General features: G+C 51.8%; 57 protein-coding genes, 1 pseudogene and 2 riboswitches (1 of these 60 cut by a window edge). Of the genes and pseudogenes, 16 read left to right on the forward strand and 42 right to left on the reverse strand.

The window, feature by feature from the left end; genetic code table 11:
- The coding region (locus AC3WT9_RS23735; protein WP_492407979.1) for a hypothetical protein at positions 1–438 on the reverse strand (438 nt) is incomplete at its 3' end.
- Positions 439–652: 214 nt separating this feature from the next.
- Between AC3WT9_RS23735 and AC3WT9_RS23740 the strand changes: the two genes are divergently transcribed.
- On the forward strand, positions 653–1,552 hold the full coding sequence (locus AC3WT9_RS23740; protein WP_341377181.1) for a CHAD domain-containing protein: 900 nt from the start codon (positions 653–655) through the stop codon (positions 1,550–1,552).
- A 69-nt stretch (positions 1,553–1,621) separates the two neighbouring features.
- Here the strand turns inward: AC3WT9_RS23740 and AC3WT9_RS23745 are convergent, their stop codons facing one another.
- From AC3WT9_RS23745 to AC3WT9_RS23775, 7 genes are all read right to left on the reverse strand, one after another.
- Entirely contained in the window at positions 1,622–1,957 is a 336-nt protein-coding gene (locus AC3WT9_RS23745) for a thioredoxin family protein (protein WP_341089555.1), read from the reverse strand.
- Positions 1,958–2,013: 56 nt separating this feature from the next.
- Positions 2,014–2,400 carry a MerR family transcriptional regulator gene (locus AC3WT9_RS23750; protein WP_341089553.1) on the reverse strand — a complete coding sequence of 129 codons (387 nt, stop codon included), beginning with the start codon at positions 2,398–2,400 and terminating at the stop codon, positions 2,014–2,016.
- A 96-nt stretch (positions 2,401–2,496) separates the two neighbouring features.
- Positions 2,497–3,690, reverse strand: coding sequence for a Ger(x)C family spore germination protein (locus AC3WT9_RS23755; RefSeq protein WP_341377180.1), 1,194 nt, complete (start codon positions 3,688–3,690; stop codon positions 2,497–2,499).
- The gene (locus tag AC3WT9_RS23760) at positions 3,687–4,775 is read right to left on the reverse strand and encodes a spore germination protein (protein WP_341089550.1); all 1,089 of its coding nucleotides are present in this window, start codon (positions 4,773–4,775) and stop codon (positions 3,687–3,689) included. The genes AC3WT9_RS23755 and AC3WT9_RS23760 overlap by 4 nt, the downstream gene beginning before the upstream one ends.
- A gap of 30 nt (positions 4,776–4,805) precedes the next feature.
- A complete protein-coding gene (locus AC3WT9_RS23765; RefSeq protein ID WP_341089548.1) occupies positions 4,806–6,569 on the reverse strand; it encodes a spore germination protein in 1,764 nt (587 codons plus the stop codon).
- 136 nt (positions 6,570–6,705) lie between these two features.
- On the reverse strand, positions 6,706–7,341 hold the full coding sequence (locus AC3WT9_RS23770; RefSeq protein WP_341089546.1) for a ThuA domain-containing protein: 636 nt from the start codon (positions 7,339–7,341) through the stop codon (positions 6,706–6,708).
- 39 nt (positions 7,342–7,380) lie between these two features.
- The gene (locus AC3WT9_RS23775; protein ID WP_341377179.1) at positions 7,381–8,103 is read right to left on the reverse strand and encodes an SDR family NAD(P)-dependent oxidoreductase; all 723 of its coding nucleotides are present in this window, start codon (positions 8,101–8,103) and stop codon (positions 7,381–7,383) included.
- Positions 8,104–8,299: 196 nt separating this feature from the next.
- On the opposite strand from AC3WT9_RS23775, the gene ytxJ reads away from it, so the two are divergent.
- Both ytxJ and AC3WT9_RS23785 read left to right on the forward strand, forming a co-directional pair.
- Positions 8,300–8,626, forward strand: coding sequence for a bacillithiol system redox-active protein YtxJ (gene ytxJ, locus AC3WT9_RS23780; protein WP_341089544.1), 327 nt, complete (start codon positions 8,300–8,302; stop codon positions 8,624–8,626).
- A complete protein-coding gene (locus AC3WT9_RS23785; protein WP_038585436.1) occupies positions 8,623–8,865 on the forward strand; it encodes a glutaredoxin family protein in 243 nt (80 codons plus the stop codon). The genes ytxJ and AC3WT9_RS23785 overlap by 4 nt, the downstream gene beginning before the upstream one ends.
- A 97-nt stretch (positions 8,866–8,962) precedes the next feature.
- On the opposite strand, the gene AC3WT9_RS23790 is transcribed toward AC3WT9_RS23785, so the two are convergent.
- The gene (locus tag AC3WT9_RS23790) at positions 8,963–9,379 is read right to left on the reverse strand and encodes a hypothetical protein (RefSeq protein WP_038585433.1); all 417 of its coding nucleotides are present in this window, start codon (positions 9,377–9,379) and stop codon (positions 8,963–8,965) included.
- 105 nt (positions 9,380–9,484) lie between these two features.
- A riboswitch (cyclic di-AMP (ydaO/yuaA leader) is annotated at positions 9,485–9,673 on the reverse strand.
- Between the two features lie 421 nt (positions 9,674–10,094).
- Positions 10,095–10,278, forward strand: a riboswitch (cyclic di-AMP (ydaO/yuaA leader).
- A gap of 124 nt (positions 10,279–10,402) precedes the next feature.
- On the opposite strand from AC3WT9_RS23790, the gene AC3WT9_RS23795 reads away from it, so the two are divergent.
- Both AC3WT9_RS23795 and AC3WT9_RS23800 read left to right on the forward strand, forming a co-directional pair.
- Positions 10,403–10,912 carry a hypothetical protein gene (locus tag AC3WT9_RS23795; RefSeq protein ID WP_341377178.1) on the forward strand — a complete coding sequence of 170 codons (510 nt, stop codon included), beginning with the start codon at positions 10,403–10,405 and terminating at the stop codon, positions 10,910–10,912.
- A 28-nt stretch (positions 10,913–10,940) separates the two neighbouring features.
- Positions 10,941–11,393, forward strand: a complete 453-nt coding sequence (locus AC3WT9_RS23800; protein ID WP_341089542.1) for a hypothetical protein — start codon at positions 10,941–10,943, stop codon at positions 11,391–11,393.
- A gap of 121 nt (positions 11,394–11,514) precedes the next feature.
- Here AC3WT9_RS23800 and AC3WT9_RS23805 read toward each other — a convergent pair whose 3' ends face one another.
- The 7 genes from AC3WT9_RS23805 to AC3WT9_RS23835 form a co-directional block, all read right to left on the reverse strand.
- A complete protein-coding gene (locus AC3WT9_RS23805; RefSeq protein ID WP_038585425.1) occupies positions 11,515–11,703 on the reverse strand; it encodes a hypothetical protein in 189 nt (62 codons plus the stop codon).
- Between the two features lie 134 nt (positions 11,704–11,837).
- Positions 11,838–12,032, reverse strand: coding sequence for a hypothetical protein (locus tag AC3WT9_RS23810; protein WP_341377176.1), 195 nt, complete (start codon positions 12,030–12,032; stop codon positions 11,838–11,840).
- A 39-nt stretch (positions 12,033–12,071) separates the two neighbouring features.
- A complete protein-coding gene (locus tag AC3WT9_RS23815; RefSeq protein ID WP_341097528.1) occupies positions 12,072–13,361 on the reverse strand; it encodes an ABC transporter permease in 1,290 nt (429 codons plus the stop codon).
- On the reverse strand, positions 13,354–14,256 hold the full coding sequence (locus tag AC3WT9_RS23820) for an ABC transporter ATP-binding protein (RefSeq protein WP_341089538.1): 903 nt from the start codon (positions 14,254–14,256) through the stop codon (positions 13,354–13,356). Before AC3WT9_RS23820 ends, AC3WT9_RS23815 begins: the two co-directional genes overlap by 8 nt.
- A 3-nt stretch (positions 14,257–14,259) precedes the next feature.
- Positions 14,260–15,189, reverse strand: coding sequence for an ATP-binding cassette domain-containing protein (locus AC3WT9_RS23825; protein WP_341089536.1), 930 nt, complete (start codon positions 15,187–15,189; stop codon positions 14,260–14,262).
- Between the two features lie 16 nt (positions 15,190–15,205).
- Positions 15,206–15,601 (reverse strand): GntR family transcriptional regulator, encoded by a 396-nt coding sequence (locus AC3WT9_RS23830; protein ID WP_038585414.1) that lies wholly within the window; start codon positions 15,599–15,601, stop codon positions 15,206–15,208.
- Positions 15,602–15,618: 17 nt separating this feature from the next.
- Positions 15,619–16,347: a hypothetical protein gene (locus AC3WT9_RS23835; RefSeq protein ID WP_341089534.1), complete on the reverse strand. Its 729-nt coding sequence runs from the start codon at positions 16,345–16,347 to the stop codon at positions 15,619–15,621.
- Between the two features lie 226 nt (positions 16,348–16,573).
- Here AC3WT9_RS23835 and AC3WT9_RS23840 point away from each other — a divergent pair, with 226 nt between their 5' ends.
- A complete protein-coding gene (locus AC3WT9_RS23840) occupies positions 16,574–17,356 on the forward strand; it encodes an MBL fold metallo-hydrolase (RefSeq protein ID WP_341089533.1) in 783 nt (260 codons plus the stop codon).
- Positions 17,357–17,503: 147 nt separating this feature from the next.
- On the opposite strand, the gene AC3WT9_RS23845 is transcribed toward AC3WT9_RS23840, so the two are convergent.
- The 7 genes from AC3WT9_RS23845 to AC3WT9_RS23875 all read right to left on the reverse strand — a co-directional run bounded on the left by AC3WT9_RS23845 (position 17,504) and on the right by AC3WT9_RS23875 (position 23,617).
- Positions 17,504–17,968, reverse strand: coding sequence for a DUF420 domain-containing protein (locus AC3WT9_RS23845; protein WP_341089531.1), 465 nt, complete (start codon positions 17,966–17,968; stop codon positions 17,504–17,506).
- Positions 17,969–18,121: 153 nt separating this feature from the next.
- Positions 18,122–19,048: a cytochrome c oxidase assembly factor CtaG gene (gene ctaG / locus AC3WT9_RS23850; RefSeq protein WP_341089530.1), complete on the reverse strand. Its 927-nt coding sequence runs from the start codon at positions 19,046–19,048 to the stop codon at positions 18,122–18,124.
- Between the two features lie 14 nt (positions 19,049–19,062).
- On the reverse strand, positions 19,063–19,386 hold the full coding sequence (locus tag AC3WT9_RS23855) for a cytochrome C oxidase subunit IV family protein (protein WP_341089528.1): 324 nt from the start codon (positions 19,384–19,386) through the stop codon (positions 19,063–19,065).
- Between the two features lie 2 nt (positions 19,387–19,388).
- A complete protein-coding gene (locus AC3WT9_RS23860) occupies positions 19,389–20,015 on the reverse strand; it encodes a cytochrome (ubi)quinol oxidase subunit III (protein ID WP_341089527.1) in 627 nt (208 codons plus the stop codon).
- 6 nt (positions 20,016–20,021) lie between these two features.
- Positions 20,022–21,860: a cytochrome c oxidase subunit I gene (ctaD, locus tag AC3WT9_RS23865; protein WP_052092420.1), complete on the reverse strand. Its 1,839-nt coding sequence runs from the start codon at positions 21,858–21,860 to the stop codon at positions 20,022–20,024.
- 128 nt (positions 21,861–21,988) lie between these two features.
- A complete protein-coding gene (coxB, locus tag AC3WT9_RS23870) occupies positions 21,989–23,032 on the reverse strand; it encodes a cytochrome c oxidase subunit II (RefSeq protein ID WP_038585390.1) in 1,044 nt (347 codons plus the stop codon).
- A gap of 396 nt (positions 23,033–23,428) precedes the next feature.
- A complete protein-coding gene (locus AC3WT9_RS23875; RefSeq protein ID WP_038585388.1) occupies positions 23,429–23,617 on the reverse strand; it encodes a hypothetical protein in 189 nt (62 codons plus the stop codon).
- Between the two features lie 457 nt (positions 23,618–24,074).
- Between AC3WT9_RS23875 and AC3WT9_RS23880 the strand changes: the two genes are divergently transcribed.
- The 3 genes from AC3WT9_RS23880 to AC3WT9_RS23890 all read left to right on the forward strand — a co-directional run bounded on the left by AC3WT9_RS23880 (position 24,075) and on the right by AC3WT9_RS23890 (position 26,627).
- On the forward strand, positions 24,075–25,094 hold the full coding sequence (locus AC3WT9_RS23880) for a serine hydrolase domain-containing protein (protein ID WP_341089525.1): 1,020 nt from the start codon (positions 24,075–24,077) through the stop codon (positions 25,092–25,094).
- A 143-nt stretch (positions 25,095–25,237) separates the two neighbouring features.
- Positions 25,238–25,576, forward strand: coding sequence for a DUF4870 domain-containing protein (locus tag AC3WT9_RS23885; protein ID WP_038585383.1), 339 nt, complete (start codon positions 25,238–25,240; stop codon positions 25,574–25,576).
- A gap of 103 nt (positions 25,577–25,679) precedes the next feature.
- Entirely contained in the window at positions 25,680–26,627 is a 948-nt protein-coding gene (locus tag AC3WT9_RS23890; RefSeq protein WP_341089523.1) for a diacylglycerol/lipid kinase family protein, read from the forward strand.
- A gap of 482 nt (positions 26,628–27,109) precedes the next feature.
- On the opposite strand, the gene AC3WT9_RS23895 is transcribed toward AC3WT9_RS23890, so the two are convergent.
- The 4 genes from AC3WT9_RS23895 to AC3WT9_RS23910 all read right to left on the reverse strand — a co-directional run bounded on the left by AC3WT9_RS23895 (position 27,110) and on the right by AC3WT9_RS23910 (position 29,820).
- Positions 27,110–27,703, reverse strand: coding sequence for a xanthine phosphoribosyltransferase (locus tag AC3WT9_RS23895; RefSeq protein WP_038585377.1), 594 nt, complete (start codon positions 27,701–27,703; stop codon positions 27,110–27,112).
- Positions 27,704–27,748: 45 nt separating this feature from the next.
- Positions 27,749–28,054, reverse strand: coding sequence for a hypothetical protein (locus tag AC3WT9_RS23900; protein ID WP_341089521.1), 306 nt, complete (start codon positions 28,052–28,054; stop codon positions 27,749–27,751).
- Between the two features lie 63 nt (positions 28,055–28,117).
- Positions 28,118–29,011, reverse strand: coding sequence for a TrmB family transcriptional regulator (locus AC3WT9_RS23905; protein WP_492407980.1), 894 nt, complete (start codon positions 29,009–29,011; stop codon positions 28,118–28,120).
- A 35-nt stretch (positions 29,012–29,046) separates the two neighbouring features.
- Positions 29,047–29,820 (reverse strand): zinc ribbon domain-containing protein, encoded by a 774-nt coding sequence (locus AC3WT9_RS23910; protein ID WP_341089519.1) that lies wholly within the window; start codon positions 29,818–29,820, stop codon positions 29,047–29,049.
- Positions 29,821–30,021: 201 nt separating this feature from the next.
- Here AC3WT9_RS23910 and AC3WT9_RS23915 point away from each other — a divergent pair, with 201 nt between their 5' ends.
- Together AC3WT9_RS23915 and AC3WT9_RS23920 are read left to right on the forward strand one after the other, a co-directional pair.
- Positions 30,022–30,396: a hypothetical protein gene (locus AC3WT9_RS23915; RefSeq protein WP_341377170.1), complete on the forward strand. Its 375-nt coding sequence runs from the start codon at positions 30,022–30,024 to the stop codon at positions 30,394–30,396.
- Positions 30,397–30,689: 293 nt separating this feature from the next.
- Positions 30,690–31,394, forward strand: coding sequence for a GTP pyrophosphokinase (locus AC3WT9_RS23920; protein ID WP_038598433.1), 705 nt, complete (start codon positions 30,690–30,692; stop codon positions 31,392–31,394).
- 93 nt (positions 31,395–31,487) lie between these two features.
- Here the strand turns inward: AC3WT9_RS23920 and AC3WT9_RS23925 are convergent, their stop codons facing one another.
- From AC3WT9_RS23925 to AC3WT9_RS23940, 4 genes are all read right to left on the reverse strand, one after another.
- On the reverse strand, positions 31,488–32,609 hold the full coding sequence (locus tag AC3WT9_RS23925) for a WD40/YVTN/BNR-like repeat-containing protein (protein WP_341377169.1): 1,122 nt from the start codon (positions 32,607–32,609) through the stop codon (positions 31,488–31,490).
- 120 nt (positions 32,610–32,729) lie between these two features.
- Entirely contained in the window at positions 32,730–33,512 is a 783-nt protein-coding gene (locus AC3WT9_RS23930) for a hypothetical protein (RefSeq protein ID WP_341089515.1), read from the reverse strand.
- 33 nt (positions 33,513–33,545) lie between these two features.
- Positions 33,546–36,632 carry a DEAD/DEAH box helicase gene (locus tag AC3WT9_RS23935; RefSeq protein ID WP_341089514.1) on the reverse strand — a complete coding sequence of 1,029 codons (3,087 nt, stop codon included), beginning with the start codon at positions 36,630–36,632 and terminating at the stop codon, positions 33,546–33,548.
- 328 nt (positions 36,633–36,960) lie between these two features.
- Entirely contained in the window at positions 36,961–39,435 is a 2,475-nt protein-coding gene (locus AC3WT9_RS23940) for a glycoside hydrolase family 31 protein (RefSeq protein WP_341377167.1), read from the reverse strand.
- A gap of 177 nt (positions 39,436–39,612) precedes the next feature.
- Here AC3WT9_RS23940 and AC3WT9_RS23945 point away from each other — a divergent pair.
- A pseudogene (locus AC3WT9_RS23945) lies at positions 39,613–40,269 on the forward strand (TspO/MBR family protein); the annotation flags it as partial.
- A gap of 149 nt (positions 40,270–40,418) precedes the next feature.
- Here AC3WT9_RS23945 and AC3WT9_RS23950 read toward each other — a convergent pair.
- From AC3WT9_RS23950 to AC3WT9_RS23970, 5 genes are all read right to left on the reverse strand, one after another.
- Positions 40,419–40,799 carry a RidA family protein gene (locus AC3WT9_RS23950; protein ID WP_341089512.1) on the reverse strand — a complete coding sequence of 127 codons (381 nt, stop codon included), beginning with the start codon at positions 40,797–40,799 and terminating at the stop codon, positions 40,419–40,421.
- Between the two features lie 102 nt (positions 40,800–40,901).
- Positions 40,902–41,564 carry an oxidoreductase gene (locus AC3WT9_RS23955; protein ID WP_492407981.1) on the reverse strand — a complete coding sequence of 221 codons (663 nt, stop codon included), beginning with the start codon at positions 41,562–41,564 and terminating at the stop codon, positions 40,902–40,904.
- 46 nt (positions 41,565–41,610) lie between these two features.
- On the reverse strand, positions 41,611–42,885 hold the full coding sequence (locus tag AC3WT9_RS23960; protein ID WP_342480999.1) for an MFS transporter: 1,275 nt from the start codon (positions 42,883–42,885) through the stop codon (positions 41,611–41,613).
- Between the two features lie 119 nt (positions 42,886–43,004).
- Complete coding sequence (locus AC3WT9_RS23965; protein ID WP_341377165.1) at positions 43,005–44,402, reverse strand: ATP-binding protein; 1,398 nt, start codon at positions 44,400–44,402, stop codon at positions 43,005–43,007.
- Positions 44,403–44,719: 317 nt separating this feature from the next.
- Positions 44,720–44,923, reverse strand: a complete 204-nt coding sequence (locus AC3WT9_RS23970) for a CsbD family protein (RefSeq protein ID WP_038585347.1) — start codon at positions 44,921–44,923, stop codon at positions 44,720–44,722.
- Positions 44,924–45,369: 446 nt separating this feature from the next.
- Here AC3WT9_RS23970 and AC3WT9_RS23975 point away from each other — a divergent pair, with 446 nt between their 5' ends.
- The 4 genes from AC3WT9_RS23975 (at position 45,370) to AC3WT9_RS23990 (ending at position 49,897) form a co-directional block, all read left to right on the forward strand.
- Positions 45,370–46,278 carry an FMN-binding protein gene (locus AC3WT9_RS23975; RefSeq protein ID WP_341089507.1) on the forward strand — a complete coding sequence of 303 codons (909 nt, stop codon included), beginning with the start codon at positions 45,370–45,372 and terminating at the stop codon, positions 46,276–46,278.
- 49 nt (positions 46,279–46,327) lie between these two features.
- Complete coding sequence (locus tag AC3WT9_RS23980; RefSeq protein WP_038585341.1) at positions 46,328–48,208, forward strand: FAD-dependent oxidoreductase; 1,881 nt, start codon at positions 46,328–46,330, stop codon at positions 48,206–48,208.
- Between the two features lie 238 nt (positions 48,209–48,446).
- Positions 48,447–48,899 (forward strand): hypothetical protein, encoded by a 453-nt coding sequence (locus tag AC3WT9_RS23985; protein WP_341377164.1) that lies wholly within the window; start codon positions 48,447–48,449, stop codon positions 48,897–48,899.
- Between the two features lie 17 nt (positions 48,900–48,916).
- Positions 48,917–49,897 carry a polyprenyl synthetase family protein gene (locus AC3WT9_RS23990; protein ID WP_341377163.1) on the forward strand — a complete coding sequence of 327 codons (981 nt, stop codon included), beginning with the start codon at positions 48,917–48,919 and terminating at the stop codon, positions 49,895–49,897.
- Positions 49,898–50,528: 631 nt separating this feature from the next.
- On the opposite strand, the gene AC3WT9_RS23995 is transcribed toward AC3WT9_RS23990, so the two are convergent.
- The 6 genes from AC3WT9_RS23995 to AC3WT9_RS24020 form a co-directional block, all read right to left on the reverse strand.
- Positions 50,529–51,413: a UbiA-like polyprenyltransferase gene (locus AC3WT9_RS23995; protein WP_341089504.1), complete on the reverse strand. Its 885-nt coding sequence runs from the start codon at positions 51,411–51,413 to the stop codon at positions 50,529–50,531.
- An 18-nt stretch (positions 51,414–51,431) separates the two neighbouring features.
- The gene (locus tag AC3WT9_RS24000) at positions 51,432–52,730 is read right to left on the reverse strand and encodes an aspartate aminotransferase family protein (protein WP_341089503.1); all 1,299 of its coding nucleotides are present in this window, start codon (positions 52,728–52,730) and stop codon (positions 51,432–51,434) included.
- A gap of 144 nt (positions 52,731–52,874) precedes the next feature.
- Positions 52,875–54,800 (reverse strand): peptidase U32 family protein, encoded by a 1,926-nt coding sequence (locus AC3WT9_RS24005; protein ID WP_341089502.1) that lies wholly within the window; start codon positions 54,798–54,800, stop codon positions 52,875–52,877.
- Positions 54,801–54,818: 18 nt separating this feature from the next.
- On the reverse strand, positions 54,819–55,610 hold the full coding sequence (locus AC3WT9_RS24010; protein ID WP_341089501.1) for an energy-coupling factor transporter transmembrane component T family protein: 792 nt from the start codon (positions 55,608–55,610) through the stop codon (positions 54,819–54,821).
- A complete protein-coding gene (locus tag AC3WT9_RS24015) occupies positions 55,603–56,502 on the reverse strand; it encodes an energy-coupling factor transporter ATPase (protein WP_341377159.1) in 900 nt (299 codons plus the stop codon). The genes AC3WT9_RS24010 and AC3WT9_RS24015 overlap by 8 nt, the downstream gene beginning before the upstream one ends.
- Positions 56,478–56,802, reverse strand: the 3' end of a protein-coding gene (locus AC3WT9_RS24020) for an ATP-binding cassette domain-containing protein (RefSeq protein ID WP_341377158.1). It continues 542 nt past the right edge of the window; only the last 325 of its 867 coding nucleotides appear in the window; the start codon falls outside the window, past its right edge — the gene reads right to left on this strand; its stop codon occupies positions 56,478–56,480. Before AC3WT9_RS24020 ends, AC3WT9_RS24015 begins: the two co-directional genes overlap by 25 nt.

Consider the following 56,802-nt stretch of genomic DNA (forward strand, 5'->3'; position numbering starts at 1 on the left):
TTCCGTCTTCCCGGCATCTCCTGCCAATGTAACATGTTCCGCTTCTCCTGCTTCTCTGGCAATCACAGCATGCTCCGCCTCTCCAGCATCTCCTGCCAATGTAACATGTTCCGCCTCTCCAGCTTCTCTGGCAATCACAGCATGTTCCGCCTCTCCAGCTTCTCTGGCAATCACAGCATGCTCCGCCTCTCCAGCATCTCCTGCCATCACAGCATGTTCCGTCTTCCCGGCATCTCCTGCCAATGTAACATGTTCCGCTTCTCCTGCTTCTCTGGCAATCACAGCATGCTCCGCCACCACTCCACCTTCAGCAGCCCCACTTCCGCCATATTTTGCTGCCTTCCCGTCATCATCTGACAAATGCTCAAACAACACCATTACATTCGGAAGAGCGCGCTCCGCGCCCGGTTCTACTATGTTAATTCCTTTATTAATCATCATTCATCCCCCGAGTACCTATTGAATGTTAACCGCTGTCCGAACCAATAGTCATATTGTAACCGATCCGCAGCCTGGCGCGAAGGCAAAGCGTGGGTTCAGTATTTGAAATAGTTGCTGGATACCGTTATCCTAATACCATAACAAGTTTCAATCAGCGGCAAGATTAAGCGCTGAAGCTCATGCTATACACAACCTTGAGGAGTGATGCCGCATGACAGTCGAACAACTTGCGAAGGACAGGCAGTTAAGCAAGACCAGGCAATGGGAACAGGCGATGCACAAGCTGTATATCAACTTTAGAGACTACAGCAAAGACGCGCTCAAAAACTTTGATGACGAGGATATTCATCAAGCCAGAATCAACAGCCGCAAGCTGCTGACCCTGCTGTCCATTCTCGATCCGGATCATTCCGCAGCAGCCGAGCTGTACAACGTATTCAAGCAGGCCCAGAAAAGGCTGGGCAAGGTCAGGGATGCAGATGTTCTTATTGAATCTTTCAAGGAAAGACGCAAGAGCGCCAAGGAAGCCGGCGAGGCGAAAACTGCCGAACTGCTGAAGGCGGTCATCAAACACCAGAAGGATAAGCGGAAAGAATACCGCAAGAAGCTGGAGGCGGAGCTCCCAAAGCTGGCCGGCAAGGAATTGGACGGGTTATGGGAAGCTTTTAGGAGCAGCACGCTTGAGCCGCTGGCAGCAAAAAGAGATGTAAACGTCGTCATGCGCGAACTTGAAGTAGCTTTTGAGCAGAAGAAAAAAACATGCAAAACCCTATTCAAAGGTGCCGAGGCAGAATCCAAGGAAGCCTTCGACGCACTGCATGAGCTGCGGATCGCCGCCAAGGAGCTGCGCTATACAGCCAATGCGGCCGCATTCGCACTCAGCCAGAAATTCCATGCCCATGAGGAGATTTACAGACAGATCCAGGAGCAGCTTGGCGAAATTAATGACAAACACGTGTGGCTGGAAACACTGAATTCTATCGGACGCGATGAGCTGGGTGTTGGCAAAAAGACGTGGAATGAGTTCACAGATGCTCTTCGGACCGAAGTGCTGGAGGCATTGCATCATAATGAGGTTGTTCCCTTTACAGAGAAAGCCAAGTCACTTTGAATTCATAATAAGACATAGGAAGAGGCAGGAAGCGCATGCTAGGCATGCCGCTCCCTGCCTCTTATTCTCTTATCTGTTGTTTACAGCCGCATACTTGTTCAATACACCCTGGTAGGCCGATTTAGGACGCAGGCCGACCAGCTTCTCCACTGGTTGACCTCCACTATACACAATCACCGTAGGCAGGCCCATGACTCCGGCCTCCCCCGCCAGCTCCGGCAGTTCATCACAGTTCACCTTAACGATAGCCACACTGTCTCCATACTCGTCATTCAGCTCCTCCAGAACAGGCAGCAGCATCTTGCAGGGCGCGCACCACGGTGCTCCGTAATCAACCAGTACAGTCCCGCTGCCGCTTAGCTTGGCTCTCAGATCCTCAGTTTTCTCTGCATTGATAATAGCCATCGTTAGTTCCTCCCATATATCTTGAATAATACAAAAGTGCATTCTTTGGCCCGTCTTCATTCAGACAGCACGTTATCGGGTGCCTCCGCTTCCAGCCGTTCCTGGTGGATGGAAGCCATCCGCTGCTGCAGGTTCAGCTTAATTTGGCTGAGCTGCACAATCTGGCGCTCAATCTCCTCCAGCTTGCTGCGGTATAGGGGCATCACTTCCGCGCAGAACGCTTCTTTATTCTTCAGCACGCAGTGCAGAAAACCGGAAATCTCTTCCGTGGACAAGCCCAAATTTAAATAGAGCTTAATCGTCTCCACCGTCTCGACAGCAAGCGCTGAATACTCCCGGTATCCATTCGCCTGGCGGAGGGGAGCGATAAGTCCCTGACGCTCATAATAACGCAGTGATCGGACACTGACGCCCGTCTGTGCTGCAAGTTCACCTATTTTCATAGCATTCATTCTCCCCGGGGTTCATGAGAACTTCTATTCCAAGTATAAACCCTGACACCAGTGTAAGGGTCAAGGACTTTCTTGAATAACCTTGCTTTATTCGGTGGAGGTCCCGGAAGCTCCGTATTCCTCTATATGCAGCTTGACATCAATGGTTATCGGAACCCGGCTGAAGGTATCATCCCAATTCTCCTTCACCTTTCTCCATACGGTAGGATGCTGAATACGCAGGATTTTGCCGAATCCTGCGGCGTCAGCATGCAGCTTTTGCTGCATTGTCTCCATAGAGGCTCCGACCATTTCCTTTACCTTATCCTGCAGCACCAGTTCATCCTGCTTCATATAAACAGCGTCCAGCTTTTCTCCTCCACGCGCAAAAGTCTCGGCATATCTGCCTGTAGACTCGATCTTCACGGCGAAAGAGATATTGCCCTCCTCGACCTTGGCTTTAATTTTGCTGTCCATGGACTTAATCTCATAAGTAATCAGCCTGCCGCTGCCATCCTCATTGGTCTTAAGTACGCCGCCCTTTCCTTTTCCCGTAAGCCAGACCACACCTTCCAGCTCCTCTTCGTTTAAGAAGCCTTGCAGCTTGCCCGTCTCCCCCTTGATCACACCGGCTCCGGCAAATTTCATCTCATTCTTAGCAGCAATTACATTCTGCAACATAAAGGTGGTTTTTCCATGCAGGGGACCTGCAGCCTTGGCGATAGACACTGGATCCCAGATCCGCAGGTTCCGGTCCCGGTTGTCAAATATCCCCTCCAGCACAAACGCCGGTGTCTGGCCCGGCAGCACGTTGTTCAGCACATCACTGGCCTTTCCCTTGCTGACGAGAAGCAGCACACTAGGGCGGATATCATTATCCCGGCTGAAAAAATCGATCAGCTCTGAAAGCTTGGTAGAACGTGCCAGCTGCTCGCCGATCACGATGATCTTCAGATGATGTCCAATGGGAGGATTGTTTGTACGCAGCGACAATTCACGGATCGCTTCGAAAACGGAGTCTCCAGTTTCAGTCATATTATAGAAATTTCTGGAGGATGCGCCTTCTTTTTTTGAACCCACTGAACCTTGGGGTACGATAAACTGATAGGTGCAGGACATTCGTTTTTTCTTCGGATACCCCCCGCCCCTCTGCTCAAAATCCTCTTCAATTAGTGTTTCATCCGCTATGTCGAGCGCAACGGCCACTTCCATATTTAGGTTCTCAATGGGCGTGCTGCTCCAGCAGCCGGATAACCCTATGCTTTGAATTAGAAGCACGGCAAGCAGTACAATTCGCTTCATGATCCGGCTCTCCTGAAATGAGCAATAAGCAGCAGCGGCAGCGGCAGTAATCCGAACAGCAGAATGGCCCAATTGCCAAGGCTGGTACCAAATGCGAACAGGCCATTGATATTCGGAGGTGTTTCCGTAATAAAAAAAACAAGCGGAAGCAAGGCGAATAGACAATGGTCGAGCTTTTTGTTGAAGATTTGCGATATTCCCAGCGCTGCCCCATAGAAGGAAATGCAGAAGGTACAAAAAATTTGCATAATCCAGATGACCAGGAGCAGAGATTCGAAACGTTCAAACAGCAGGTTCACCTCAAAGCTGCGTATCAGATCGATGAAGGGCCATGTGCGGGTGACTACACCCTCTACAGAGAATGCTCCTATCGTCATGACAACAGCAACAATATAAAAGATCATAGAGATCAATGTCCCTGCAACAAGCACCCGCCCTGCTTTTTTTGGTTTTTCCATAAAGGCTACCAGGAACAGCAGTGCTTCACCTGCCGTATAAGTCAGCGCTGTCGGCTTAACGCCTCTCCATACCGGACCCAGCCCTTCCCCGAGCACAGGGCGGAGATTGTCTATATCAAATATTTTCAGGCTAAGCAGACAGACACCGAAAAAAATCGCCCCGGCCATAGGGGCAATCAGCCTGCACAACCGGGACAGCGCATTGATTCCCCCTCTGCATAAATAAAGCGCAATCCATAGGAATACAGAGGATACCGCCCAATAGGGCGTCCCCTCCAGCAGAAAGAATCCGGTGACCTCCTGCATCGAACGCAGCTCATATCCGGAAATACATAGAAAAAATGCGGCGATGACCACTCCCAGAATCGCCGCAAGCGGCTTGCCGATAATACTCCTGCTGTATTGATAAACGGTTTTGCCCGGAAACCGCTGGCTAAGCAGCACAATTACCATCCCGGCCACCATGGATAACAGGGCGCTTACAATAAGTGATATCCATACATCAGGAGTGCCGGCGGCCTGTACAGTTGTCCGGGGAAGGGTGAATACGCCTGCTACGAGGATGTAATTGACCATAATAATGGTCGCTTGGCTCGTCGTGATGCTATCCTGTACTTTTGCATTCATGATTCTCACCTCAGTCTCCTGAATTCAAGTTTATTTTTTACGAATTGGATCCTTGGGCTGCAGCAGTGCCGGACGGCGCTTCATCAATTGCAGGGGGATGCGGATAATGAAATCGCGCAAATCGCTCATCCTGTAGGGAGTAACCATGCTTAAGTAGGGAACCCCGAAGCTCTTCAATTTAATCAAATGGCTGCTGAGCAGGAGGAAAAACATAACAACACCGTAAAGCCCGAATACAGCTGCGAAAAACATCGCTATGAAACGGAGAAAGCGCAAGGTAATCCCCGCACTATACATGGGAATCGAGAAAGAGGAGATCGCTGTAACCGCAACGACAATGACTAGAATCGGACTGACAATCCCCGCCTCTACCGCCGCCTGGCCGATAATCAGACCTCCGACAATGCCCATGGCCGGTCCAATGGGTTTGGGCAGGCGCAGGCCGGCCTCACGTAATATTTCGATAGAGATTTCCATAATCAGCGCTTCAATTAATGTAGCAAAGGGGACGCCCTGCCGGGAGCTGATGATTGAAATCGCCAGTTTGGTAGGAATCAGTCCGGGATGAAACGAGAGAAAAGAGATGTAGAGCGCCGGAGCAAACAGCGCAACTGATGCGCTGAAAAAACGCAGGAGCCGCAATAGTGAACCCGAAAACCAGCGGTCATAATAATCCTCCGGTGACTGCAGCAGCATTCCGAAGGTAGTCGGCATTATCAGCGCAAACGGTGTGCCATCCAGAAGAATGGCCGCCCTTCCCTCCAGCAGCGCCGCCATGACCCGGTCCGGCCGTTCTGTGTTCTGGATCTGCTGAAAGGGGCTGAGGTAGTTGTCTTCCATGAGTTGTTCCAAATATCCCGATTCCTGCACATCATCTATATTGATCGTCTTGATTCTCCGGGTGATTTCCTTAATCAGCTCATCGTTGGCGACGCCTTTCAAATAGGTCAGCACCAGTTCCTTCTCAATTCGCTCTCCCACCGTAAAAGAAATCATGGCCAGCTCCGTGCTCTGCCCGTGTCTGCGCAGCATCGCTGTGTTATCACTGAGCGTTTCATTGAAGCCCAGCCGCGGACCGCGCAGAAGCGCCTCCGATATCGGCTCCTCCACGCTTCTTGTGTTGCCTTTCGGGGTACCTAGTATAAAAACCTCCGACATTCCGTCAATTAACAATACCGCAGAGCCGAACAATACCTTTTGCAGCGAGAGTCTCAACTGGTCGGTAAATTCAATTTCCGAGACCTGTACTACCTGGTGCACGATAATCCCTTTCAATATCTCTGCTGGCGGGGCTGCATTCATGCCTTCAAAGGGCCTCACCGTGTTCATCAAGGGCATCAGGATGTTCTGATCCATGCCTTCTTTGTCCGTAAGTCCATCCACAAAAAACAGCGCTGCCTTGATTTCCAGACTTCCGATGCGCAGCTCTCTGACATTAACGTCGGACATATCGGTACTTATCTCCCTGAAGGACTGAACATCATGTTGGAACTCTCCGGTATAGGTCAGGGAAGGAGTGGCCTGTAAAGCGTTGTTTTGAGCAGGGGGTGCGGGTGCAGCGGATTTTTTATTCTGCACAGCGATGCTGGTCTGATCCGCCTCCCCAGTATCTTCGGAACTTGGAACCCCCCCGCCTTTTTTGCCTTCAGCCCGCATTCCCCGGGTGCTCGCCTTGCCCTCTTTCATTCGGAGCCAGATCATTAGGCGGGTTAAGACAACCGGAACGATGAAGATGACAAAACCTTGAAACAGCACCTTCCAGCCGGGCACAAGATCCCATAGCATCTTCCACATTCCATGCGCCCCCCTTTTTATTCGTAACCCTATTTTGACCGAAGCTGGAACATTCATACATCAAAAAAACAGCTGCATGCTCCTCTTGGGGAACGTGCAGCTGTTATGATGTGCGAAAACGATTCAAAGGTAGGAGTTACAGCAGACCCGCTGCCCACATTCCGCCTTGGCGGATCATTTGGCGGAACGGCTCTACCGAGAAGGAAGGCAGATGATGCCCCGGCATCAGATAAACTACACGGCCAAGTCCGAACGCATGGCACCAGGCTGCCTGACGCATGGCCCCTTCATGAAGGTACTCTGCCAGCACAGTCGTCTCAAAATAAGGATGCATTTCAAAGTAGTACGGCTCGTCCTCAATGACAAACTCGCTAATCCCCTGCATAATGGGATGCCCGTGTGCCGGTATTTTCATATGCAGGGAGGTGTATTCCGGATGGTGGGTGAAATGCGCGCCTAGCATAGCGCCCAGCTCCTGATTCCGCTGCAGGGAGATTCCGTTATGTACAACGAGCAGACCTCCGCCCCCCGCTACATAAGACAGCAAAGCGGCACTTTGCTCCGGGGCTATTTTCTGTTCGGAAAATTCGGTATAGGCGATAACCAGCTTCAAGCCCTCAAGGTTGTCTTTGCTCAGGAGACTGTAATCTTCGGAAGCCTCCACCTGCAGATCAGGTGACAGAATGCGCTTAATCTCGTGATCCACACCGGTAAAAGGATGGTATTTCACCTCACTGTAGCTGCCAAGTGCTAGTGCTTTCCATTCAGACATGTTCTTCCCGCCTCTCTTCCTGCTTCTCTTAGTGTATAGTTACCAGGGCCAGGCATTTCCGTCCAGGTCGAGATAAGCCGGCTCCTCACCCATATACTTCTTGTGCCCCTGCACGATATTCATAATCTTACGCGCCGACTCTTCAGGAGGAATAGGTGCCTCCAGAGCCTTCTCACCATTCATATAGGATTGCAGCCAGCCGGGGTGAAAGACCATAACCTGCCCGCCCATCACCTTCAAATGGTTGTGCAGCAGGGAGGACTGCATATTAAGCGCTGCTTTGGACATACAGTATCCGTACATATTAATCCGTTTGTTCCGGCCAATGCTTCCGGCTTCTGAGGAGATATTAACAATCAATTTCTGCTTGCTCTGCATCAACAGGCCCATCAGTTCATTACTGACCCTCAAAGAACCAAGCGTGTTTACATTATAAATGTGAGCCATGGCTTCATCGTCCATATCAACAAGCATCGTGGCATCATCGGCTCTATGAATAATACCGGCATTATTGATAATCATATCAACATGAGCGGTACTGCCCGAAATACTACGTGCCGCTTGCTTGACACTCTCACGGTCGCCGATATCCAGCGGGATCAGAGTTAATCGGTCCGGGTACTGCTTTTTCAGTGCGTCCAGCGATTCCGACTCCTTCATATACTGACCGGCAAATACGGAATATTTGTTCTCTAGAAGCCAGCTTGCCAGAAAAAAACCTAAACCACGGTCAGCACCGGTAACAAAAGCAACCCTTTTCATGATTATGGACACACCCTTTACGATTCTTCAGGATACACGCGGCATCTCTCTCACATTAGCATGGCAGTCACGTTTTTTCAACGTCCTTCATGGGACTGTAATTCCGCTGAAAGGGGTGCTCTAACTTCCTTTTTGATTTAATTTTGAACTATGTTACAATCGTAGTTACAAGTACTTATAGGAAGGTGAGATACCGATGTCTATCCAACAACTTCATACTCTGGAAGAACTGCAGCAATATGTTGCGCAACCAGGTAAAAAACTGCTTTTCAAGCATAGCACTACCTGCCCGATCAGCGCCAAGGCCAACGAGGAATTCACAGCCTATGCGCAAGGCTCCGAGACTCCAGCTGCCATTGTCCATGTGATTGAAGACCGTCCGTTGTCCAATCAGATTGCCGAAGATTTCGGGATCAAACATGAATCTCCGCAGATCTTCCTCCTGGAAGACGGCGAAGTCCGCTGGAACACCTCCCATTGGAAAATCACCCGGGACGCCATCAAGGCAGCTGTGAGCCAATGAGCCAGCCGGTAATTGTCTATTCCACCACAGGGTGCAGCGACTGCAATCAAGTGAAGCAGTGGCTGACCGAGCAAGACGTTAGCTTCGAGGTGCGTGATGTTATGACAAGTACAGTGTATCAGGAAGAAGTCGAGAAGCTGGGCTTCATGGGTGTGCCTGTTACCGTGTACGAAGGCCGCGCAGTCAAGGGCTTCAATGTTTCCGAGCTTAAGGAGCTTATTGGAGCAACCGCTGAATAATTTATAGCATGAAGCATATGAATACTTATATTTTGAAAAAGGCATCCCCTTGGACCTCTGTCCAGGGGATGCCTTTTATTTGCCCTTTTATTTGGCCTTATCCTGGATTCGTTGAGACATCCGCCAGAAAAGAGACATTTCCGCTGTGGGAATAGATGACGGAATCCGCTCCAAGCCCTTTATAGACCAGTCTGGGATTCATCGAAGTCGTAATTACGTATATTGGCTTTGTCGTCCAGGTCCGGCACATCTGGATATACCGGCAGCATAAGGTCACACTGCTCTCGAACAGAAATACTCTGCCTACCGGAAAAGAGGGGCGGAACCATGTATTCTGATGATGTGTATCCACCACGAGATTGACCTCGATTCCCAGCTCCTCCAGACGCCGCTTCTCCGCCGCATTGTTGGCGATTCCTGCGATCTTATAGCCTCTAAACTTTAAGATTTTGATAAAATGCTCCCCCGCTTTAGTCGGAGCGTTAATGAGTACATATTCTTCCGAATTCGCCATATCTTCCTCTCCTCCGGCTTAGGACTTCCATTCATTTGCCATACGAACACAGCAAAAAACCACAAAGGAATTCCCTCTGTGGTCCAATTAACGGTCACATTGTGCTCATCCTCTCTAATACGCTTACGAGGTTAGCTGTCGGATTCGGGCAGTGAGAGTCGCCCTACCTGTATCCATGCGAGCATTCTCTCGCACTTTCACAGGATTCACCCCATAACCGGCTCCGACTCTCACATCGGCTGCCGATTGTTGGTTCCCCCGCTTTCCATAACGGAAATTAAGCGGACTGCGTATTCGATTGTGTAGTAAACAGAAGTAATCATACTCTGGCGATCACGACCTTGTAAACCGCCAAACCTGCCAAAATAATGCATTTAGTAAACCCAAACCAGATCAGGTAGCGCTTACTTAAGCCTCAATCTCATCATTCCTCTTATTTACTCGGCTTATCAGCGATTTGCGAAAAAGCATTCAGCATTGTGATTATATTCACCCGATGTTGAGCAAATTGCCTTTTATGCTCTGATCACCCTAAATCAAAAGCAGTCGTATGAACGAGATAAAAAGCCGAAAACCGTTGATAAACACCCTTTTAGCACATCCTACCGTTTCCTTTGCCAGAATTCCCTGAAATTCGGCTCAGAAGAATGTTTTTTCCTTTTTACAAAGCTCATGCGAAAAGAGTATGATTCGGTTTGAATCCAATGCACGAAATGCGATATAAACGCTGAATTCCCGCAATGCGGGAAACGGGGGAACCATCAGGCCCGCAGGGGCCTTACCTGGAAGATAAGAATCTTTCTTGGGGTGAATCCGAAGGAGACTGTGGTCTCATTAGGTAGGGCGACTCTCACCGTCCGAATCCGACAGCTAACCCCGTAAGCGACTAGAGAGAACCTTGATCCGCCACGTTTTTGCGCCAGGTGTATTTAAGCCTGTACCAAAACCGCAGCAGAGGTCCTCCTCTGCTGCGGTTTTTTGTGCTGAGGCTGCAGCTTATAAATGGGTAGGAGGGAAAACGAAATGAACCAGCGCAGGCTGTTACGTATAGAAGTGTTTGTATTCGATGCCCCCTGGCCATTCCATCAGGCCACGGAGTCGTCCGGCAAATGCCGGTATGGTGTGCTGAAGCTTACGTGCAAGGCTGGGTGCAGCTGGGGAGCGGGGATACTGTCTGCGGAAGGCGATCATTTTGACGTCATTAAATGGAGCAGCTTCCTGAGAAGTATACGCAATCACAGGCTGGAAGAAGCCATAGAAATTGTACAGCAGCTAGGTGCGCAGTGGGAGCCAGATCAGCAAGAAATCGTGCAAACGGCCCTGCTGGATTTAAAAGCCAAGCTGCAAGGCAAGGTCGTCACGTCACATCTGCAAATGGTCCCCTATTCCCGTACAGCCGGGGCCGGCGGTACGCCCCCCTTCAGACGGATGTACTATAAACCTTCAAGTTCCCTGCTGCATAAATGCAGCTGGCAGGAACCGGACATAGCCGAGCTAATGGACAGATCCATCGCTTATTTCTCCATCTTATAATTTCTTATTCAGGAAGGAACGTGAAGACATGCCAGACCCATTATCCCCGGAATGGACAGCTGCCAGCGAGTTTGCGGAATATGTCCAAAAGAACACCGGAAATATTTATGCACTCACCAGTCTGCTGCTGGGAGAGGGTGCCGTTGCGGAAAAGACTGCGATGAAGACCTTCACTGAGCTTTACACCCGGTACCTTCATGATGATTTCATACCGCAGCCTTTCTCGCTGGTTGCCTACCGGGAGTGCATTCAGCAGTGCTCCCGGGCTGCGGAGGAGTGCAGCCTCTTTGTTTCCAATGGATTAGCCTGGGAGGATCAGATTGTCCAGGTGTTATGGTACGGCATGCTGCTGCCCCTGCCTGCAATCAGCACCATTCTTGAGCAAAGCGTGCCGGTGCTGAAAACCCGGCTGAGACATGTGCGCGAGCAAATGTGCCGGTTAGAAACATTGCGGCCTGAAGCAAATTTATTTGTTGTATAGCTGCTCACATAGATTAAAGAAGCACTGTGGGCCCCTCTCTTATCTCCGCTGATGTAATGGGCAACTTGTCGAAGCGCATGAAAAAGCCGCAGCATAATGCCGCGGCCTTTTCTATTTATACTCAGCTCTTGCCCTTGCCGCCTTTGGCGAATCTCCAGGCCGCTGTACAGCAGCCCAGCAAGCCCACTCCGAGCATTAACGTCTGCAGCACACCCAGCAGGGTAGAGCCCTCCGGCTTAAGCATGCTGCTGAGCAGAATCAGCAGAATTGAAGCTGCGAGTATCGCGGGGATTTGATTGTTTTTTTTCAAGATTACCACTCCTTATTCAATAACATACACCATAAGCCTTCACTGATCCAGTTTGGCTCTGAACTCCCCCGGGAGCCGCAAAAAAGCCGCGGTTTCCGAACCGCGGCTTCCTCAGTAAAACCTATGATCACTTCTTAGTGTGCGCGTTTAGAATGTCTGCCAAAAATGATTAATGACGCAATCATACCGGCAATGCCCATTCCTGTCAAAAGCCCTTGAATGAAATCAAGCAGATTCGATCCATTGGACGGCATTAACCTGGCGACCAGTACGATTAACGAAGAAACTGCAAACAGCAACCCGAATGTTTGTTCATGCTTTTTATTCATCCTTGCCACTCCTCAAAAGGTATATATTGATGATTCCAATTAAATTTTGTAGGCCTTCATTGCTTTTCTGATCTCCTTGATGCTTGGGCGTTTGCCGTACATCAGCACTCCCGTGCGGTAGATCTTGGCGGCAAGCCAGCCGAACAGTAAGGTGGTTGCCAGTAAGATGAGAAGCGAGACCAGAATCTCCCAGGTCGCTACCTCGCCAACACCAATGCGCAGCAGCATGCTGAGCGGAGAAGTGAACGGAACAAAGCTTGCTACTTTAACCAGCAGGGTATCCGGGACAGAGATGCTGAACATTGGAAGATATAAATTGACGAAGCCCAGCATAAGAATCGGCATGATCGCCTGACCCAGGTCCTCGGTACGGCTGACAATGGAACCTACAGCTGCGTACATCATGGCGTACAGGAAGTATCCCAGAATATAGAATATCAGTCCGTATAAAAGAATGCTGATATCCAGCTGCCCCAGGTCAAGATCAAAATCGGTCAGGATACTGGCATTATGCGGAAGCATAAGGTTCGCAGCTACGCTTGCGGAGATAACCGCAATTTGCAGGATGCCGACCAGGAAGATGCCGATTACCTTGCCGAACATTTGCGTCAGCGGTGCAGCGCTCGTAATCAGGATCTCCATGATACGTGAGCTTTTCTCCGAAGTGATTTCGGCGGAGATCATATTGCCTGTCATCATAATCGACATAAAGAACAGCATAAGCAGGGCATATACAATCACGTAGTTGATAATTGGCGGTGATTCCTTTGCCGCACCTTCATTTCCGGCACCTTCTGAGCTGATCTGCTGGGTACCGATGGATACCGGGGTGTACATCGCAGCTACCTGTTCCGCAGTCAGCTTATCACCTACGATCAGCTGAGTATTGGCTTGCTGCAGTGCATTCTGCAGATAGCTCTGCACATCCGAATCAATCTCACCGTTCTTGCTATAGTAGGTAACCGCGGGAATGCCTTCACCGCTCTGTGCACCCAATGTGATATAGCCCTCAATGTTTTCCTCATCCAGACCTTTCTTGAGCGCTGCATCGTCAGCAGTAGCATATGGACTGATCGTTACCGGGGCCACGCCCTCTGGCGGACTATAAGCCTGGAGGAGCTCAGCTACTCGGTTGCCATCCTCTGCCACGACTCCGATCTGCACTTGGTTCTTTGCGGACCCGTCGTCTCCCTGGAACAGCTTCACCATATACGGAATATTCATCCCGATGCTCAGCAGAACCACCAGAATCAGCGTAGTAATCAGAAATGCCTTGGTTCTTACTTTATTCTTGAATGTAAAACCGATAATCGTCCCCATCTTATTCATTGGATTCACCTACCGCTCTAATAAAGATTTGGTTTAGCGTCGGTTCCTTGATCTCAAAATGCTCTACCTCACCCTGTGCAACAGCATGCTGTAAAATGCGCTGGGCCGCACCGATCTCGCGGATCGAAAGAACATATCCCCGTTCCTGCCGCTGGACGGCAGTTACGCCGGCGATACTTTCCAGGCCAGCCACTTCGCCCGTTGTGCGGAGTATAACCTCCTCGCGCGGGTAGCCTTTCTTAATCTCGCGGATATCTCCCTGGACCACTGTATTGGAACGGTCAAGAATAGTAATGTTACGGCATAATTCCTCAACATGCTCCATCCGGTGTGTAGAGAACAGGATACTGGTGCCCTGATCCCGCATTTCGCGGACGGTATCCTTCAGCAGCTCCACATTGACGGGATCAAGCCCGCTGAAGGCTTCATCGAGAATCAGAATTTGCGGTTTATGGACAACCGCGGCGATAAAGCCCATTTTCTGCTGATTTCCCTTGGAGAGCTCTTCAATCTTCTTATTGTAATACTCCGGGACTTCAAAGCGGTCCAGCCAATAACGCAGGCTCTTGTCCGCATCGGCTGCTGCCATGCCGCGCAGGCGGCCCAGATAAATAATCTGGTCGCTCACCTTCACCTTCGGGTACAGTCCGCGTTCTTCCGGTAGATAGCCCATCAGATGCTGCAGTTCATTGCTATAGGACTTGCCGTTGTAAAGAATCTTGCCCTCGTCGGGATAGATCAGGCCAAGCACCATGCGCATTGTTGTTGTTTTGCCGGCGCCATTGGCTCCGAGCAGACCGTAAATCTCACCTTGCTCTACTTTTAGACTGATTTTGTTTACTGCGGTTTTGTCTCCGTACTGCTTTACTACCTGTTCAAGCTTCAAAGCTTCCATTCGTTAGTCCCCTCTCTTCTGGTCGATCAGGATCGGACGATGTCCTTGTGTCCATAAGCTTAAAATCTCATCCAGCTCCAGACTGCGGCTCTTGATAACCTTTACGCCCAAGTCCTGAATGCGTTTCTCATTCTGATTAAATTGCTGGGTTATAAATGAAGCGACTCCCGGTGTCTCCAGTGCTAACTGCTGAGCCCCCGGCAATTCAGCCGCCAGCTCCCTAAGCTCTTCCTCATCCTGCACGCCCACCCACACCTCGCTCCATGAACCAAACAGGCTGTCCTTCTCCGCCATTCCAAGCAGCTGTCCCCGATGCATCAGCACAATAAAATCAGCCAGCCGCCGAACCTCCTCGACGATATGGGTGGAGATAACAACGGTCGCATCGCTCTCATCCATATACTTGCGGATCGACTCAATCATACTCTTCCAGGCGAAGGGGTCGAGACCCGAGGAGGGCTCATCCAGCAGCAGCAGCCGGGGCCGGGAAGCCAGCGCAGCGGCAATCTCGAATTTACGGCGTTCACCCTTGGACATCTTGCCCAGCTTGGCTCCCCTCGGCACTTCAAATTTATCCTGCAGCTCCTGAAAATAGTCATGATCCCAGGAAGGGTACCAATGCCGGCGGAATTCGGCAGCCTCATCTGAGGTCCAGTAATTCTCCTCCGTTAGCGAGGTTTCCGGCACATAAGCAATGCTCTGGCGCAGTTCAAGCGGCAGACCTGCCTTGTGCTGCTGTTCAAACCAGAGGATCTCGCCTTCCTCCGGAAAGGTCAGCTGCAGCAGCATATGAAGTAACGTGCTTTTGCCGGAGCCGTTCTGGCCCACCAGTGCGGTAATATAGCCTTGCGGGAGATTCAGATTAAGTGGCCCTATCGTCCTGCTGCGCCGCTTCTTGCTTACATTCCGCAGCTCTATAGCCTGCTGTACCATGAGATGAACCCACCCTTCATTCCTGTTTGTTGTATTTGTCTTTTACAATCTCCACAAATATTCCCGTCAGTTCCTCTTCACTGCATTGGACCGACAGGCCAACATCCACCGCACTTTCCAGAGCTTTACGGACGGCATCCCGTTTGTATTCTTCCATCGCCCCGTCACCCACATGGGAGACAAAGGTTCCGGTTCCCTGTCTTGTCCGCAGCAGCCCCTCATTCTCCAGATCCTGATAGACCCGGCGGACGGTGATTACGCTGCATTTCAGATCTCCGGCAAATTCACGTATGGAGGGAAGCAGTGTCCCTTCGGTGATGCCTCCGCTGATGATCAGCGACCGGAGCTGGGTTTCGATCTGATGGTACAGCGGCTCGGCACTGTTCTCGTTAATCTGTATCGGTATCCACATAAGTTACCTCCGCCCTCTCATACGAGATCGCGGCTTTTAAGCCGGTGTATCGTCAATTTGGAAAATAATTGCACGGATACCGTGCCCAGCAGCAGCGTTCCCCACATCAGCGGAGATAACAGCCCCCATTCCTTCGAGCAGGAGACGCTGTACAGAAACAAATTTCCATCCGCCCATTGAATCAGCAGTGCAACCCCGAAGGACAGCGTCATCAGGGCCAGGGTGATCCAAAAGTACACTTTGCCGCTAACCAGAAACTCCACAACAATATAGATGCCAGTCATTATCAGGCCATAACCGATCCAGGTAAATGCAAACGCAACGTATGAAGTCCCTGGCAGCTGGCTGCGTATATCGTCACTAATCGCGTACATTAAACCGAAGAACAATACGCCATTCAGACAAAATGAGAACATTGCATCCAGCTTTCTTTTGCACAGGATCACCGCAGCCGGAACAGGCAAACTCCGCATATAGGCCAACATCCGGGTATAGGAGTCTTCACTTAAATATTTCATGGTACGCCGCGAGAGCGTGAAGCCCAGCATGGGAATCATAGAAATCAGCAGGAAGTCGGACATCAGCCTTCCGTCACTTCCGCTCAGCGCGTCTTCCGTGACCATTCCAGTCATAGCGGCCATATAACCCATAAAGATAATGGAAAACAGCAGGGCCCTCACTATGTTCAGCTTGTCACCGCGGAAATCTGCACGGACCAGCACCCAGGCGTCTCTAAATATTGTCATTACCTTTAACCTCGCTTTGTTGTTTCTCCTGCGGTAGGCTGCAGCGGATAGACACGGTTCAGTGTGTATCTCTCTGTGCTTACTGTATATATCTATATACACAGTATATGACCTGTATTTTCCATTGTCAAGAATCATTTGTAATAAAATTCAATCGGCTATAAAGTAGGAATCAGCGGAGATTTGTAGGCTACCGAGAGAAAACACTCAGGATCGGGAGGTTCATATGATTAGTGACCCATGGTTTACTGTTCAGCAAATGGATGAAGCCACATTCGCAATCAGCGAATACGGGCATTGGGAGAAGGTGCATTCCTTTCTGCTGCTGGGGGAGGAAAAAGCTGCACTGATTGATACCGGTCTTGGCATCGGCAATATCAAAGAAATAACGGATCAGCTGACCCGCTTGCCGATTGAAGTGCTCACCACTCATGTACATACGGATCATATCGGCGGCCATGGACTATTCAGCAGTATTTATGTCCATGAAGCGGATAAGGACTGGCTGGTCCATGGCATTCAGGGTTTGTCTATCGAGCAAATCCGCAGGGACATCGGCAGAGATCTGACCCGGCCTGTGCCGGAGGGCTTTGACCCCGACGCTTACAAGCCTTTTCAGGGCGAGCCCGCCGGCTTATTAAACGACGGGGACCTCATCTCTTTGGGCGGCAGAACACTTAAGGTGTACCACACTCCCGGGCATTCTCCGGGTCATGTATGCTTTGTCGATAAAGACCGCGGTTATTTGTTTTCGGGTGATCTGCTGTATGATGAGACGCCTGTGTATGCTTTTTATCCTTCAACAAGTCCTGCCGATTTGGTCAATTCCCTGGAGAGAATGGCTGCATTAGAAGGAATCAACAAAGTTTACGGTTCACATAATACACTGGGTCTAGAAGCGGAGATTCTGGAGGAAGTGAAGCTGGCGGTTAAGTTTCTGCGGGAACATGAACTGGATCATTTCGGGACGGGGATTCACCGGTTTGGCCGCTTCAGCGTGCAATTCTGACCTTAATGAGAACACAGCCATGGCCGGGATGCCCTGGAGATTGCAATAATCAAGCGTGAAGCATATAAACTCTAATATTTAGAAAAAGCCTGTGCTGTCCGCTCCCCACAGAAAGGTTGCAGATGCACAGGCTTATTCCAATTTCAGCTACGCGTTCAATATGATGTCCCAGACCGGCTTTGTGTGCCCGCCCGGATAAAAGATGTACAGCAGCACATACACAGCCACACCCGTAATGGCGGTAATAAACCAGATGACCGCAGTCACTCTTCCCCATTTCCGGTGTTTGGCAAATTGAGCCTTGAAGCCCAGCGTCAGCGTAGTGATGCCGAATACGGCGGCTACCGTCGCCAGCACGATATGGAAAATCAGAAAGATGTGGTAGAGCGTCGACAAATCGGCCGGTCCGCCCCAGGATGTATTGCCTACGAATGCCGTTCTGGACACGTACACAATGAAAAACAAGATGGCAGCAACAGCAGCGGCAATCATTGTCTTCTTGTGTGCTTCACGCTTGCCCTTAATGATTTGTCTCCAGCCAACCGCCACCAATAGCGCACTGATTACGATGAAAGATGTGCTGATCGTTGGAAACAATGTGAATATATCCATGATTATCCCCCTCGGCGCTCGCCAGCTATGCACGAGCAAGAAGAAGCCGCTACATTGTTCTTTGCAGAACGTAGCTTCCGATGCCAGCAATACTCTATATCGCTCTCAGGTATCCGTTGCTTTAGAAATACAAGGATAATTCCGGTGTGGGACTCAACCTTCCTTATATTTCAAATAGCCACCCCCCGGTTCGGCGGATGGCGCGGATACCTCCGCATCGTCTTGCCCGTTCTCTTTTTTATACCAATGATAGAACACATAAGCAAGCATCGAGGCAAAAATAAATTCCTGAATGAACTTCATAGCGATGCCCCCCACCTGCTGATCGACCTTGGGCGACAGCCACCCGAAGAACGCCGGACCGCCGAACGTCTGCAGCAATGAAGCCGGATTTCCCGATACACAGTAGCCCATCGCCCGCGCCCAGGTGTCGGGATCACTGTACGTGGAATATAGTGGAGTCCCCGCAAAAATAATCAGCCCGCAGGCCGGTGTCAGCAGCACCATATTCAGGAAAATAAAGCCCACCTGGCCCAGGCCGCCAAGTTTCCGGCACTCTGGCAGAGGATTTATCAGATTCCACCACATGAGCACAGAGGTCAGAAAAAGCAGGCCGTAATAGAGCCGGTGAACTGTAAAATGCAGCATCACGTAATCATGAACCACTGGAATATGGTAGAGCGAGAACAGTCCGTTGAACAGAAGGGCCGCCACCACCGGCTGTGCCAGAAAAGCAAAACGCCGCAGCGGGTTCACCTTAAGAAAGGCACGCCAGACCCAGGCCGGAATCCCGAGCATAATCAGCGGCACTGCTACCAGATAGGACAGAGCCATACTGACCATATGGAAGGAAAAGAAGATATGACCCAGCAGGCTGACCGGCCCGCCCTGCGCGAGGTAAAGAGCCAGCATTCCGCTAAGAAACAGCCCCCTGCGCCATACAGGAACTGCAGAAGCACCGGAGAACCGACTGGCAAGCGGACCGATCCATACGAAATATCCAGCCGTCAGCAGCAGCAGGACCGCCAGAAAAAGCGGACTCCACAAATCCTCAAAGCTGAAATACTGTAATCCCAGCATGATCAGAAGCCTCCTTAATCCCACCAAACCCAATACAGTGCCATGATAATGCTGGTTCCGGCGATAAAAAATCCGCCCAGCATAAATAGAATCGGTATCAAGTGTCCCTTGTCCTTCAGATGCATCCAGAAGCCCATCTGCAGAAAAACCTGCAGAACAGCCATGACCAGCAGCAGAATCACAGCAAAGGTCGCGTTGACTCCTCCGGCCGCAACAGCTGCGAAGGCAATCAGCGTCAGAATAACAGAGAAGATAAACACCACGATATGCCGCTGCGGCCCTTCCTGCCGGTGGCGGTGCTTCACCGGGCTATCCGGAGAATGCTGTTCTGTCGCCATAGCTAACCCACCTTTCCGAGCAGGTAAACAACCGTGAAGATAAACACCCATACCACATCAATAAAATGCCAATACATCGCGGACACATAAATCTTTGGTGCCGTGACCACCGTCAGCCCTTTATAGCTCAGCTGCCCGATCAACACGGCGATCCACACAATGCCGAAGGCAACGTGAGCCCCGTGGAACCCGACCAGCGTATAGAACGCCGAGCTGAATGCACTGGTGGTCATCCCGAACTTCTCGTGTCTTATATACTCGCTGAATTCGTAGATTTCCAGCCCGAGAAAGGCCGCGCCGAGCACTACAGTAACCAGCAGCCAGTTCCGCAGCAAGGCGGGCTGGTTCCGGTGCATCGCCTGAATGGCAAATACGCTCGTCAGGCTGCTCACCAGCAGCAGGAAGGTTGCAGCGGCAACCAGCGGCAGATGGAACAATTCGTTCGCAGACGGACCGTCATTCGTCTGGTTTCGCAGCGCCAGGAACGTAGCGAACAAGGTGCCGAAAAGCACCGCTTCTCCACCAAGGAACAACCAGAAGGCTAGGACTTTGTTGCGGCCTTCCGCCGTTGCTTTCTCCAGTTCGTGCGGAAGAGTACCTTTTGCAGCTTCAGCATGTGCCGTTGTCATGTCGGTTCACCTTCCTTCCAGCTCTTCAGGTTCGATATGCCAGCCATGATCGTCAAATAGCGAGCGCATCAGCATCGATCCGAAGGTTATCAGAAGACCAAGCGCAGTAACGATATAGTTATTAAAGAGAAAACTCATAAAGCTGTTGCCAAAATCATCACGGCTGAACATAAAGCCAAGCCCGGCAATAAAGATACCCACCGACATCAGGAACGGGTGCACCGTCGCTGAAGGCATATGAATGGAGCCTACCGGTTCGGATGGCGTCATGCCCTTGTGCCCGGCTGTTTTTTCCTTCCAGAAAGCATCCAGGCCGCGCACCAGCGGCGTTTGCTTGAAATTGTATTCCGGAGGCGGTGAGGAAATGGTCCATTCCAGCGTCCGCCCGTCTTCCCACGGATCATCCGCCGCATCTGCCGGCTTTCTGGAAGTGATGAAGACATTGGCCAGGAAAAACAGCATCCCCACACCCATAAGCCCTGCCCCGATCGTACTGATCAAATTGAGCAGGTCGAATTGCTGATTCGGCAAATACGTAAATACGCGGCGCTGCATCCCCATAAGCCCCAGGAAATGCTGTACAAAAAAGGTCATGTGAAACCCGATGATAAAGGTCCAGAAGGTCCATTTGCCCAGGTGTTCGCTCAGCATTCTTCCGAACATTTTAGGCCACCAATAATGCAGGCCCGCGAACAAGCCGAGCACCAGGCCGCCGACAATCACATAATGAAAATGGGCAACGACAAAATACGTGTCATGAAACTGGAAATCGGCAGGAGCAGAAGCCAGCATGACACCCGTAACCCCGCCCATGGTGAAGGTTGGAATAAAGCCGACCGCGAATAAATTCGGGGTGGTAAAGCGTACTTGCCCGCCCCACATCGTGAACAGCCAGTTGAAAATTTTGATTCCTGTCGGAACGGCGATCAGCATCGTGGATACAGAGAACAAGGCGTTCGCTACCGGACCGAGGCCTGTGGTGAACATATGATGCGCCCAGACCATGAAGCCAAGGAAAGCGATCAGGATCGTGGCGAAGACCATGGAGCTGTACCCGAACAGGCGCTTACGCGAGAACGTCGGGATGACCTCGGAGATAATGCCGAAGGCCGGAAGAATCAGAATATACACTTCGGGATGACCAAAGATCCAAAAAATATGCTGCCAGAGCACCGGATTTCCTCCGCCGCTGGTCTCGAAGAAATTGGCGCCGAGAATCCGGTCGAAGGTGAGCAATACAAGTCCTACTGTAACTGCGGGAAAAGCGAACAGGATAATAGCGGAAGTGATGAAGGTAGCCCAGGCGAACATCGGCATCCGCATAAATGACATTCCCGGAGCCCGCATCGTAATGATCGTAGCCAGGAAGTTAATGCCGCCGATTAGTGTGCCTAGTCCCGCAATCTGCAAGCCGATCGTGTAGAAATCCACCCCGTGGGTGGTGCTGTAGGAGCTGGAGGACAGTGGGGTATAAGCGGTCCAGCCGGCATCGGGCGCTCCACCCATAATCCAGCTGAGATTGAGCAGAATGCCGCCGAACAGAAACGTCCAGAAGCCAAGCGCATTCAGAAAAGGAAAAGCTACGTCGCGCGCACCGATCTGCAGCGGGATGACCGCATTCATCAACGCAAAAATGACCGGCATGACCCCGAGAAAAATCATCGTTGTCCCGTGCATCGTAATCAGTTCGTTAAAGGTCTGGGCATCCAGAAAGGTATTCATCGGCTTGATCAGCTGGATGCGGATCAGAATGGCCTCCAGCCCGCCGATGCCAAAAAAGATCCCACCGGCCCAGAGGTACAAAATGGCAATCTTCTTATGATCGACGGTGGTAATCCAGTCCATGATCCCGGTATGCCGTTTGACGCTGTGGCCATGCCTCAAGGGCTGGGAAGGATTCAAGGATTGCGCTGCTTGAGCCAAGGTACGTACCCCCTTTTCAAATATGCTGCTTCTGCTTTGGGCAATAGGCTTTATTCCAGCGTGTAGCCGGCCAGATATTCGGCAATTCCGTCAATCTCTTCATCACTGAGTCCCAGTTCCTTGGGGTCAGGCATCCGGTTGCCCGGCTTGACGCTTTGCGGATCATGCAGCCAGGTCTTAAGATTCTCCAGGATCGGCGCTCCGTCGACACCTGTATCGTCGTTCAACAGGATACCAGCCACCGACTCGCGGGACCCGATCCCGGTGAGGGATGGACCGTTGCTGCCTACCATATCACCCACTGCGTGGCAGGTCAGGCACGCGGATTTGAACTTTTCCGCAAGCGCCGGATCTTCAGGCATCACTGCCGGGGCTTTCATGGAAGCAATCCATGCCGTGAACGCATCCTTGCTGACCGACTTCACTTTAAATTCCATAAAACCGTGGGAAGGACCGCACAGCTCCGCGCATTTGCCGCGGTAAACGCCTTCATTTGGCGCACTGAAGCTGAAATGGTTCGTTGACCCGTCCGGGTTGGTGTCTATTTTGCCGGAGAGAGAAGGTACCCAGAATGAGTGCAGCACATCCTTTGTAGTCAGCTCAAAGGCGATATCCACGCCTGCAGGAATCACCAAGTCCTGCGCCGTTGTCACACCGTAATCGGGGTATTCGAATTCCCACCAGTATTGGTGACCGGTCACCTTGACCTTAACTGCATTCTTATCATCCGAATGATCATCTCCTGCGGCAAACACCGCCTGTACGGTCGGAACCGCCAGCACAATTACAAGGATCAGCGGGATGACCGTCCACAGCACTTCAAGCTTGAAGCTGCCTTCCACCTGTTCAGGGATCTCATGCTGGCCCGGCTTCCTGCGGTAACGGATAAGCACATAGGCCGCAATGGCAAAGACGATCAACAGCACGACAATCATGATGGTAATCGACAGCTTCATGAGTCCGAACGAGCTCTCCGCTGCAGGTCCCTGCGGTCTGAGCACCGACAAGTCCTGCCGCCCGCATCCTGCGAGAATGAGTCCAAGCGTTGCTGTCATGGGAAGAAGCCGTTTACCAGCCTGCCACGTTTTCATCATTGATCTACCCCGCTTTTCCCGATTTCGTAGATTAGAGGATTTTCCTGTCAATTATAACAATCACTATTAATATAAGTTTATGGGGGTCTTTTGTCAATCGTTCACAGCAAGTTCACAAAGCATTTTTTTAAACAGCAAAAGCTTGTCCTTACTGTATTTAAGAGCGCTTACAAAAAATGAATCTTTTATCATTTTTTCTTTAAAGCGCATACATATCTATTTGTGTCTATTAATTCATTTGACTATTTCATGGTTTATGATCATGCAATAAATATGCGCACAAAAAAAACCGCTTCCTGCGGCGGCAAGCCGCCCGGGCACGGTTTATGAGAATCCTCATGGATGTAATTCCAAATTTGATGTCGTCAATTAGCAGGAAGTATTCCTGTCTGTAAATTAGGAGACGGATGAGTTTATTCTTCCCAACTCATGCTCCACGACCATAGTCAGCTCTTCTTCATAGCCTCCCGTGATCCGATACTTCCGGACATACTCCTTCACAAATTTCTTGGGATCTTTGGGCCGGAAAATGCGTGTCATTTCCCGTAGACTTTCCTTCACTTCGTTATGACCTTTACTTGCCATGATCAGTTCCCTCCCAAAACATTGAAAATGAATGCTCCGTTGTAGAGAATGCATGATGAAAAGTCCGCCGTAACCTCGAAATGCAAGTCAAGAAACCGTAACACATACGTGGCTTGCATTATCCGCCTAAACGTTCATTCCATAAATATGGAGGTCCGCCTTGCCGGTGAAGCAGGTTCGTCGTGATTTGGGCTGAGAGTAAGATGCACCAAATGCGGAACACCTTGACACTTTACTTACCCGAAGAGCCACTTGCTGAATCACTCCTTTCGGGCCTTATCGTTATATTGTATCATATTCCAGTCCAACTTCCACCTTTCCTTGTAAAATTTACGTACGTAAAATATTTTTTTACTCTTCTCTACCGCAGCAGGTGAGTCTTGCAGACTTTTGGTTAAAATAACATATCCGCCGCCGCATCCTAGACTCCGGCAGGCAGCGTGGAAAGGGGATTGCTATGAGCAAGCAGCTGTCTTTACTAAACACACCTAACAACCCGGCACCCGATATAGCAACAGCCCGTCCGGATGACACCGGAACCTGCCCTCTTCAACTGGAGAAGGCCCATCAGGCAGTTACGAAAGAATATCCCAAAATGCATAGTATGCTTGTCGTCCGCCACGGGCAACTGATATTTGAACGGTATTACGGGGGATATCATGCCGGAATGCTGAATGATCTTCGTTCGGCCACCAAAAGCTTCCTCTCTCTTCTTATCGGCATTGCTATCGGCAAAGGCCATATTCCGGGAGTCCACACCTTTGTAGCCGAAGCGCTTCAGAGGTATTTGCCGCCCCGCTGCTCTCCGCAGCTATCGGAAATTACGCTGTGCCACCTGCTGACCATGACCTCCGGCTTCAGGTGGATTACCGGCAAGAGGCTCGGAGAACCGCTCGTGCGTAATCTGCAGCGCAGCCGCCGCTGGACTTCGTACGCACTTAGCTTGCCCATTGATCATGAAAATATTGGGCAATTTCAATACCGCAGCAGCGACTCGCATCTAATATCGGTTATGCTGAGCGAATTCTCAGGGCTGGACGCTTACAGCTATGCCAGAGAGCATCTGTTTGGACCGCTGGACATTCACCATACCGCCTGGCTGCCCAGTCCTGAAGGGCACAGCATGGGCCATATCGGCTTATACCTGACCTCGCGTGATCTGGCTAAGGTCGGTATGGTCCTGCTGGGCGGCGGCCTTTACAAAGGGCAGCAGATGATCCCGCAACATTGGCTGGAAGAGGCGTTCATAGCCCAGACCCCTGGATATCCGGCCTACGGTAATTACGGGTATCAATTCTGGAACGGCATAATGAGCAGCCAGCCCTACGTGCTGGCCCATGGACACGGGGGCCAGCAGCTATTGCTGCTGCCGAAGCTGGACGCCGCCGTTATATTCACCGCCGAGAGCGCGGTCAGCCGGTGGAAGCACCCCCGCAGACTGGTTGAACAATACATTATACCGGCTATGGAGCTTTAGCATGTCTAACGGAAAGGAAGAATGCTTTTTTACTTGAAACCCTTCCCGGTCCACATACTTTGCCGGGACAAATCATAGGCTCATAGAGAAGAGGGAACCGGGTTAGCCGCCTTCTTCTCCCAAGTACAAGGAGAGTGAGCCTTTTGTCCCCTTTCAGATCCTCCACCGGACTGCCTGACCATATTGCCGCCGCCCTATGCTACTTCTTCCCCTTTATTGGGGGCATCGTTTTTCTGGCCCTGGAGAAACGCAGCCGCTTCGTGCTCTTTCATGCGTTGCAGTCGCTGATCGCCTTCGGGACACTGATGATTGTCCATGTCCTCAGCGGATTCATTCCGCTGCTCGGCGCTCTCGTCGCCGCTTTAATTTCCCTTTGCAGCTTCGCCGTATGGCTTCTCATGATCTACCATGCTTTGGGCGGAAGATGGTATAAGCTTCCCTGGGCAGGGGAGATCGCCGAAAGCCAGCTCCGTCAGTTGTAGCCTGCCTCCTGCTATTATCCTTATTTTTAAGATTCCCTTTTGAACGTCCACTCCGTACAATGGAATCAGGACATAGAGGAATCGACAGGCTGGAGGAACATACATGTACTTATTGATCATAAATCCCCGTTCCGGCGGCGGAGCAGGCCAGCGGACATGGCAAGCGGTCGAAGGGATGCTGCATTCACGCGGCATCCCTCATGAGCCCTTGTTCACGCAAAACGCTGACCGCGCCGAAACCCAGGTGCTTGGGGCGCTCGCCCGGCGCGACGACTGGCGCGCCGCCATCGTCATCGGCGGCGACGGCACGATCCACAGCGTGCTGGGCGCGCTGCGGCGCAGAGGTGTACCGCTCGCCGTCATCCCCGCCGGCTCCGGCAATGACACGGCACGCGGCTTCGGCATCCCGCTGTCCACAGAGGCCGCGCTGGAGACTGCGCTGCAGGACCGTTGCCTCGAAGCCGATCTGCTCTCGGGAGCGGGCGGCCTCACCCTGACCGCCGTAGCCAGCGGCTTCGATGCACAGGTAGCCGTAAATGTGAACAACAGCTTCTACAAACGGCTGTGCAACGCCATCGGTGCCGGACAGCTGGCCTATATCATCGGCATTCTGCATACGCTGATGACCTTTAAGCCCTGCCGGGTGAGCGTCACCTGCGACGGGAAGGAGCAGGCTTTCGAGAAAGCCTGGCTCGTCTCGGTCTGCAACCTGCCAAGCTATGGCGGCGGGCTGCTGATCTGCCCGCAGGCGGAGGCCGATGACGGCCTGCTCGACGTCTGCGTCGTGCACGGCTGCAGCCGCATGCAGGTGCTGCGGCTGTTCCCGACGCTGCTGAAGGGCACGCATGTTGCGCTGCCCTTCGTGACGATGCTGCGCGGGCACAGCGTAGCTGTCCGCTTCGCGCAGGCCCGCCATGCCATCGGCGACGGCGAGCCCCTCGGCACGGCGCCGCTGGCCGTGCGCTGCGAGCCGGGCGCGCTGCGCGTGCTCTCGCCGCTGGCGGCGGCCCGCGAACAGGGCGCAGCTGGCCCTTGCCAGGCAAGCGTGTAGGACGCGGCTGGCCCGCACACAGTCAGCGTCATGTAGGACGCGGCGGCTGAGGTACCCGCAGCGCGAGTTCCATCGCGCTTGCGAATGAATGGCCTGCGGTGGCCACGCTTTGGCGGCCGGCGGCCAGCCCGCAAGCGCAGCTCTACTCTGCTTTTACTTAGTCTTCCAGTTGCGGGGTATGCTGCTGCCCTTTGAGTTTGAAGGGGATAATTGCAGTTTGTACAATTAAACGGGCTGGTTCCGCTTCCGTTCAGCACTTAACTGCACTCTGTACATCTAAATTCTGGTTTCCGGTCCATTTTCGGCATTAAAACGGATATCTACTGTACAAAATACAACTAAAACGGTACGCCGGGCAAATAAGGAACATTTAGTTGTACAAATTGCAATTACCGCGCAGTACTCCCTATAGCCACAGCATAAAGACCCCATACTCCGCAAAGCTGGAGCATGGGGTCTTCATGAGCTATAATACTGCGGGGTCAGCCCGGCAGGCCGCCGGCTTCCTCCACGAAGGAGATCAAGCCATCGTCAAGCGAAGCAATCCGTACCAGCGATTCCACACGGTAGCCGGCTTCCTTCAGCAGCTTGTTGCCGGGCTGGAAGGCTTTTTCGATCACGATTCCGATTCCGGCTACGCTGCCTCCCGCCTGTTCCACGATCCGGGCCAGCCCGAAGGCCGCTTCACCGTTGGCAAGGAAATCATCGACGATCAGCACGCGTTCACCGGGAGCAATGAACTTTTTGGAAACTGTGATATCATTGCTTTCTTTTTTCGTAAAAGAGTAGACCTTCTCCACATAAATATCTTCGGTCAGGGTCAACGATTTCTGCTTGCGTGCAAAAATGAGCGGAACCTCAAGCTCCAGCGCCGTCATAATGCCGGGGGCGATCCCCGAGGATTCGATGGTCAGCACCTTCGTCACCTTTTCTCCGGCAAAACGGCGGGTAAACTCGCGGCCGACCTCACGCATCAGAAACGGGTCCATCTGGTGATTCAGAAAAGAATCGACCTTGAGCACACCTTGACCGAGAACAATACCTTCATTGATAACCTTCTGTCTCAATAACTCCATTCTGTGCTCCTTCCTCTCCATCTCAAATGGACCCTGTCTTAGTTTTTACAGGCCAGACGGCTTCTGCGGCAGCAAATTGCCGACAATCGACTTCAGTTCGTTGTCCTCTTTGCTATTCGCCTTGCCGCTGTCAAAGCTCGTGATGCGGATTTCCGAGTACTTCTCTCCCGGATTCACAGGTTTAAAAACCAGCTTCTCACGGTCTTCCAGCCGAACATTGAACTTCATGTCCTTGAACATGCCAATCAGTTCATTTTCTCCGGGGACTTTACCGGCTTCCAGAAACAAGAGACCTCTGAGTGACTTGATCCCTTCCGGATGCTGCACATCAAAATGAATAATACACTCCACGCTTTCACCTCCCCAGCTTAATTTCGGCTTGCGAGCAGCTTGACCCTTACCCAAACACGTTTCCTAATGTCCTGGCTCTTGCTGTTCTTGCTGCTCTCCCGAGTCTTCCAATTCTTCATGTTCCTCTTGTTCGTCCGGTTGCTCCTGTTCGCCCAGTTGTTCATACTCCTGGTCATGCAGTACATATTTACCGTAAATGTGGCTGTAGCGTTCCCCGTACCTTCTTGTTAGCTCGGGGCCCATATCCTCTTCCAGCTCGAAGAGCACCATCTCCTGCGTAAAGTGGTTCAGCAGCAGTTCCACCAGCACCTGATGTTCGGTTACGACCGCCTGTGCCGTTCCGTCCTCATACCGCATGCCGAGCATGCACCAGTTCCTGTCGATCACAAAGGAAAACTTCCGCCCGCCGCTCCGGCGCGGCTTGCCGCCCAGCGGCGGCCATACCGGATAAGGTGCGGGAACCTCGTTGCCGCCGTCAAAGGCCCACAACAGCTTCACTCCCCGCAGCTCTGCCTGCTCCAGCTCATTACGCAGCAGCGAAGCCTCCTCACGCCATACATCTACTACGATTTCCTGCTCAGCAAGATTCAATTGGCGGATCAGTTCCTCCATCACATTCCGGTCACCCTCCACATTGTAGAAAGAGGGATTGACCGGGCCGCCGCGCGGCATTTCACTTTCCATATAAGCCAGTGAAGCCGATACCCGTCCGGAGATCATGGTCGCGAGCTCTTCCGGGTCCAGCACACTGTAACGCGCCGGTTCCCCTTCACCGCATCTTACATAACCTTGCTGAGTCAGACGCTGAAGCGCCGCATATACGTTGGATCTTGATACTCCGAGCTGCTTTGCCACTTCATAACCCGAAGCCTGGCCTTTGCTGGCCAGCTCGACCATAATTTTGGATTCCATCTCTGTGAAACCCAAATTGCGCAGATGCAGCAGCAACTGTTCCATCTATGTTGTCCCCCTAAGCTGACTGTAAATGCTGACTAGATTTGTTCTGATCCGCAACGCGGGCACCACATGGAACCCTTGGGTAAATCCGCCCTGCAGATCTGACATTTGACGATATCCCGCACGCCGCCTTCACTGGATGCAGCTTCTTCCGCAGGCTCACCGGCTTTCCAGTCACGGATACGCCGGTCAAGCTCAAGCTGTCTTTCCCGCTCCCGTTCGAGCTCATCGGCTTCACGGCGGCTGCGTTCGGTATCCTGCACCGCTCCGCCATATTCCTCCTGCGGCAGTTCATGGTCTACCGGAAGCACTTCGGTATACACCGTACGCTGCTCCGATCTCATCGCCAGCTCTTTCTCCGCTTCCGTCAGCTCCTCCTCGCCATAATATTGATCTTCCTCTTCATCCTCATGAATGCTGTGCACTGTGACGGGCACCGCTTCTTTTCTTGAAGCCGGTTCCTCCAGCTTACGTCCGCATTTCGGACAGAAATTGGCGTCCAGAGCTACAACATTCCCGCAGGTGCAGAGCTTTTCATTCTTCAGCTCGGCAATCCGGAAGCGCAGCTCCTCAATCTGTTCCTGAAGCTTCAGGCAGGCCCGGGAATGCTCCACCATCTTGCCTTCGGCCAGGGACAAATCCTTCGAACGATATCCGTCGTAGAACAGCTTTCCCATTTTCATAAATTCAATTTCCATCTCATGTTCGATATCGGAAATATGCCCGTTAAGCTTGCCGATCTCCACCGAGCTTTGCGCTTTTTCACTCACCCGGCTGGCACCGTCTTTAATGCGTTGCAGAAAATTCATTGTAGTTCCTCCTTCTCCAGAGTGAGAACAGGGCCGATTTGCAGCCAAATATTATTCCAAATAAACCCTTAACGCTCCGTTCAATAGCGGTAACGTGCTTCTATCATACCAAATGTCTCGATTAGATTCATTATTTGTCGTTCTGTGTATAATAGTAAAAATTAACCATGGACAAGCTTACCGACAATGGAGGGATCAATCTTGCCGGACGAAGAGAAAAAACGCTATTTCGTATCCGTAAACCACAGCCTCATTCAGGACGTGCGCAATGACTCCAATGAATTTGAAGTGCTGCTTAACGCTGAAGAGCTTACCCTTCTCCAGGATCTCCTGAACGAACTCGAACGCCGGGATGATTACGCCTTCCGGCGCGCCTTTGTGCCTTATAAGTCTGCCGATCACGATGAAGCTGCCCGGCAATTTGACGATGAGACCGTCAGACTGTACCAGACCCTGCACCGTTTTGGCAGCATAGAGACGCAGCAGACCATTAAGCAGCTGGGTATACTCCCCAAACTGGAAAATACCGGGTATCACGATAAAGGTTATGACGGAGGCTCACCTACGAACAAATAATCAACGTAAGCGCCGTACTTTCTATCCCTTATGTGTGCTAATACGCTGCTGCGGGAAGAATGTTGCGCTATTTTGGGTTGGCCGGATTATAGTTGCAAACCGCCTGGACTCTTCAGCACTACAGGGGGGTCTGGTTTTTTTTTGCTTCTGGGGCAGTACATCGGTTAAAATAGGAATATAGACTGGTCCCGGAATATATAACATATCTTTACTCATGGGTTCATTTTATCCAGTCACAAATAACTAAACTTGGGAGAGTCTCAGTGGAAGAATATGATAGTACACAGGTTACACTGAATCAGCTGCAGGTGCATGTCAAGGATCTGAAGAAGTGGCAGGTTAATGGGGATTTCGCCAAACAAATCGAGGATTTCAAAGCTTTGCCGGCGCTGTACCGCCATGCCCTGAATGAGCTTGAGAATAAAATTGATGTGATCAAAACGGAATGGCAGGTGCGCGACGGCTTCAGTCCGATTGAGCATGTCAAGTCGCGGATCAAAGAGCCGAAGAGCATTCTGCAAAAGATGGAACGCAAAGGGCATGAGTTTACCCTGGAAAATATGGAGCAGCACATTCATGATATTGCAGGCATGCGGATTGTCTGTGCTTTTGTGAAGGATATCTATCGTCTGGTCGATCATCTATGTGCGCGGGAGGACATCCGTGTGCTGGAGATCAAAGACTATATTGCACATCCCAAACCTAACGGCTATCAAAGTCTGCATCTGATTGTGTCGATACCGCTTGTGCTGCTGGAAGGAACCCACTGGGTAAAAGCGGAAATCCAGCTGCGTACACTTGCCATGGATTTCTGGGCCAGTATGGAGCATATCCTCTACTACAAATTCGATAAACAGCTTCCGTCGCATGTCGCCGAGGAACTGAAAGAAGCGGCACGTGCCGCCGATGAGCTGGATCAAAAAATGCTCCGCCTGCGCCGGGAGATTCTTGAGTTGTCCGAGGGAAGCAGTGCGGGTGAACCCCCGTCCGGGGAGTAATGCCATTTCTGTTTATGGAACGTGGCTGAAAAGGTAATAAAAGAAGGCAGTGCCCTACAGCTGAGCTGTTGCGGCACTGCCTTTCTATTATTCTCAAGAAGGAATCAGCACGTTTCTCCAAGTGTGGCCCCCGTCTGCCGTGCTCCAAAGGATTTCCGGCCCGGAAATCCAGCCGGTTCGAGATGTAGAGAACTGTATCTCCGTTGCCTTATCGAACGCTGAACCTTTGGCAGCCTGTTTCCAGCTACCTCCGCCATCGCCTGTAGCAAGCAGCCTGCCGCCTGCCTGCAGCGCCCAGCCAGAACGGGCATTCAGCCAAGCTGTCCTTGACGCTTCAACCCCTTGAATGCCGGGGCCATGCTTCCAAGTCTCTCCGCCATTATTGCTGGTGTAAAAGACCATGCTTTTAACACCGTTCAGGACAATTTCCAGCGGCAGCACCCCATCCTTCTTATCCTTGCCGGAAAAGACAGGAGGGTAGCTGTTGCTATACGCATACCCCGAAAGCGCTGACGGGGAGATGAGTTTCTCCGGCTTCCAGCTCTTGCCCCCATCAGCAGTTCTAAAGGTAAGAATGGACTTCTGTCCGTGATTACTGGAGGTTATCCAGCCGTTATCGCTATCCCGGAAGGTTATGCCCGTTGGATAGGCAGCAATGCTTGCGGTAAGATCGCCCACTCTGCTCCAGCTTGTCCCTCCATCCACCGTGCGGTATAACGACTTCTCCATCATGCCAAGTGCCGGTTCGGAACATAGCAGAATATACCCGCCCTGCTTATCGGGAAAATGCATAAACCCGCTGGCGTATCCTTGCTCCCAGCTTTTCTTCACCGGAAGGCGAATAGTCTTCCAGGACTTTCCCTTGTCTAGCGTATGAAAAAGGGCTGTAGGCTTGTGCGGGCCATAGGCGCTTAGAATCCACGCCTCATTGTCACCCGTAAAGTAATGCGCCAGTTTGCCAAGCTGGACATCATTACCGGGCATGGGCACCGTATTGCTGAGCGGATGCTTCCAGCTTAACGCACCGTCCGCTGTATGCCACACTCCGCCCAGCGTGATTCCCCAGCCCTCTTTCACGCCTGTCATTTGGAAATTGTCCGGATATCCCTTCAAGGTGATGCTGGAGCTTTGCGCCGGTGTCGCCCCGATGGTTGAGGCAGAAATTAGAAGCGTACCTGCTATGAACAGAGAAGCCAGAATTTTATAAACTCTCAAGTTAAGCTCTCCCTCATTTCCTGTTTGTCCTGTTATCATAAGACCCCAGCAGGAACATTAGGTTACGATCAGTTCATTCCGCAGTGAAAATATTGTTAATTAAGAGCAACTAGAGCAGCCTTACAGCTTACCCAGCCCTGCCGCCCTGCGGGCTGCGGCTTCTGCAACGCGCTGCATGATGAGCACAAGCCCCTCACCGGCACGGGGTGTCTTGTCGAGCAGGGCACCCCAGTTTTCGGTCGGCTTCGCAACCACCGGTGAAGCCGGAAACGGCCGGGCTGCGATTTCATGAAACATGGGACCCGGCTGGTGGAGCGAGCCTTCAGCAGCCGCTTCGGCCAGCCATTCTCCCGTCGGGACAGCCGGCCCTTTCCGCTCCAGCCGGGCCAGTTCGGCTGCAAGCAGGCCGGACGGGGACGGGCCGGCATCCTCGCTGTCCTCCGCTTCCTCTTCCGCCCAAAGGGCAAAAACTCCGGCCAGCAGCGTCTCTTTGTCCAAACCGCGCAGTTCAAACGCCAGCAGCGGTTCCTCTTCCAGCTGCTTTTTGACCAATCCCAGCAGGGCCATCTGTTCCGGCCCTGAAAGCTTCTGTCCGGCCAACGCCAGTTCTTCATCGCCGGGCAGAAGCTTCATCGCCGCCAGGCCTCCACTCAGGTTGCCTTGCAGCAGGTTATACAGCTCACCCGGGTGCTCCGCGAGCCGGACCAGCACTTCCTGTTTCACTTCATCAGACCAGCGCGGAATTTCCAAAGAGAGAACCGTCGTTGGCGCTTGCCCTTGGGCAACAGCAGCAGCGGCGTTTCGCTTGGTTTTCACCCCCGGCGCTTTGGCCGAGAGCTGTGTTCCCGTCGCCTTAACCACCCCGGGCTCAATTTCCAGCCGCAGTTCCAGCAGTTCACTCATTGCCCATTCCTCCTTTATGCCAAGCTTATTCCACTACATCCAGTCCTGCCCCTGAAGCTCGATAAGCTCCTTGAGCTCATGATTGGACATCTCTGTCAACCAGTTTTCTCCGGAACCGACAACCTGCTCCGACAGGCTTTTTTTACGCTCGATCAGTTCATCAATCCGTTCTTCCAGTGTTCCCTGGCAGATCAGCTTATGAACCTGCACATTCTTATGCTGGCCGATCCGGAACGCCCGGTCGGTCGCCTGATTCTCCACCGCCGGATTCCACCAGCGGTCATAATGTATGACATGGTTGGCCCGTGTGAGGTTCAGACCCACACCGCCGGCTTTGAGTGATAGTACGAAAAACGCCGGCCCTTCCCCCTCCTGAAAGGCATGCACCATCTCATCGCGTTCCCGTTTGGGGATGCCGCCATGCAGGAACAGCGGCGGCGAGCCGTAACGTTTCGCCAGCCTGCTGACCAGCAGCTCGCCCATCGCCACATATTGGGTGAAAATAAGTGCGGATTCCCCAAGTTCGGCAATGCTGTCCAGCACCTCGAACATCACATCCATTTTGCCGGAATGCTCACTGCGTTGGGTCCGGCCCTCCTCCTTGCGGTACAGCTGTGGATGGTCGCATATTTGCTTCAGCTTGGTCAATGAAGACAATACCAGCCCCCGGCGGGCCATGCCGGAGCGTTCCCCGATGACACCGAGCATTTCATCCACTACACCCTGATACAGCGCCGCCTGCGTTTCTGTAAGCGGACAATAAGACTTCAGCTCCAGCTTCTCCGGCAGATCCTTGGAAATGTCCGGATCACTCTTGAGCCGCCGCAGCAGGAAAGGCGAGACGAGGCGGTGCAGCTCCCGCAGCCGCTCTCCGCCTTCACCGGATACATACCGCTGGCGGAACGAATGATAAGTCCCCAGATACCCCGGATTCAAAAAGTGAAAAATGGACCACAGCTCGCCAAGCCGGTTCTCTACTGGTGTGCCTGTCATCGCAATTCGATGCGGTGCTGACAGCTTCATCACACTCTGTGCCTGCTTGGTGCGGTGATTCTTGATATACTGCGCTTCATCCAGCACAACGGTCGACCAACGGACTCCAGCGAGATCCTCGCTGTCCCGGCCTGCGAGATGATAAGTGGTCAGCACGATTTCATGGCTGGTGGCCAAGTCGATGAAGCCTTCCCCGCGAACCCGTCTTCCCCCGTGGTGAATATGCACACTCAGAGATGGTGCGAAACGCTGCAGCTCCCGCTGCCAGTTGCCAAGCAGCGAGGTCGGGCAGAGAATCAGCACCGGCTCACGCTTCTCCTCCGGCGGAGCAGTCAGGGCACGGTCTAGCAGACAGGTGATGACCTGCACCGTCTTCCCGAGGCCCATGTCATCGGCAAGGCACACACCAAAGCCGAGACCGCTAAGCGCAGCCAGCCATTGAAAGCCGCGCTCCTGATAAGGTCTAAGCGTTCCATGAAGACCCTGTGGCACAGAACGCAGCGGAAGGCCCCGCAGAACATCGCCATGCATGAGCGAAGCGAGCATGCCGGAGGTTTCCATGCCGGTCACCGACATTCCCTTCCAGAGCCGCTCGTCACCATCCTCGGCCTCCAGACGCATCCAGTCCGCCGCCGACATTTCTCCGCTTTCGTTGCGCTTCATATATCTCAGAACCTGGCGGATCTCCTTCGGATCGACTTCAATCCATTCTCCCCGGAAGCGTACAAAAGGCACTCCGGCCTCCACCAGCGCATTCAGCTCTTCCTCGCTGATCGTATTATCGCCCAGCGAGGCCTCAATGCGGAAGGAAATCAGCTCTTCCATGCCAAGGGAAGGCTGGGTTGAACCATCTATGCTGCCGCCGGGCGGCTGCATCTTCATCTTCATTCCGATCCGCCGCCGGCCTTCACGGCTCCAGCGGGATGGCATCTGCACTGTAATTCCCCGCTCCCGCAGCTGCTGCACGCTCTCCTTCAGAAAGAAATAGACGCGGTCCGGCTCCAGTTGAACTCCATCCGGAGCCGGTCCGGCTAGCGCACGCTCAATATCCGGTGATATTTTCGCGGCCCGGCCGAGTGCAGCCAGCAGCTGCTGCTGAATATTGCGGTAGCGCTTGCCCCATAAAGTGAACTCCCGTTCCCTGCTGCTCCAGATCGCCGCCGCAGGAATCCAGAATTCTCCTTCCTCCCGGTTCTCCGCCCAGAAGGTTAAATTCCAGGCATCGCCTTCGTTCGCAGGCGGCTCCAGGCGCAGACCCAGACTAAGCTGGCCGCTGTGGACCTCCTCCGCCCCGGAGTTCGGAATCTCATTCTCAGCCGTACCGTTTACAGCAGCAAGGAGGTCCGCCACCTCGGCCGGAGTCCCCTGCACCGGGATATCACGGCTGCCGGTGAGCAGGCTGTTCCACCACAGCTCGGTCAGCGGTGAATAACCACGGCGATAATTCGCTTTGAATGGCCCCAGCTCGCTTTCCATTCCCGCAATAACCTTTTTGATCTCGGCGGTCATTACAGCCTGCAGAAAAGAATACAGCACATAAGCTCCCGCTTCTTCACGCGACGACAAGTCCCCCTCCTCCGCAACATGGGTTCCCAGTGCCAGCACCGGCATGGAAGCTGCCATCTGCAGAAAGAAATCCTTGTCTGACTCCTGCCGAAAGGCCGGAGACCAGCAGGCCGCAGCGGCTTGTTCTCCCCCGCGGCGGCGCGAGCCTATAGGCCTTGGCGGCATTGCACCGGGCACAATCCCGCCTGTGCCCATCAGTTCAAGGGCAAAACGGGCCGCAGCCGCCCAATAGCGCAGTTCTCCGCCAGGCTCCACTCCCTGTGCACGGCACATTTCCTCGTCCCAGGCCAGCAGCAGCTCAAAGGCGTCCTTCGGGGCCAGGGCAAGCCCTTCCAGCGTGCGTCCAGGCAGTCGCCGCGATGTCCTCCCTTCCGCAGAGGCAGCAGCCGGATACTTCACTTCCGCCAGCCGCAGCGCAGCACCCGCAAAAGGACGTCCTCCTCCCCGAAGCTCCAGCCGTTTGACCACACGTGTCCATGCGTCAACTTTCGGCTCTGAAGTTTCGCCAGAGAAGCAGAATAATACGTCCCCTAACCATATTGCATACAGATGCTTAATCATTGGTGATCTCCTGTCTTTTTATGCAAACAGAAAGCGTCAGCCGGTTCCGCCAGAAGAAACGGCTTCGCCCTAAAGGACGGAATCCGTTTCTAACCTTGCAGAAGGCTGAATCCTTCTCCGCGAGAAATATATTTTTAAGCTGAATCAACAGATGTGAACCCTAACGAGAAACATAATCCCCATTATTCCAGAAGTTTTTTTCTTCATCCCTTCATCTTATACGAAAAAGTCCTGATTTAAAAACGTTTCTGTATATTTTCTGCAGATTTTATATTCCGGCACCGTCCGTAATTGAAAAAAACCCGCCAGCAGGCGGGTTCAAGTCGTATCAAAGGGTTCTAAAGTGTTCCGTTTTCTGCTCCGCTACCTCCATCCGCAGCTCCCCGCCTTCCGGGTCATCGTCCACTTGAATAATTACCGCACCGCTCTTGCCATTGCGTGCCCAGCCCCGCCGTCCTTCCTTAAGCTGCTCCAGACTGATTTCGGAGAGTCCTTCCACCGATCGGGTGAAGAAAAACGGATAACAGAGCGCGAAGCGCAGCATCTCCCTGCGGGGCGTAAATTCACGGACTTCATAAGACCAGCCTATCCGCAATATCCCTGCTCCTCCGGCGGCCTGCACGTTGATTTGCGAATATTGCCCTCCTCTGTACCCGAAGCTGTGCCCGTCATCTTCATACAGGGTAAAGGCAGCCGAGAATCCTTCCTTGGCTTCCGCACCGTACAGGTGAAACACTACCGTTTCCTCTGTTTCTTCGAGTGCGTATTGTTTGAGCGGACCTTCGGCGACAAAACTTCCGGCCTTCACATACATCGGCATAATGTTTAGCGGTGCATCGGCGAGGATATGGCGTCCGCCCTCATGAACTTCACCATCCCAATAATCCAGCCAGCACCCTTCAGGCAGATACACCGAGCGATGCTCCGTATCCGGGCGGTAGACAGGGGCGATCAGCACATTTTCCCCGAGCAAAAATTGATCGCACAGGTTGGTCACATAGGGGTCGCGCGGATACTCCAGAATCAGCGGCCGGATCACAGGAAGCCCACAGGTTTCCGCCTCATGAAAAAGGTTGTAGATATGAGGCATCCAGCGGTAGCGCAGGCCGATGAATTCGCGGAGAATCCCTTCGACCTCCTCACCGAACGACCATGGCTCCTGGCGCAGGGTACCGATGGAGGAATGGTTGCGGCAATAGGGGAAGAAAACACCCATCTGTGTCCAGCGCACCAGAAGCTGTGCGGAGGTATGGTGGGCGAAGCCGCCGATATCCGGCCCGGAGAAGGCCAGCCCCGAGAGTCCCATATTGAGCACCATAGGTATCGCCATCGCCATATGCTCCCAGAAGCTGCGGTTATCCCCCGTCCATACCGCGGCGTAACGCTGTATCCCGGCATAACCGGCCCGGGTCAGCACAAAGGGGCGCTCTCCCCCCATATGCTCCGCCAAGCCTTCATAGGTTGCCTTGGACATCATCATCCCATACAGGTTATGGTATTCCTCATGTGTGATCGGATGCCCGTTGTTGAAATGCATCACATCCAGATCCATCGTTTTGCTCTCATTAAACACCGCCGGCTCGTTCATATCATTCCAGATTCCGTCAATGCCGAGGTCGGTATAGTATTTATGCAGATCGCCCCACCATTCAGCCGTCCGGCTGTCGCTGAAATCAGGGAAGGCACTGATGCCCGGCCACACCTCGCCGAAGAATATATCGCCTTCCAGCCTGCGGCAGAAATGCTTTTCGAGAACCCCCTGCTTGTACACCTCGTAATTGGGGTCTTTCTTGACGCCGGGATCAACAATCGGTACGATCCGCACACCGAGCTCCTTCAGCTCCGATATCATCTTTTCCGGCTCGGGAAAGTTAACAGGATCAAAGGTGAAGACACGGTATTCATCCATATAATGAATATCCAGATAAATGACGTCGCAGGGAATCTTCTTCTCACGGAAGGTCCGGGCGAGCTGCAGCACCTCCTGCTGGTTCATATAGCTATAACGCGACTGGTGATAGCCGATCGCCCATTTAGGCGGAAGCGCAATCCGTCCGGACAGCGAAGTGTATCTTGTTACAACATCCTTCATTTCGGGACCATTGATAAAGTAGATATCATAAGCTCCAGTGGAGCAGCCGATCGTAAAAGCAACCCCATGGGACCGCATATCAAAATCGCTCCGGCCCGTATTGTCGAGAAATAATCCGTAGGAGAGGTCGCCATGCATATGAATAATCAGTGGAATGGACTCATACAGGGCTTCTATCTCCGGCAAATGTGGCGCAAATACATCGGTGTTCCAGTTCGTATAACGCTCCCCGCGTTTGTCTAGAAAGCTGGATTTCTCCCCCAGCCCGTAAAAATGCGAATCCGGCTGCATATCATACTCGGCATGACTGGCCCCGCGCGGATTCCAGCTTGTCAGGTTCTGCTGCATGATGACCTTGCCCTCAATATTTTCCACACGGAGAAGAAAAGAGGTTTTCTCAAGGATCAGCCGAATCGCGCTGGTAGTGAAGATCAGTGCATCCTCTGTCTCCTCCACCGGGAACAAATGCGGCACACAGCTCTCCGCCAGCACTGCCGCAGATGTTGTCAGATCCGGAACGCTGCTGCGAAACACCTTCATCCGGAACATTTCATCATTCAAAAAGACAAATACAATCCCGCCGCGCTCCCCGCGGACGATATAAATATTCTCTGAACGTTCCCAGGATTCAATGCTCCCAGGGGTATTCCAGGTTTCCTTCATAACAAGTGGACCCATTTTTTCGGGACGTATTGCTTCGCTGCTCTCCATCGCCTCTTATCCCCCTCCGGCTGTTGCCGCCTTGTTAGAATTTCCTATTCTACTTCTATTACCCCGCTTGTGCGGACGGCTATCCGCAGCTTTATGACCTGCAGGTCATTTTTTTGGGTAATATAGTCTTAACCGCTGATAAAGCGGGTATATTCTATGTAGACTCAGACTTCACCGTTATACAATTTACTTAAGTATCCTACCTATTTCACACCGGCCGGTTATGCTTTTTCCATCTGGTCGCTGATCTATCTCCTGCTCGCCGGTTTTATCGTATATCAATTCCGCGGGAGCACCGGGTCACGGGATTCGGTTAACTCTTTGGGCATTTGGTTTGTGCTGAGCTGCGTCTTTAATATGGGCTGGCTGTTCCTCTGGCATTATCTTTACATCGAGCTGTCGCTGGTTGTCATGGTGCTCATGCTGATTACACTAATCGTCATCTATCGTAAAACCCGCAGCGTCACCGATCCGGCTGCAGGGGAAAAATGGCTGATCAAGCTGCCCTTCAGTATTTATCTCGGCTGGATCTCGGTTGCCACAATTGTAAATGTCAGTGTCGTGCTGGAGAAGAACAACTGGGACGGATTCGGACTCAGTGCTCCCGCCTGGGCAGTTATCATGCTCTGCGTAGGCGTACTGCTTGCTGTAATGGTCAGTTTCCCTCACCGGGACAGCATTTATCCACTGGTCTTCGTCTGGGCGTTTATCGCGATTGCCCTTGAGCACAGAGACACCGGAAATGTATTCGTGACCGCTTCAGCGGCGGCAGGACTCCTGCTGCTCTACAGCATTTGGCTGACGTTTACTTTGCGCCGCCGGAGCAGATATTGACGTGTGGTTCCCGGAGTTTCAACAACAGACTGTTTACAGCCCATTCACTGGTCAAAAAAAAACCCGTTGCCTGCTCGTACCGGCAACGGGTTGTTAAATTCATTTGATTTCGTTCAGTTAGCTATCGTAATTAACAACTATAAGGCCCATTATTTCTTGCGCGCTACCGCTTCAATCTCCACAAGACCATCCTTCGGCAGTCGGGCAACTTCAACCGCACTGCGGGCAGGATAAGGTTCTGTAAAGAAACTGCTGTACACTTCATTCACAGCTGCAAAGTCATTCATATCCTTGAGATACACGGTCGTCTTCACAACATGATCCAGCGTTGCGCCGGCCTCTTCCAGAATGGCCTGAACGTTGCTTAGCGACTGGCGTGCCTGCTCCTGTACACTTTCCGCAAGTTCTCCTGTTTCCGGATTCAGACCCAGCTGTCCTGAAGTATATACCCAGTTTCCGGCTACAATCGCCTGACTATATGGCCCGATGGCTCCTGGGGCTTTGGTTGTAGCAACCTGTTTTTTACTCATGATACGCTCCTCCTGTGGGTACACGACATTAATGTCATGATGTACATATGAATTTATGTCCCATTGTACGTGCTGCACTCTGTTTAATGCAAACTTTCCCTTCTAGCGGCGACCAATAACATGTATCACATCATTGGGATAAACATGTACGCCGCCTGTGTTGGCAAGTGCAATATTCACCATTGCTTTCGCCACTTTGGCACCGGGGATAGCCCGGTACTTCGCTGCTTTGCCGACCATCGCAAAATCAAGTGCCTTCATCAGCACGGCAGCAGCACGTTCTCCCAGCCTGAATTCCTGACGTTCTCCCAGCAGCAGCGAGGGCCTGAACAGGTGCAGGCCATGAAACCCGGCGGCGATTAACCCCTCTTCCGTCCGGCCCTTGGTACGGCTGTAGAAATTGCGGGATTTGGCGCTGGCCCCCATGGAGGAAACCGCCAGAAACTGCCTCACACCGCATTCTTTGGCAAGTGCAGCGGCCGCAAGCGGATACTGCAAATCCACACGTTCAAATTGCTCCTGTGAGCCTGCTTTTTTAATCGTGGTGCCCAGGCAGCAGAAGACAGCATAGGCTCCGCTGAATTGTTCCTTATATTGCCCAAGCTTTTCCCAGTCAATACTGGTTTGCTTCAGCTTGGGATGCTGCAGCTCCAGCGGACGGCGGACCAGCACCCGGACCTCATCCCAATCCCCGGTTAGCAGTTCCTCGGTAACTGCCTTGCCTACCAAACCGGTCGCTCCCAGCACTACGGCTATTCTAGTCACGTAATCCCTCCTTTGCTGTGGCACTGCAAATGTATATATGATAAGTCTATTCATCTCTGAGAATACGGCGTCCCAGCAGCAGCGCCAGGGCGATCATCAGCACCCCGACAACGAGCTGCATGCCATAGACCTGCGTCCAGCGGGGCCACTCTGCGATCCATTCGTAAATTCTGCCCCCGATCAACGGCCCGAAAAAAGCAGCCAGACCTGTAAGCGCCGCATACATTGCCATATACATTGGACGTTCCTTTTTCGGCGTATCCCCGATAATGAAGTTAAAGGCCAGCTGGTTGAAGCCGCCTACCCCCATGCCGAATACGATATGGGCCGCAAACAGAACCGGGAGCATCGGGAGAACGGAGAGCATTCCCCACAGCAGCGAGGATGCCGCGATAATCGGCAGCGTCCAGAGCAGCAGGCGCTTATTGCTGTATTTTGCATTCAAATTGCCCCACACGTAAAAGCTGGCCATCATAAAGAGGGTCTGCGACACATTGAGCAGCGACAAGGTCTCATAATTGATATGGAGAAGCTGCAGCATCACATAGGAATAAAGCGGAACCGTAAGGTTCTGCAGCAGCAGCCAGGCGGAAAGAAATAAGGTTGATTTCATAAACAGCGTATCATGTAGCGGTTTCCTGAACATCGGCAGAAAGTCCTTCTCCTCTGATTTCTCAAAAGGCACATCCGGATAGAAGAAGAACACGATGATGTTCGAAATAGAGAATATCCATACCACGATATATAAAATAAGGAAGCCATGCCCGCCGGGATACCGGTCAAGAACAATCCCGCCGCCATACATCACAAGGCTCCCCAAAGCGTTCAGGAAGGTGTTGCGGATGCCAAAATACCGGCCTCTCACACGGGCAGGGACGAGATCGCTGATGACTGAGCTCCACAGCACACCACCCGCCGTGTTAGCAATGAAAGCGATTGTATATAACACTATAAATGCAATAACCCAATGCTCTTTAGGAAATATGAACGGTACAAGTCCCGTTGAACCCCACAGCAGTCTGTGCAAGCCGATAAAAGTTACCATAGCCCACTTGCGGCTTGGCAGCTTCTGAATCAGAAAGGCTACACCGATTTGTGCAACATTGACCAGGGTAGTAAGCGCCAGCACAAAACCAATCTGGCTGGAAGTGGCTCCTAAATATAATAGAAAGCCGGTCAGAAACTGACCTTGCAGCAGCACCTGGAAGATAGTAGACGGTATCCCCTCGAATGTAGCAATCTGCAGATTCTTGCGTTGTACCGAGGCTTTGCGGATACGCTTTGGGCGAATACCGGGCAGCCTGTTTCTCATGATGTTCATGGGGGGTATTAACACTCCTTAGATGCGGCGTTTGCTTCATTCTACTCCGCATCATCGTCCTGTCAATACACCAAAATCACAAATTAAATTGGAGCAGAAATCCACCGCAGCGCGGAGCCTTACAAGGGCAAATAAAGGGAGAATTGACTGCCCTTATCCTCCTGGCTCTGTAAAGTGATGAATCCGCCAAGCAGCCTGGCCAGATCATTGCTGATGGACAGTCCCAGCCCTGTTCCGCCATATTTTCGTCCAATGGTCTGATCTGCCTGCTGAAAGGCTTCGAAGATGATATCATGCTTCTCCGCGGCTATTCCGATGCCGCTGTCTTCCACATCAAAAACAATCCAGCGCCGTTCGAGCGCCCCCTCCTTACGCTCCAGTGTACGGATGTTTAAGGAGACATGCCCTGACACTGTGAACTTAATGGCATTGGAGAGCAGGTTACGGAGAATCTGCTGCACCCGCTGGGGGTCTGAATGAATGACCAGAGGCACGTCATCATGCAGTGCGATGTTGAACTCCAGCCCCTTTTGTCTGGCTGATACACTAAACTGCATAGCCAGCAGTTCAGGAATTTCACTGACATTCAAATCTTCCTTAAGAATATCAAGCTTGCCTGCCTCTACCTTCGACATGTCCAGAATATCATTGATCAGCGTCAGCAAATCCTCCCCCGAACGGTGAACGATCCCGGCATATTCGGCCATTTCCTCCGGAGTCAGCGATGCCTCATTTTCTTCTATTAATTGCGAAAGATTAATGATACTGTTCAGCGGTGTTCTAAGCTCATGCGACATATTAGCCAGAAACTCAGACTTGTACTGGGAGGCCATCATCAGCTGCTCAGCTCTCTTCTCCAATACGATCTTATTCTTATGCAGCTCCTCCGTCTGGGCAGAGAGCAGCTCATTCGCTCTGACAACCTGTCCGTTACGCATCAGCTCTAATTGGAAGTCACGGATAATTAGCGCGAAAAGTATGCTTAGACCCAGCCCGGCGGGCAACGTAACCGGCATGATATCCGTTATGTATTCCCGGGCAGGTATAACTCCAAAAATGGTGATATTGATTACGTTCATTAGGTTAACTACGATAATAGTGACTAACCCTTTGTTCATCATGGAAGTAGTGGTACGCCGTATCCAGAAGCCCAGGCCCGCGCAGACGAAACCCAGGATAGATAAATTCAGCACTCCTACCACTGCTGCTTCATTAATGCCGAAGGTTAACCTCGTGAGCCCGGTTCCTACACCAATAATAATAAGGATGAAGGGATGCGGGTAAGCCAGAGTAGAAATAATGAGCGGCACAAAACGCAAATCAAAGATAACGTGCTCTTCCAGTCTGTACCCGAAGAAGGAACTGATCCAGCCGGCAAAGATAGCCAGCAGCACCCAACTAACCTTTTTAACCCGTTCCGGAGCATATGTAATTGTGTGTTTGTATATTAAATTCGCCAGATAAGCCAATGTTATGAGAAGGGCTGTGTTCATAAAAAATATTTTCAAATACTCCATAGCTTCACTCCTACATCATTTACGTAATAGCAAACATCTTATCTATACTATCACAGTGGTGGATTGAATTCATGAAACTACAGCTCTATTACTGTATATCCGGACAGTGCGCACAAGCTAGTTTCTTACAATTAAAGAAGACCGCAAATGAACAGGAGCGCAAATCAAATGCGATTTGCGCTCCTGTCTTCCAGCTCTATAGTAGGCTCTTCCAGGTCATATTCGGGCTTGTGTCCACATCTCTGCATCCGGATTTGTCCATAAGACACCGCCTCTTCATGAATATGGACTACCCTTTCATGAGGCCTGATTGTCTGCTAGCTGCGGAACGACTTCTCCCAGCTGTTATATTCCGCCTCTGCGGCATCCTTGGTATGTCCGTAACGTTCCTGCAATTTACCGACCAATTTATCCTTCTCTCCGTCAATTACGTCAAGATCATCGTCAGTAAGCTTGCCCCATTGCTTTTTGGCTTCACCTTTAAGCTGCAGCCATTTTCCTTTAACCACATTGTTATCCATTACATGTCATCTCCTTAGCCTTATTTAGGTATCATTTAGAAGCTCATGTCTAGTAAATACTTAACCGTGCTCCCCGGATATGAATCTGGACAGTCTGCGGAATGAAGTCGTATTTTGTCACATAATAGTCTTTTAAAATAGGTATCAATATATTATTAAAATTGATATAATCCAGATGTAAATTAATTTTTTGCTCATTAAGTGATTATTTTCACATGATTTTCCCTTCCCTTGTGCTAAAATGCCATCGAAGTAGAAACAAGATGTCTAAATTTTTTTATAATGCTGACCGATATATGTCAAGGTAATGCTACAATTAGGGTCTAAAGCCTTGGGTACACGTGACATATGTCATTTATAAAGTGATTTTTGTCACTTCCAACGACTATTAAAATGTTTTACATTTTAATATATATATTTTAAACTATTTTTGGAGGTCATATCAAATGAAAAAAGCTTCTGTAATCTTGTCGAGCGCTCTTGTACTCGGTACTCTGCTCGCAGGTTGTGGCAACAACAATGATGCTAACAACGCTGCACCAACTAATGCTCCTGTAGAATCTACTGCACCAGCTACCAACTCCGGCAGCAACACTGCTGGAACAGAGACTGGAAAATACAAGGACGGTACTTACTTCGGAACTATTGAAGCTGATGCAGAAACCGGCTGGCAAACTTACGCCCTGTTGACTGTAGAAGGCGGAAAAATCACCAAAGCGGATTGGAATGCTTTTAACGTTAAAAATGCAGGCGATCTGAAGAAAAAAGTTTCTGAAGATGGTAAATATGGTTTGGTTGAAAAGGGCGGCGCTCAATCCGAATGGCATGAACAAGCAGTTAAAGCCGAAGCTTACCTGATCGAAAAACAAGATCCTGCAGCAATCACTGTTGATGCTGAAGGACATACAGATGCAATCTCCGGTGTATCCGTACATGTAAATGACTTTGTCGCTGCTGCTCAAGCTGCACTTGCTGCCGGTCCTGCCGAAGCTGGTGCTTACAAAGATGGCGGATATCATGCAGAAGGCGAAATGGATAAAGAATCCGGCTGGAAATCCACAGTTGACCTGACTGTTGCAAACGGAAATGTTGTTGCTGTTAAATTCAGCGGTTTGAATGCTGCTGGCGACGATAAGAAACAATTCTCTGTAGACGGCAAATACGGCATGAAAGCCGGCGGTGCTTCTGCTGAATGGCATGAAGAAATCGCATTGGCTGAAAAGTATTTCCTTGAAAACAAAGGTGCTGCTCCTACTTTGGATGCCGAAGGTAAAACAGATGCCATTTCCGGCGTATCCATCCACGTAGGCGAATACTTTACACTGGCAGAAAAAGCACTCGAAGGCGCGAAATAATAATTCGCACTCCTCTTGCAGCTAATCAGACGAATGAGGTGAGTTTCTCTTGAAGAAAATAGTCATTTTGGGCGGCGGCTACGGCGGCGTACTCACGGCTAAGAAACTGGCAAAGAAATTTAAGAACGACAAAGATGTAGAAATTAAACTGATCGACCGGAATCCCTATCACACTCTATTGACTGAGCTGCATGAGGTTTCAGCGAACCGCGCGCCCGAGGATTCAATTAAGATTGATCTGAAGAAAATCTTTGCAGGTCTTAAAGTAGATGTAGTTCTTGATGAGATCAGCAACATTGATTTCAAGAACAAGAAGCTTAAATCCGACAAAGCTACCTATGCTTATGATTACCTGGTAATCGGCACAGGCAGCAAACCTACTTTCTTCGGGATACCGGGAGCTGAAGAGAATACCTTCTCCTTCTGGTCCTATGACGACGCGGTTGCGCTCAAACGTCAAATCCGCGACATGTATACCAAAGCGGCTCAAGAAAAAAATGCGGCTGTACGCCGTTCCATGCTGACCTTCGTTATTATCGGCGCCGGCTTTACGGGTGTCGAGCTGGTTGGGGAAATGGCCGAACAACGCGAAGAATTGTGCAAAGAGTTCTACATCGACCCATCTGAAGTGCGGCTGATTGTAGCCGATATGGCTCCTAAGATCCTGCCTATCCTGCCGGATAAGCTGATACAGAAAGCAGAAGCCCGCCTTCGCAAGATGAATGTAGAAATCGTTACAGGCGCCAAGATCACCGAGGTAGGCAAAGGCAGTGTAGCTCTCGGTGAGAAAAACATCGTGGATGCACAGACCATCGTCTGGACAGCAGGTGTTGAAGGCTCGGAAATCGTTGGCAACCTTGAAGTTCAGCAACAAGGACGCAAGCGGATTGTAACGAATGAAAACCTTGAAAGTGTAGACCACAAGAACGTATACGTTGTAGGGGATAACATCTTCTTCATCCCTGAAGGCGAAACACGTCCTGTACCGCAAATGGTTGAGAACGCCGAACAAGCAGCTCCAGTCATTGCCGGCAACATTACCGCCGACATCAAAGGAACTGCCAAGAAGGCTTACAAACCAGGTTTCCACGGTACAATGGTTTCCATAGGCAGCCGCTACGGTGTGGCCAACGTCGGCCTCCCAGGCAAGCTGTTTATGCTTACCGGCTTTATGGCTATGCTCTCCAAACACTTTATCAATATGTTCTACCTGTCCCAGGTTGTTGGTTTCAACAAAGTCTGGACTTATATGATGCATGAGTTCTTCCATGTGGAAAACCGCAAGAGCTTCCTCGGCGGCCACTTCTCCAAACGTTCGCCGAACTTCTGGCTCGTTCCGCTCCGCATGCTTCTCGGGGGCATGTGGCTGTATGAAGGTATCGACAAGATGAAGAAGATATGGGAAGATCCGGATAAGATTTTCTTGATCCCTGCAGCACCATTCGCTACAGATGCCGCATCATCGGCCAGCGTTGCCGTTGATGCTGTAAAAGATACAGTAGATGCACAGTCAGCTGCTTCTGCAGTTACGACAGCCAAAGAAGCGGTTGAAGCTTTGCCGGTTCCAGGCTTCGTATATGATATTACGAACTGGTTCATGGATCTAATGTTCTACAACAATGACGGAACTTATACGTTCCTGGCTAAATGGTTCCAAATCGGTATGGTTTGTGCCGAAATCGTCTTTGGTATTATGCTTATCGTAGGTCTGTTCACAGCAATTGCTTCGATCGCTACCATCGGTATGGCCGTCATGATCTGGTCTACGAAGATGGCGTCGACGGAAATGCTCTGGTATGTTGGTGCGGCAATCGCCACAATCGGCGGATCCGGCAGCATCTTCGGTCTGGATTACTACGTTCTTCCTTGGCTCAAAAAACAGTGGAAAAGGATACCGCTCGTCCGGCGATGGTATCTGTATACCGACTGACGTTAGGCAGGAATGAAATACCGCTGCAGTTGAATATGATGTTCATAAGAGTAATGTGTCCCTAGGACACATTACTCTCCTTATTTACACAGGTGAAAGTATCTTTCACGTCCTAATTTGTATTTCCAGCAAGCAGGCAATGATTCAAGCAAACGCCTGTCTTTGTTTTAAACAATGGTTTTGTAGGGATAATCAAGGCTATGGTTTCTTCCGGCAAAACCGACAAGAAGGAGAGAATATGGTGAACAAACAACTCATTGAAGATACCTTCCGGCTATTGCAGACTGAAATGTCACCGATTGCCGGAATTCAATTGCATCTCTCTCCGGCAGAATGTGAGCAGCTGCTCCCGGTACTGGACCGCCATGATCTGGAATATAACCGCAAAGTCCATTTGCTAGGTATTTACACGATTCTTACCATGGCGGCAAGGCGCCATATGGAATGTGTCCCACATCATCCCGACCTGACCCGCAACATTTTGGATGGAGACTACTTATACAGCTTCTACCTTCAGTTTGCGGTGAAATGCCGCGAGCTGGATCTGGTTGCATATTTGGCTCCCTCAATCAAAAAAATGCAGATACGGCGTGCAAATGGAGACTTCACGGATCAAAATCCGGCTGCGGGAATTGAAGAATTCCTTCTCCAAGAGCAAAGGCAGCAGAACCGCACAAGCAAAGCCATTTGACAGGTGGGAATCTTACTATGAAGCTGCATGAAGCCTTGAATATAGACATTAATGAAATTAACCGCGAAATTGAAAATCTTGTAGCCCGTGACCGGGATGTGCCCAAAAAGTCACAGCTGGCCCAGAGTATTCTTGAGCTGATCGGCTCAGGCGGGAAACGCCTGCGTCCGCTGATGGTCATTGTGGGCAGCCGGTTCGGACGCAAGTCCCCAGGCCGCAGAGCGCTGCAATTATCCGCTGCTGCCGAGTTTATTCACGCGGCCTCTTTAATTCATGATGATATCATTGACGATGCAGAGCTTCGGCGGGGCGGGGCAGCGCTTCATACCAAAACCGGTGTATTATCCGCTGTGCATATCGGAAACTATATGTCCGCCCGCGTCATTGAGCTCTTAAGCAAATACACAGGTGACAAAAACCGCTACGTCCATGATCTATCCTCCGTAGCCACCGCTCAATTATGCCTGGGTGAATACCAGCAAATGGAGCATGCCTACGATTATGAGCTGACGTTTGAGCAGTACCTGGAGAAATCGCGCAATAAAACAGCGCTGCTGATGGCTACCTGCCTCAGGGTAGGCGCACTGTCCGCTGAAAGCACTGAAGAAGTGGCGAATCTTCTCTATGCCTTCGGTGAAGCGCTCGGAATGTCGTTCCAGATCCAGGATGATCTCTTAGACTTCACCCAATCTGCCGAGGTGCTTGGTAAACCGGCCGGAAGCGACCTGCGCAACGGTCAGGTAACCCTGCCCACCCTCTTTGCACTGCAGGACCCGGAGCTGGCCCCTCTCATCCGCAGGATCGGCCCCGGCTCATCCGGGAAGGAAGTCGCCGAGGTACTGGAGCTGATCAACCGCAGCGATGCCTTGTCCCGCACAGAGGACGTCAGCCAGAATTACCTGGATCAAGCCTCAGCCATAGTGCAGCAACTTTCCGGTTATCCGGCTAATGCCGACCTGGAGACGCTGCTGCAGTATTTTGCGGGACGTGACCGCTGAACTCCGGTTTAGAGATCCAATGGATGCTGAATAGAGCAAGCCAATTCCCTAAATACTATGTCCACATACAAAAGAGAGCCTCACAGCGGGCTCTCTTTTGTATGTATTCAACTGTCATGCTATTCTTCTTGGTGCTGTGATTAACTATCGGACTCCAGCGAAGTTATTTCGAGAATTAACTCAATATCCGCGCTCTATCGGACCGTAGTGCAGTTACTTTGCATTTTCGAAGCCCATCTTGCTGCTTTCTGCAGGAATAAGGTCTCTCCAGTCCGCGTGCAAAGGAAATGAGCTAAGATCAGGTGAATAGCGTCTCCCTAGTCCGAAACAGGAGTAAAGGAAAGCTGTCTGCTTTGAATCCTTCTTGCCCACGCAAAAAAAGCGCGTCAGCCTAAGCTTTCCGCGCTCTTCTGCCACCCCCCCGCTGGGTAGGCATGTTGTCTTTTTTGAAGTTAACTGCCGGAAAGGTTAGGACGGAACGGAGCGGAATTTTGGAACTGGAGAAGCGTCAGCGTTCGCCTTTAACCTCGGATTCCTACCGCGATAAGTGGTTCCAATCAGGGAATCCGAGGTTAACAGCGATCGGAAGTCCAAATATTCCGCGTAGTGCAGCTCCTAACCGCCCCACCACCTAGTTAACGTAAAAATAATCAATCAGCGTACACAGCAATATCACCATACTGATCACCTGATTCAAATTATAAGAAGCCACCTTCATCAGCTTCCGGTTCGACGGCTTGATGATCTTATGCTCTGCCATCAGAAGCAGCGTGGCAATACCGATGCCCACAAGATACATCCAGCCCAGATCACGCCAGAGATAGAGGAACAGCAGCAGCAGGATCATAATGAAATGCAGGCCTTTGGAGATCCGCAGTGCATTTTCGAGCCCGAAGAAGCTGGGAATCGACCACAACCCGTGCCGCCGGTCAAAGTCGATATCCTGAGTGCCGTAAATGATGTCAAAGCCGGCAATCCAGAGCATCACGACTGTACCAATCACAAACGGCGTAAAAGCGATATTTCCTGTCACGGCGAACCAGGCACCGATCGGTGCCGAGGCAATGACAAAGCCCAGGTACAGATGGCTGAGAAAGGTAAACCGTTTCGTGTAGGAGTAAGTAGAGATCAGGACAATAGCCACTGGCGACAGCAGCAGACAAAGCAAGTTCAGCATACCGGCAGCGACTATAAACAGAGCATAGTTGATGACAATGAACAGGATGACTTCCTTCTCCTCAAGCAGCCGCTGCGGCAGATGGCGGTGCGCCGTGCGCGGGTTCTGTTTGTCAAAGGTGCGGTCCACCAGCCGGTTAAAGGCGTTCGCGCCGTTGCGTGCTCCGATTAAGGCAATAAGCCCCCACAGCATCATATGGCCGGAGGGCCATCCCCCGGCAGCCCATACCATCGAGATGATCGCAAACGGCAGCGAAAAGAGCGTATGCGAGAACATAACCAGTTCGCTGAACATTTTCAGCTTGAGCGCGGTGGTTTTGAAAGCATTCAATATAACCATATCATTCTTCCTTCATCTTCATTTCCCGTGCCGCTGTGAGGCTTGAAGCAGCACTTCATTTAGTGCTTTTATCATACCATCAATATCTTCCGCTGTAACGATCAGCGGCGGTTGAAAGGCGAGAACATTACGGTTCACACCGTTTTTGCCGATCAAATAGCCACGGTCCTTCATCTCTTCCAGCACATCGTCCGTCAGCTCTGCCGCAGGAATGGCGTCGCTGCCTGCCAGCTCCGCCCCCAGCATCAAGCCGGTACCCCGCACATCGGAGATCAGTGCCGGATAACACTCCTGCAGCTGCTGCAGACCGCGCTTCAGCAGCTCCCCAAGCTCTGCCGCCCGCTCCGCCAGCCGTTCACCCTCAATATAATCCAATACGGCCAGTGCCGTAGCCGCTGAGACAGGATTGCCTCCGAAGGTGGAGGCTGAAGGCCGGTTCAACGAGGCGGCAATTTCATCCGTAGTCGCGAAGGCAGCCACCGGAACCCCGTTGCCCAGCGCCTTGGCCATGCTGATGATGTCGGGAACCACACCGAAATGCTCCATGGCGAACATGACTCCGGTGCGGCCGTAGCCGGTCTGAATCTCATCATCAATCAGCAGCACACCGTATTGGTCCAGCAGCGCCTTGACTTCGCGGAAATACCAGGAGACCGGCATAATCATGCCGCCATTGCCCTGAATCGGTTCGACGATCATCGCAGCAATGTGTTCCCCTTTCTCCTGCAGCACATGTTCGAGGTTCTGGAGCGACCGCGCCCCGGCCTCTTCCAGCGTAAGTTCAGGATCATACGGGCGTGCAATGAACGTTACATCCTCATCCAGATACTTGTCGGTTCTCCACATTTGGAGACCAGTGACGCTCATCGTAAGATTAGTCCGTCCGTGCAGCCCGCTTTCCAGGGCAATGAATCCTTTGCGTCTGGTATGCATTCGGGCCAGTAGCAAAGCCCCTTCATTGGCCTCTGAGCCGCTGTTGACGAAGAAGGTCCGGCGCAAGCTGCCCGGCAGCAGCTGTTCGAGCCGTTCCGCCAAGTCCACACCCGGCTGTGTAAGGTAGACCGTGGATGTGTGCTGGAGCTGCTGAAGCTGCTCGATCGTGCGGGCTGTAATCGCCGGGTTGCAGTGCCCACAGGCCACGACAGATACCCCGGCGAAAAAGTCCGTATATTGCTTGCCGTTCTCATCATAGACAAACTGCATGCTTCCGCGCACCAATTGCGGCGCATCACGGTAAAAGTGTGCGGTGCAGGGATAGAAATACTGCTTTCTTTTAGCGGCTACCCCATCTCTTCCAATGAATTGCTGTTGTTCCATCTATGGTCCCTCCCCTTCTGCTGCTCATCTATAACTCTCTTAATATGGAAAATAAATCAGTGCAATAGTTTGTGAAAAAAATAACTTATCACTCTAGCATATACTGTTAAAATTGCTATCCAGAAACACTTAAAAATTCAACTATCAATTAAACTGTAGCGAACCCAGGGTATACCCTGCATACACCGGCTTCAAACCGCCGAGCAGCTCTTGCTTTTCCAAAGAACCGTTGATTGCTGCCTGATAGGCCTTAATAATACCGCGCAGCTCTTCCACACTATAGGTCGCTCCTTCAATCCGCAAGCTGGCAATGCCAAGGCCCTTCATCTCCTCCACCATAGGCAGATAGCAAAGCTCCTTGGAGAACAGCAGGTGGCAGCGGCCATATTGGTCACGATACACCGGATTCTCACCTTTATCCGTCTTCAGCACAAGTACCTCATTGCTTACAAACAGGTTGTCTTCTTCACCAATCGGCTCCATTACCTCGGTATTCTCGAACAGATCATGCTCCATATACATCAGCGCCGGTGTGCCGTGAACGACAACTTCGAGCGGCAGCTCGCAGCCGGAGGTAAAGGATGCAAAATGCTCCATCGTCATTTCCGGTGAAACCGTTAGCTTAGCCAGTCCCAGTCCGGCATACAGCCCGGCAGAAAGATGGTTGTATACATTCAGATTGGCGTCCCCGATCATCGGGTATCCCGTCTGGGCGAAACGGCGAATCGCTCCAAGGTTCGTAATCAGCAGCCCGTCAATCGGCAGGCGTTCCCCGCTCAGCAGATGATCGTATTGATCAAAATGCAGCTCCGTCATCATCCGCGGCATCCCGAGGTAGAGCTTAGTCTTTCCTTTTAAGGCGCCAAGTTCCTTAATGTCCTGCTTCGTAAACGGACGGTCCGGCTCAAATACATCACCTGGCAGATATAAATGATCAACACCCAGCTCAAGCACCAAACGGGCCTGCTCCATATTATTCACGCGTACCGCAAGCTCCGGTTTACTTTGCTCACTGCGTCTGCCTTCCGCAAGCCGCTCGCGCAGCTGCATTACCCGGTCCACCGATAGCTCCCGCTCTGCAGTAGGTGTACTGAATACCTTGCCTGTACTGTAAAATTTGCCTGTACCTTCATAGCGGCGGTTGATGTTCGCCAGTCCCGGCTTGCCAAAAGCATACGCGGTGGAAAAGTCACGTTTCCGGTTTTGGTGCAGCATCTTGGTATCTACGGTACGGTCAAAACCGATTGGATCCTCAATATAACGGTCAATGGCTTCACCATAGCTGTTCGCGAGCATCACCATGAACTCTTTGTCGCGCATCCGGCCCTCAATTTTAAAAGAAGTAATGCCTGACTCAATCAGCTCCGGGAGATGCTCATACATGAACATGTCTTTGACAGCCAGCGGATATTCAGCCGGGAAGACATAGCCGTCTTTCTTGATCCGGTAATCCCAGCGGCAGGGCTTCATGCATTTGCCCCGGTTGCTGCTCATGCCGAAGACCTGGGAGCTGAAATAGCAGTTCGCCCCGTGCACAGAGCACATGTCTCCGTGAATGAAATACTCCAGCTCCATGCCGCTCCGCTGCCCCAGCAGCTTTGCCGTCTGCAAATCCATCTCACGCGAGGTGACCACCCGGCTTACCCCAAGATCACGCAGCGCATAAACCATCTCCAGATTGTGCACATTCATCATCACCGAGGCGTGAACCGGAAGCGTAAGCTCCATCTCGCGGATCAGCTCCAGCACAGCCATATCTTGAACGATCAGCGCATCGGGATGAACTCCGTCGAGAAAACGAAGATATTCTCTGGCTTCCTCCACATCATCCTCACTGAACAGGTTGTTTACCGTAATATATACTTTTTTGTCCAGGCTGTGGGCGATCGCAAGGGCTTCAATAATCTCCTCATGAGACAGGTTGTAGCCTTTGCGCATCATTCTCATGTTCAGCACAGGACCGCCAAAATAGACGGCGTCACATCCCGACTGCACCACTTCCTTGAAAATTTCAAACGTTCCCGCCGGTGCCAGCAGTTCGATTTCCTTGCCATTAAAATAACGTGCCATTTTTGTTTCCCCCTAAAATTACAATAATGCTACTGCAACTCCCATGATGATGAACATAGCGACAAAAACAGTATCGGCCCAGCCCCACCTGAGGCGGTGATACCGGCTGCGCGGCGCATCCATGCGGAACCCGCGGGCTTCCATGGAATAGACCAAATCCTGAGCGCGCCGGAAGGCGCTGGAGATTACCGGCACAAGCAGCGAGACGAGCATCCGCCCTTTTTCCTTAAGCGGCAGCTCCTTCAGGTCGGCTCCGCGTGAGGCTTGCGCCTTCATGATGATCTGCGATTCGTCAAGAATTGTCGGAATGAAGCGCAGGGCGATGCTGATCATCAGCGTAATCCGTTCCGGCGACAGCCCCAGCTTTTTGAACGGGGACAGGATGCCCTCCAGACCCCGGTTCAGCTTCGCAGGATTTGTAGTGAAGGTAAGCAAGGCCGTGAAGGTGATCAGGAAAAACATGCGGATGACGGAAAACGCGGCCAGCCGCAGCCCGCCTTCATGCAGCGAAAAGGAGCCGATAGAGAAAACTGCATCGCCCTCCTTAACAGTCAGGGCCTGAACGACAAAGATAAACAACATTAAATAACGCAGCGGCTTGGCCGCTTTGACGAAATATTTAAGCGATATTCGGGTTGATGCCATGACCGCTATCGAAAATACGGCCAGCAGCGCCATCGCCATCCATGAATGCGACAGTAAAATAACAACTAAATATAAGATCATCCCGATGATCTTGGCCCGGGCATCCAGCTTGTGCACCCAGGAGCCGGTCTCAATGCTGCGCCCGAGCAGCAGCCGATCATTCATAGCTATCCCTCTTTCCTGCAAGGCCCGGGCCCTCCGCTGCTCCAGGCAGCGAAGCAATCAGCTCGGCGAGGCTGCCCGCGGTCAACCGGGGCTTCTCCCCCGCAAGACCGAAGCGGTCGGCAACCGCCCGCCAGTAACGGAGCGACTGCGGCACCGTCAGGCCGCAGCGTTCCAGAATATCCGAATCGGCAGCAAGCTCCTGGCTACTGCCTTGAAAAGCCAGCTCGCCTTCCTTAAGCAGCACCCAGCGGTCGGCATAGGGAAGCAGCTCATCCATCCGGTGCGTCACGATGATAATTGTCCGGCCCTGCTCACGGCAGAGCCGCTCCAGCAGCCCGATCAGCTCCGCCCGGCTGATCGGGTCGAGTGTCGCTGTCGGTTCATCCAGCACAACGATATCAGGGTCCATGGCCAGCACCGAAGCGATGGCCGCCTTGCGCATCTGTCCGCCGCTTAGACGGAACGGATTGCGCTCCAGCAGTCCAAGATCGAGCCCCATGTCCGTCATCGCCTTGCGTGTGCGCTCTTTGGCTTCTTCAAGACTCATGCCAAAGTTAAGCGGGCCGAAGCACAGATCCTTCTCTACCGTCTCCTCGAACATCTGCTGCTCGGGAAACTGAAAGACCAGACCGACCCGGCGGCGCAGCGGCAGCAGCTTCGGAGATTTCTCGCCGGCGCGGATAGTCACATCAAGGACACTGACCGTCCCCTCCGTCGGCTTCAGAATTCCGTTGAACAGCTGCAGAAGTGTCGATTTCCCCGAACCGGTTGCCCCGGCAATGCCCACCATCGATCCACTGGGGATGTTAAGATTAATCCCGTGCAGTGCTGTCTGCCTCCAGAGGCTCCGGTCCGCGTAGGTGTAGCTTACTTGTTGTAGTTGTATGGCCATAATGTGTCTATAAGCTCCTTTTCACTGGCGGGAACATCCACCTTGATCCCCAGGTTCTGCAGTTCACGGACAAGCTGCCAAGGATACGGCTCCCGCAGGTGGCACTTCTCCAGAAGCTCTTCATTCCGGAACAATTCCGCAGGGGTGACATCTGCCGCCAGTCCGCCCCCGTGCAGGGCCAGCACACGATCCGAGGCCAGGATTTCATCGGCATCATGTGTAATCATGAGCAGGGTATAGTTCCCTTCTGCGCGCATATCCTGCAAAATGCCCATCAGCTCGTTCCGGCTTCCTTCGTCC

The organism is Paenibacillus sp. EB106-06-01-XG199 (assembly GCF_058791575.1).

Bases quoted from the DNA above. Each gene is read 5' to 3' on its own strand.
- AC3WT9_RS23795 (WP_341377178.1), top strand. From the start codon at position 10,403: ATGAACCAGCGCAGGCTGTTACGTATAGAAGTGTTTGTATTCGATGCC.
- AC3WT9_RS23940 (WP_341377167.1), bottom strand. From the start codon at position 39,435: ATGGAGAGCAGCGAAGCAATACGTCCCGAAAAAATGGGTCCACTTGTT.
- AC3WT9_RS23910 (WP_341089519.1), bottom strand. From the start codon at position 29,820: ATGAATTTTCTGCAACGCATTAAAGACGGTGCCAGCCGGGTGAGTGAA.
- AC3WT9_RS23975 (WP_341089507.1), top strand. From the start codon at position 45,370: ATGAAAAAAGCTTCTGTAATCTTGTCGAGCGCTCTTGTACTCGGTACT.
- AC3WT9_RS23740 (WP_341377181.1), top strand. From the start codon at position 653: ATGACAGTCGAACAACTTGCGAAGGACAGGCAGTTAAGCAAGACCAGG.
- AC3WT9_RS24010 (WP_341089501.1), bottom strand. From the start codon at position 55,610: ATGAATGATCGGCTGCTGCTCGGGCGCAGCATTGAGACCGGCTCCTGG.
- AC3WT9_RS23835 (WP_341089534.1), bottom strand. From the start codon at position 16,347: ATGACAATATTTAGAGACGCCTGGGTGCTGGTCCGTGCAGATTTCCGC.
- AC3WT9_RS23960 (WP_342480999.1), bottom strand. From the start codon at position 42,885: ATGAACATCATGAGAAACAGGCTGCCCGGTATTCGCCCAAAGCGTATC.
- AC3WT9_RS23785 (WP_038585436.1), top strand. From the start codon at position 8,623: ATGAGCCAGCCGGTAATTGTCTATTCCACCACAGGGTGCAGCGACTGC.
- AC3WT9_RS23810 (WP_341377176.1), bottom strand. From the start codon at position 12,032: ATGAATAAAAAGCATGAACAAACATTCGGGTTGCTGTTTGCAGTTTCT.
- AC3WT9_RS23775 (WP_341377179.1), bottom strand. From the start codon at position 8,103: ATGAAAAGGGTTGCTTTTGTTACCGGTGCTGACCGTGGTTTAGGTTTT.
- AC3WT9_RS23880 (WP_341089525.1), top strand. From the start codon at position 24,075: ATGAGCAAGCAGCTGTCTTTACTAAACACACCTAACAACCCGGCACCC.
- AC3WT9_RS23860 (WP_341089527.1), bottom strand. From the start codon at position 20,015: ATGACAACGGCACATGCTGAAGCTGCAAAAGGTACTCTTCCGCACGAA.
- AC3WT9_RS23800 (WP_341089542.1), top strand. From the start codon at position 10,941: ATGCCAGACCCATTATCCCCGGAATGGACAGCTGCCAGCGAGTTTGCG.
- AC3WT9_RS23985 (WP_341377164.1), top strand. From the start codon at position 48,447: ATGGTGAACAAACAACTCATTGAAGATACCTTCCGGCTATTGCAGACT.
- AC3WT9_RS23905 (WP_492407980.1), bottom strand. From the start codon at position 29,011: ATGGAACAGTTGCTGCTGCATCTGCGCAATTTGGGTTTCACAGAGATG.
- AC3WT9_RS23995 (WP_341089504.1), bottom strand. From the start codon at position 51,413: ATGGTTATATTGAATGCTTTCAAAACCACCGCGCTCAAGCTGAAAATG.
- AC3WT9_RS23790 (WP_038585433.1), bottom strand. From the start codon at position 9,379: ATGGCGAATTCGGAAGAATATGTACTCATTAACGCTCCGACTAAAGCG.
- AC3WT9_RS23950 (WP_341089512.1), bottom strand. From the start codon at position 40,799: ATGAGTAAAAAACAGGTTGCTACAACCAAAGCCCCAGGAGCCATCGGG.
- AC3WT9_RS23840 (WP_341089533.1), top strand. From the start codon at position 16,574: ATGATTAGTGACCCATGGTTTACTGTTCAGCAAATGGATGAAGCCACA.
- AC3WT9_RS23830 (WP_038585414.1), bottom strand. From the start codon at position 15,601: ATGTGGATACCGATACAGATTAACGAGAACAGTGCCGAGCCGCTGTAC.
- AC3WT9_RS24000 (WP_341089503.1), bottom strand. From the start codon at position 52,730: ATGGAACAACAGCAATTCATTGGAAGAGATGGGGTAGCCGCTAAAAGA.
- ctaD (WP_052092420.1), bottom strand. From the start codon at position 21,860: ATGGACTGGATTACCACCGTCGATCATAAGAAGATTGCCATTTTGTAC.
- AC3WT9_RS23875 (WP_038585388.1), bottom strand. From the start codon at position 23,617: ATGGCAAGTAAAGGTCATAACGAAGTGAAGGAAAGTCTACGGGAAATG.
- AC3WT9_RS23890 (WP_341089523.1), top strand. From the start codon at position 25,680: ATGTACTTATTGATCATAAATCCCCGTTCCGGCGGCGGAGCAGGCCAG.
- AC3WT9_RS23750 (WP_341089553.1), bottom strand. From the start codon at position 2,400: ATGAAAATAGGTGAACTTGCAGCACAGACGGGCGTCAGTGTCCGATCA.
- AC3WT9_RS23760 (WP_341089550.1), bottom strand. From the start codon at position 4,775: ATGAATGCAAAAGTACAGGATAGCATCACGACGAGCCAAGCGACCATT.
- AC3WT9_RS23930 (WP_341089515.1), bottom strand. From the start codon at position 33,512: ATGAGTGAACTGCTGGAACTGCGGCTGGAAATTGAGCCCGGGGTGGTT.
- ytxJ (WP_341089544.1), top strand. From the start codon at position 8,300: ATGTCTATCCAACAACTTCATACTCTGGAAGAACTGCAGCAATATGTT.
- AC3WT9_RS23815 (WP_341097528.1), bottom strand. From the start codon at position 13,361: ATGAATAAGATGGGGACGATTATCGGTTTTACATTCAAGAATAAAGTA.
- AC3WT9_RS24005 (WP_341089502.1), bottom strand. From the start codon at position 54,800: ATGGCACGTTATTTTAATGGCAAGGAAATCGAACTGCTGGCACCGGCG.
- AC3WT9_RS23990 (WP_341377163.1), top strand. From the start codon at position 48,917: ATGAAGCTGCATGAAGCCTTGAATATAGACATTAATGAAATTAACCGC.
- ctaG (WP_341089530.1), bottom strand. From the start codon at position 19,048: ATGCTGGGATTACAGTATTTCAGCTTTGAGGATTTGTGGAGTCCGCTT.
- AC3WT9_RS23770 (WP_341089546.1), bottom strand. From the start codon at position 7,341: ATGTCTGAATGGAAAGCACTAGCACTTGGCAGCTACAGTGAGGTGAAA.
- AC3WT9_RS23820 (WP_341089538.1), bottom strand. From the start codon at position 14,256: ATGGAAGCTTTGAAGCTTGAACAGGTAGTAAAGCAGTACGGAGACAAA.
- AC3WT9_RS23895 (WP_038585377.1), bottom strand. From the start codon at position 27,703: ATGGAGTTATTGAGACAGAAGGTTATCAATGAAGGTATTGTTCTCGGT.
- AC3WT9_RS23935 (WP_341089514.1), bottom strand. From the start codon at position 36,632: ATGATTAAGCATCTGTATGCAATATGGTTAGGGGACGTATTATTCTGC.
- AC3WT9_RS23745 (WP_341089555.1), bottom strand. From the start codon at position 1,957: ATGGCTATTATCAATGCAGAGAAAACTGAGGATCTGAGAGCCAAGCTA.
- AC3WT9_RS23965 (WP_341377165.1), bottom strand. From the start codon at position 44,402: ATGGAGTATTTGAAAATATTTTTTATGAACACAGCCCTTCTCATAACA.
- coxB (WP_038585390.1), bottom strand. From the start codon at position 23,032: ATGATGAAAACGTGGCAGGCTGGTAAACGGCTTCTTCCCATGACAGCA.
- AC3WT9_RS23755 (WP_341377180.1), bottom strand. From the start codon at position 3,690: ATGAAGCGAATTGTACTGCTTGCCGTGCTTCTAATTCAAAGCATAGGG.
- AC3WT9_RS23970 (WP_038585347.1), bottom strand. From the start codon at position 44,923: ATGGATAACAATGTGGTTAAAGGAAAATGGCTGCAGCTTAAAGGTGAA.
- AC3WT9_RS23765 (WP_341089548.1), bottom strand. From the start codon at position 6,569: ATGTGGAAGATGCTATGGGATCTTGTGCCCGGCTGGAAGGTGCTGTTT.
- AC3WT9_RS23845 (WP_341089531.1), bottom strand. From the start codon at position 17,968: ATGGATATATTCACATTGTTTCCAACGATCAGCACATCTTTCATCGTA.
- AC3WT9_RS23855 (WP_341089528.1), bottom strand. From the start codon at position 19,386: ATGGCGACAGAACAGCATTCTCCGGATAGCCCGGTGAAGCACCGCCAC.
- AC3WT9_RS24015 (WP_341377159.1), bottom strand. From the start codon at position 56,502: ATGGCCATACAACTACAACAAGTAAGCTACACCTACGCGGACCGGAGC.
- AC3WT9_RS23825 (WP_341089536.1), bottom strand. From the start codon at position 15,189: ATGGTACAGCAGGCTATAGAGCTGCGGAATGTAAGCAAGAAGCGGCGC.